The 57,671-nt window shown below is 61.7% G+C and carries 43 protein-coding genes, 4 pseudogenes and 1 other annotated feature (2 of these 48 cut by a window edge); of the genes and pseudogenes, 23 read left to right on the top strand and 24 right to left on the bottom strand.

The window, feature by feature from the left end; all coding sequences use genetic code 11:
• Positions 1 to 821 carry the beginning of an IlvD/Edd family dehydratase gene (locus RXV95_RS11325; protein WP_338466159.1) on the bottom strand. 976 nt of this gene lie to the left of the window's left edge, so 821 of the gene's 1,797 nt are visible here — the first part of the coding sequence; the start codon lies at positions 819 to 821; the stop codon falls past the left edge of the window.
• 17 nt (positions 822 to 838) lie between these two features.
• The gene (locus RXV95_RS11330) at positions 839 to 1,987 is read right to left on the bottom strand and encodes an aldose epimerase family protein (RefSeq protein WP_338466160.1); all 1,149 of its coding nucleotides are present in this window, start codon (positions 1,985 to 1,987) and stop codon (positions 839 to 841) included.
• Positions 1,988 to 2,138: 151 nt separating this feature from the next.
• Between RXV95_RS11330 and RXV95_RS11335 the strand changes: the two genes are divergently transcribed.
• The gene (locus RXV95_RS11335; RefSeq protein WP_338466161.1) at positions 2,139 to 3,458 is read left to right on the top strand and encodes a sugar MFS transporter; all 1,320 of its coding nucleotides are present in this window, start codon (positions 2,139 to 2,141) and stop codon (positions 3,456 to 3,458) included.
• Between the two features lie 108 nt (positions 3,459 to 3,566).
• Here the strand turns inward: RXV95_RS11335 and RXV95_RS11340 are convergent, their stop codons facing one another.
• Positions 3,567 to 4,322 carry a FadR/GntR family transcriptional regulator gene (locus tag RXV95_RS11340; protein ID WP_338466162.1) on the bottom strand — a complete coding sequence of 252 codons (756 nt, stop codon included), beginning with the start codon at positions 4,320 to 4,322 and terminating at the stop codon, positions 3,567 to 3,569.
• A 112-nt stretch (positions 4,323 to 4,434) separates the two neighbouring features.
• Between RXV95_RS11340 and RXV95_RS11345 the strand changes: the two genes are divergently transcribed.
• From RXV95_RS11345 to RXV95_RS11390, 10 genes are all read left to right on the top strand, one after another.
• On the top strand, positions 4,435 to 5,961 hold the full coding sequence (locus tag RXV95_RS11345; RefSeq protein ID WP_338466163.1) for an aldehyde dehydrogenase (NADP(+)): 1,527 nt from the start codon (positions 4,435 to 4,437) through the stop codon (positions 5,959 to 5,961).
• Between the two features lie 60 nt (positions 5,962 to 6,021).
• Positions 6,022 to 7,017: an AraD1 family protein gene (araD1, locus tag RXV95_RS11350; RefSeq protein WP_338466164.1), complete on the top strand. Its 996-nt coding sequence runs from the start codon at positions 6,022 to 6,024 to the stop codon at positions 7,015 to 7,017.
• A 3-nt stretch (positions 7,018 to 7,020) separates the two neighbouring features.
• A complete protein-coding gene (locus RXV95_RS11355; RefSeq protein ID WP_338466165.1) occupies positions 7,021 to 7,947 on the top strand; it encodes a Gfo/Idh/MocA family oxidoreductase in 927 nt (308 codons plus the stop codon).
• 25 nt (positions 7,948 to 7,972) lie between these two features.
• Positions 7,973 to 9,538, top strand: coding sequence for an alpha-L-arabinofuranosidase C-terminal domain-containing protein (locus RXV95_RS11360; RefSeq protein WP_338466166.1), 1,566 nt, complete (start codon positions 7,973 to 7,975; stop codon positions 9,536 to 9,538).
• Positions 9,535 to 10,428, top strand: coding sequence for a 2-dehydro-3-deoxygalactonokinase (locus tag RXV95_RS11365; protein WP_338466167.1), 894 nt, complete (start codon positions 9,535 to 9,537; stop codon positions 10,426 to 10,428). The genes RXV95_RS11360 and RXV95_RS11365 overlap by 4 nt, the downstream gene beginning before the upstream one ends.
• Positions 10,425 to 11,057, top strand: a complete 633-nt coding sequence (locus RXV95_RS11370) for a 2-dehydro-3-deoxy-6-phosphogalactonate aldolase (RefSeq protein ID WP_338466168.1) — start codon at positions 10,425 to 10,427, stop codon at positions 11,055 to 11,057. The genes RXV95_RS11365 and RXV95_RS11370 overlap by 4 nt, the downstream gene beginning before the upstream one ends.
• 56 nt (positions 11,058 to 11,113) lie before the next feature.
• Positions 11,114 to 12,106: an arabinan endo-1,5-alpha-L-arabinosidase gene (locus tag RXV95_RS11375; protein WP_338468553.1), complete on the top strand. Its 993-nt coding sequence runs from the start codon at positions 11,114 to 11,116 to the stop codon at positions 12,104 to 12,106.
• Positions 12,107 to 12,170: 64 nt separating this feature from the next.
• Positions 12,171 to 13,601 carry a glycoside hydrolase family 43 protein gene (locus tag RXV95_RS11380; RefSeq protein ID WP_338466169.1) on the top strand — a complete coding sequence of 477 codons (1,431 nt, stop codon included), beginning with the start codon at positions 12,171 to 12,173 and terminating at the stop codon, positions 13,599 to 13,601.
• A gap of 191 nt (positions 13,602 to 13,792) precedes the next feature.
• A complete protein-coding gene (locus RXV95_RS11385; protein ID WP_338466170.1) occupies positions 13,793 to 16,567 on the top strand; it encodes a TonB-dependent receptor in 2,775 nt (924 codons plus the stop codon).
• Between the two features lie 99 nt (positions 16,568 to 16,666).
• Complete coding sequence (locus RXV95_RS11390; RefSeq protein ID WP_338466171.1) at positions 16,667 to 18,709, top strand: discoidin domain-containing protein; 2,043 nt, start codon at positions 16,667 to 16,669, stop codon at positions 18,707 to 18,709.
• A gap of 38 nt (positions 18,710 to 18,747) precedes the next feature.
• Here the strand turns inward: RXV95_RS11390 and RXV95_RS11395 are convergent, their stop codons facing one another.
• The 5 genes from RXV95_RS11395 to RXV95_RS11415 form a co-directional block, all read right to left on the bottom strand.
• On the bottom strand, positions 18,748 to 20,202 hold the full coding sequence (locus RXV95_RS11395; protein ID WP_338466172.1) for a family 43 glycosylhydrolase: 1,455 nt from the start codon (positions 20,200 to 20,202) through the stop codon (positions 18,748 to 18,750).
• 821 nt (positions 20,203 to 21,023) lie between these two features.
• Entirely contained in the window at positions 21,024 to 21,185 is a 162-nt protein-coding gene (locus RXV95_RS11400) for a DDE-type integrase/transposase/recombinase (protein WP_338466173.1), read from the bottom strand.
• A gap of 299 nt (positions 21,186 to 21,484) precedes the next feature.
• The gene (locus RXV95_RS11405) at positions 21,485 to 24,226 is read right to left on the bottom strand and encodes a bifunctional YncE family protein/alkaline phosphatase family protein (RefSeq protein ID WP_338466174.1); all 2,742 of its coding nucleotides are present in this window, start codon (positions 24,224 to 24,226) and stop codon (positions 21,485 to 21,487) included.
• A gap of 269 nt (positions 24,227 to 24,495) precedes the next feature.
• On the bottom strand, positions 24,496 to 26,892 hold the full coding sequence (locus RXV95_RS11410) for a TonB-dependent receptor (RefSeq protein ID WP_338466175.1): 2,397 nt from the start codon (positions 26,890 to 26,892) through the stop codon (positions 24,496 to 24,498).
• Between the two features lie 424 nt (positions 26,893 to 27,316).
• Positions 27,317 to 27,628, bottom strand: coding sequence for a DDE-type integrase/transposase/recombinase (locus RXV95_RS11415; RefSeq protein WP_338466176.1), 312 nt, complete (start codon positions 27,626 to 27,628; stop codon positions 27,317 to 27,319).
• Positions 27,629 to 27,683: 55 nt separating this feature from the next.
• Between RXV95_RS11415 and RXV95_RS11420 the strand changes: the two are divergent.
• Positions 27,684 to 28,932 (top strand): annotated as a pseudogene (locus RXV95_RS11420) (IS3 family transposase).
• Positions 27,965 to 28,079: a sequence feature (AL1L pseudoknot), on the top strand. It overlaps the preceding pseudogene by 115 nt.
• Position 28,933: 1 nt before the next feature.
• On the opposite strand, the gene RXV95_RS11425 reads toward RXV95_RS11420, so the two are convergent.
• From RXV95_RS11425 to RXV95_RS11435, 3 genes are all read right to left on the bottom strand, one after another.
• Positions 28,934 to 29,236 carry a transposase gene (locus RXV95_RS11425; protein WP_338466177.1) on the bottom strand — a complete coding sequence of 101 codons (303 nt, stop codon included), beginning with the start codon at positions 29,234 to 29,236 and terminating at the stop codon, positions 28,934 to 28,936.
• Between the two features lie 63 nt (positions 29,237 to 29,299).
• Complete coding sequence (locus tag RXV95_RS11430) at positions 29,300 to 30,301, bottom strand: LacI family DNA-binding transcriptional regulator (RefSeq protein ID WP_338466178.1); 1,002 nt, start codon at positions 30,299 to 30,301, stop codon at positions 29,300 to 29,302.
• 47 nt (positions 30,302 to 30,348) lie between these two features.
• Entirely contained in the window at positions 30,349 to 31,524 is a 1,176-nt protein-coding gene (locus RXV95_RS11435; protein ID WP_338466179.1) for a cytochrome P450, read from the bottom strand.
• A 72-nt stretch (positions 31,525 to 31,596) separates the two neighbouring features.
• On the opposite strand from RXV95_RS11435, the gene RXV95_RS11440 reads away from it, so the two are divergent.
• The 5 genes from RXV95_RS11440 (at position 31,597) to RXV95_RS11460 (ending at position 38,644) form a co-directional block, all read left to right on the top strand.
• Positions 31,597 to 32,910 (top strand): MFS transporter, encoded by a 1,314-nt coding sequence (locus RXV95_RS11440; RefSeq protein ID WP_338466180.1) that lies wholly within the window; start codon positions 31,597 to 31,599, stop codon positions 32,908 to 32,910.
• Between the two features lie 17 nt (positions 32,911 to 32,927).
• Positions 32,928 to 34,070 (top strand): MFS transporter, encoded by a 1,143-nt coding sequence (locus tag RXV95_RS11445; protein WP_338466181.1) that lies wholly within the window; start codon positions 32,928 to 32,930, stop codon positions 34,068 to 34,070.
• An 85-nt stretch (positions 34,071 to 34,155) separates the two neighbouring features.
• Entirely contained in the window at positions 34,156 to 36,360 is a 2,205-nt protein-coding gene (locus RXV95_RS11450) for a TonB-dependent receptor (RefSeq protein WP_338466182.1), read from the top strand.
• Between the two features lie 11 nt (positions 36,361 to 36,371).
• The gene (locus RXV95_RS11455) at positions 36,372 to 37,874 is read left to right on the top strand and encodes a hypothetical protein (RefSeq protein WP_338466183.1); all 1,503 of its coding nucleotides are present in this window, start codon (positions 36,372 to 36,374) and stop codon (positions 37,872 to 37,874) included.
• Positions 37,871 to 38,644, top strand: a complete 774-nt coding sequence (locus tag RXV95_RS11460) for a hypothetical protein (protein WP_338466184.1) — start codon at positions 37,871 to 37,873, stop codon at positions 38,642 to 38,644. The genes RXV95_RS11455 and RXV95_RS11460 overlap by 4 nt, the downstream gene beginning before the upstream one ends.
• Positions 38,645 to 38,781: 137 nt before the next feature.
• On the opposite strand, the gene RXV95_RS11465 is transcribed toward RXV95_RS11460, so the two are convergent.
• From RXV95_RS11465 to RXV95_RS11480, 4 genes are all read right to left on the bottom strand, one after another.
• A protein-coding gene (locus RXV95_RS11465; protein WP_338466185.1) for an IS5 family transposase occupies positions 38,782 to 39,542 on the bottom strand; the annotation gives its coding sequence in 2 pieces (ribosomal slippage) (positions 38,782 to 39,218 and positions 39,218 to 39,542; 762 coding nt in all).
• A 70-nt stretch (positions 39,543 to 39,612) separates the two neighbouring features.
• A complete protein-coding gene (locus RXV95_RS11470) occupies positions 39,613 to 40,977 on the bottom strand; it encodes an MmgE/PrpD family protein (protein WP_338466186.1) in 1,365 nt (454 codons plus the stop codon).
• A 45-nt stretch (positions 40,978 to 41,022) separates the two neighbouring features.
• Complete coding sequence (locus RXV95_RS11475) at positions 41,023 to 42,033, bottom strand: hypothetical protein (protein WP_338466187.1); 1,011 nt, start codon at positions 42,031 to 42,033, stop codon at positions 41,023 to 41,025.
• Positions 42,034 to 42,053: 20 nt separating this feature from the next.
• On the bottom strand, positions 42,054 to 43,364 hold the full coding sequence (locus RXV95_RS11480) for a CapA family protein (RefSeq protein WP_338466188.1): 1,311 nt from the start codon (positions 43,362 to 43,364) through the stop codon (positions 42,054 to 42,056).
• Between RXV95_RS11480 and RXV95_RS11485 the strand changes: the two genes are divergently transcribed.
• The gene (locus RXV95_RS11485) at positions 43,327 to 44,052 is read left to right on the top strand and encodes a hypothetical protein (protein ID WP_338466189.1); all 726 of its coding nucleotides are present in this window, start codon (positions 43,327 to 43,329) and stop codon (positions 44,050 to 44,052) included. The two genes, RXV95_RS11480 and RXV95_RS11485, sit on opposite strands and share 38 nt — an antisense overlap.
• On the opposite strand, the pseudogene RXV95_RS11490 reads toward RXV95_RS11485, so the two are convergent.
• The 8 genes and pseudogenes from RXV95_RS11490 to ppsA all read right to left on the bottom strand — a co-directional run bounded on the left by RXV95_RS11490 (position 44,042) and on the right by ppsA (position 52,372).
• Positions 44,042 to 44,758, bottom strand: a pseudogene (locus tag RXV95_RS11490) (IS6 family transposase). The gene RXV95_RS11485 and the pseudogene RXV95_RS11490 sit on opposite strands and share 11 nt — an antisense overlap.
• A gap of 127 nt (positions 44,759 to 44,885) precedes the next feature.
• Positions 44,886 to 45,407: a hydrogenase maturation protease gene (locus RXV95_RS11495; protein ID WP_338466190.1), complete on the bottom strand. Its 522-nt coding sequence runs from the start codon at positions 45,405 to 45,407 to the stop codon at positions 44,886 to 44,888.
• Complete coding sequence (locus RXV95_RS11500; protein ID WP_338466191.1) at positions 45,404 to 46,693, bottom strand: nickel-dependent hydrogenase large subunit; 1,290 nt, start codon at positions 46,691 to 46,693, stop codon at positions 45,404 to 45,406. Before RXV95_RS11500 ends, RXV95_RS11495 begins: the two co-directional genes overlap by 4 nt.
• A complete protein-coding gene (locus tag RXV95_RS11505; RefSeq protein ID WP_338466192.1) occupies positions 46,683 to 47,459 on the bottom strand; it encodes a hypothetical protein in 777 nt (258 codons plus the stop codon). The genes RXV95_RS11500 and RXV95_RS11505 overlap by 11 nt, the downstream gene beginning before the upstream one ends.
• On the bottom strand, positions 47,460 to 48,302 hold the full coding sequence (locus RXV95_RS11510; RefSeq protein ID WP_338466193.1) for an FAD/NAD(P)-binding protein: 843 nt from the start codon (positions 48,300 to 48,302) through the stop codon (positions 47,460 to 47,462).
• Positions 48,303 to 48,304: 2 nt separating this feature from the next.
• Positions 48,305 to 48,838 (bottom strand): Crp/Fnr family transcriptional regulator, encoded by a 534-nt coding sequence (locus RXV95_RS11515; RefSeq protein ID WP_338466195.1) that lies wholly within the window; start codon positions 48,836 to 48,838, stop codon positions 48,305 to 48,307.
• The gene (locus RXV95_RS11520) at positions 48,763 to 49,920 is read right to left on the bottom strand and encodes a 4Fe-4S dicluster domain-containing protein (RefSeq protein WP_338466196.1); all 1,158 of its coding nucleotides are present in this window, start codon (positions 49,918 to 49,920) and stop codon (positions 48,763 to 48,765) included. Before RXV95_RS11520 ends, RXV95_RS11515 begins: the two co-directional genes overlap by 76 nt.
• A 76-nt stretch (positions 49,921 to 49,996) precedes the next feature.
• Positions 49,997 to 52,372, bottom strand: coding sequence for a phosphoenolpyruvate synthase (gene ppsA / locus RXV95_RS11525; protein WP_338466198.1), 2,376 nt, complete (start codon positions 52,370 to 52,372; stop codon positions 49,997 to 49,999).
• 307 nt (positions 52,373 to 52,679) lie between these two features.
• Here ppsA and RXV95_RS11530 point away from each other — a divergent pair, with 307 nt between their 5' ends.
• From RXV95_RS11530 to RXV95_RS11545, 4 genes are all read left to right on the top strand, one after another.
• The gene (locus RXV95_RS11530; RefSeq protein ID WP_338466200.1) at positions 52,680 to 54,032 is read left to right on the top strand and encodes a nodulation protein NfeD; all 1,353 of its coding nucleotides are present in this window, start codon (positions 52,680 to 52,682) and stop codon (positions 54,030 to 54,032) included.
• Positions 54,033 to 54,803: a slipin family protein gene (locus RXV95_RS11535; protein WP_338466201.1), complete on the top strand. Its 771-nt coding sequence runs from the start codon at positions 54,033 to 54,035 to the stop codon at positions 54,801 to 54,803.
• Positions 54,804 to 55,220: 417 nt separating this feature from the next.
• Complete coding sequence (locus RXV95_RS11540; protein ID WP_338466202.1) at positions 55,221 to 56,180, top strand: pepsin/retropepsin-like aspartic protease family protein; 960 nt, start codon at positions 55,221 to 55,223, stop codon at positions 56,178 to 56,180.
• Between the two features lie 240 nt (positions 56,181 to 56,420).
• Positions 56,421 to 56,558 (top strand): hypothetical protein, encoded by a 138-nt coding sequence (locus tag RXV95_RS11545; protein WP_338466203.1) that lies wholly within the window; start codon positions 56,421 to 56,423, stop codon positions 56,556 to 56,558.
• 42 nt (positions 56,559 to 56,600) lie between these two features.
• On the opposite strand, the pseudogene RXV95_RS11550 reads toward RXV95_RS11545, so the two are convergent.
• Positions 56,601 to 57,485: pseudogene (locus RXV95_RS11550) on the bottom strand (IS3 family transposase); the annotation flags it as partial.
• An 82-nt stretch (positions 57,486 to 57,567) separates the two neighbouring features.
• On the opposite strand from RXV95_RS11550, the pseudogene istA reads away from it, so the two are divergent.
• Positions 57,568 to 57,671, top strand: a pseudogene (gene istA, locus RXV95_RS11555) (IS21 family transposase) (it continues 1,179 nt past the right edge of the window).

Genomic DNA, 57,671 nt, shown 5'->3' on the forward strand with positions numbered 1-57,671 from the left:
ATTGCCGAATTGACGACGATGGCATTGTGAAACGCGTCAAGCGTCAGGATGTCGGAAGGCTTGAGGTCTTCGTGAACCATGTCGACGATGCGCTTGCCGGTGCGGTACGCACATTCCTGCCGATCGCGATAGGGTGCCGGAATCGCAGCCGATCCAGGCAGCATCATGCCCAGTGCTTCGGCCAACGAATTCATCGTGGTCGCAGTGCCCATGGTATTGCAGTATCCGGTGGAAGGCGCCGACGACGAAACGAGCTTGATGAAGCCCTCTTCGTCCAGTTCCCCGGCGGCAAGCATTTCACGCCCCTTCCAGACGATCGTTCCGCTCCCGGTCCGCTCCCCCTTGTGCCAGCCGTTGAGCATCGGCCCGACCGACAGCGCAATGGCGGGGATATTGACGGTGGCCGCCGCCATCAGCAGGGCCGGAGTGGTCTTGTCGCACCCGGTGGTCAGCACCACGCCGTCAATCGGATAGCCGTAAAGCGCCTCTACCAGCCCGAGGTACGCCAGGTTGCGGTCAAGGCCGGCGGTCGGGCGCTTGCCTGTTTCCTGGATCGGATGAACCGGAAACTCGATGGCAATGCCGCCCGCTTCGCGAATACCTTCACGGATTCGCTCCGCCAGCACCAGGTGGTGGCGATTGCACGGCGAAAGATCGCTGCCGGTCTGGGCGATACCGATGATGGGCTTGCCCGAACGCAGTTCTTCCAGGCTGATCCCGTAATTCAGGTATCGCTCAAGATAGAGCGACGTCATGTCGATGTTGGCAGGATTGTCGAACCAGGCGCGTGAACGCAGCCCGGGCTTTGCGGTGTCGGTCATATACGTGGTCGTTCCGGTCAACGATCGACCGACACGCGATAGATCATGACATGCCGATATGGCTTGCCCGGATCGACGCGCGCCGAGACGAAATTGCTGTGGTTGGGGGCATCGGGAAATTTCTGCGGCTCAAGCGCGATACCGTCGCCCATACGATAGAGATGTCCGTGCTTGCCGACATAAGTTCCGTCGAGGAAATTGCCGGAGTACACTTGAAGCCCCGGTTCGGTGCTCAACACCTCGAGCACCCGGCCCGATGCCGGATCTTCCAGCCGGGCCGCCAGTTCGGGCTGCGCGGTAAGTCCCTTGTCGAGGGCGAAATTGTGATCGAACCCGCGGCCATAGACGATCTGCTGGTCGTTACCGTCGCGCACGCCGTCTTCCAATGGCTTACCCTTGCGGAAATCGAACACCGTTCCTTCCACCGGACGAAGCTCGCCCGTGGGGATCAGTCCGGCGTTGATCGGCGTGTAATGACTGGCGGGAATGGTCAGCACATTTTGCATCGCGCCTTGCGGGGCGCCCTCGCCCGCCATGTTGAAAATCGCATGATTGGTCATGTTGATAATCGTTGGCCTGTTCGTCGTCGCGTCGAATTCGATCCGCAACGAACCCGCTTCGTCGAGCGAGTAGGTCACCCTGGCTCTCACTGTTCCGGGATAGCCTGATGCCCCGTCCGGGCTTTCCAGCGAAAACACTGCACAGGCCACGGGACCGGACTTGATCGACACGAGCTTCCAGTTCTGGACGTCGAACCCCTTCCCTCCGCCGTGCAGCGAGTTGTCCCCGTCGTTGCGCGGAAGCTGATATGCCTTGCCATCCAGCGTGAAACGCCCGTTCGCAATTCGGTTGGCATAGCGACCGATCGTCGCCCCCCAATAGTTCGGGCGCTTTTCGTAATCGGACAGCTTATCGTAACCGAGCGTGATATCGGCCAGTTTCCCGTTGCGATCGGGAGCCATGAATTTCTGCAGCGTGGCGCCGAACGTAAGGATCGTGGCGGAAACCCCGTTTGCGGCCGTCAGGGTAACGGCCGTCACCGCCGTTCCATCGGAGAGCGTGCCCGCGGGAGCCTTGGTGGCATCGGCAGCGAATGCGCTGGCCGGAAGCGTGACGGCGACAGCCAGGGCAACTCCCCCGGCAAACAGAGTCGACAAATTCCTCATTCCCGAAATGCTCCCATTCTTATCCGGAATTATCCTGCCCCATTGACGGGATTGCTGACTGCATATACTCCGACAAATAGAAAAAGCGCAAGCCGGTTCGCCATCGACGTTCTTCATCGACATGGGCCGCGCTCAATTCGAGAGGACAGACATGCCGCCAATGGTCTCTTCCGCCGGTTCGCCTGCCGGGCATGAACAGGAAGCGGGCGTCCGCTACGGGCCCGCACTGACCTTGCTCGCCACCCTGTTTTTTATGTGGGGGTTCATCACGGTCATCAACAACACGCTTCTGCCGCATCTGCGCAGCGTGTTCGACCTAAACTACACCCAGACGACGCTGATCGAATCGGTCTGGTTCATTGCCTATTTCGTGGCCTCTATTCCCTCGGCCAAGTTGATCGAACGAATCGGCTATCAGAAATCGCTGGTGGTCGGCCTTCTGATCATGGCGGCCGGAGCGGTAGGGATGATGCTGGCTGCCAGCATCCCGTCATACGGCGTAACGCTGGCCATGTTGTTCGTGATCGCCAGCGGCATCACTTTGCTTCAGGTGGCAGCCAACCCCTACGTTGCGGTGGTCGGTAAACCGGAAACCGCCTCGTCGCGGCTCAACCTGGTTCAGGCTATGAATTCCATGGGCACAATGCTTGCGCCGATGTTCGGTGCCTATCTCATCCTCGGCCGATCAAAAAGCGGCACGGCGGCGGCGGGCACGGTGCTGACACCGGCCGAACGGCTGGCCGACGCGCACTCGGTCATCCTGCCGTATGCGCTAGTGGCCGGCGTGCTGGTCATCCTTGCCATCGTCATCGCCAGGTTTCCGCTGCCCGCAATGAATTCCGCAAATTCAAGGGTAGCCAAGGAACAGCGCAAGCACCTTTCGCTATGGAGCCATCGCAACCTGGTCCTCGGCGTCCCGGCAATTTTCATCTACCTGATCGCCGAAATCGGCGTCGCCAACCTGTTTGTGAATTTCGTGAGCCAGCCCGACATCGCCAACCTGACGCACGAGCAGGCCGGCCAGTACCTTACCTTCCTGTGGGGCGGTATGATGGTCGGGCGGTTTGCCGGTTCCGCAATCATGCAGCGCTTCGATGCCGCCAAGGTGCTTGCGGTTGCTGCGGTCGGCGCCTTCGTGGTGATGATCGTCACGACGTTCGCGCATGGGCCGGTCGCGATGTGGTCCCTGATCATGGTCGGGTTGTTCCACTCGATCATGTTCCCCACGATCTTCACACTAGGCATCAAGGGCCTGGGCCCGCTGACCGAGGAAGGGTCAGGATTGCTGGTCATGGCGATTGCCGGCGGCGCGCTGGTGATTGTGCAAGGCTGGCTTGCAGATACGTTCGGCCTGCAGACCTCGTTCCTGCTTACAGCGGCCTGCGAGCTATACACCTTGTTCTATGCCCTCTGGGGCAGCAAGCCGACACACGCCCTTCCCGAGCCGGTAGTCATGCCCGACGCCGCCTGATCGGCACAGGCAGGCGAAAATCAAAGAGGGCGGCGCCCCGCAGCGCCGCCCTCTTTCGTGCCTGTCCAATGGCTGGACAGGCCAAAGGCCGGGCCGGGATCGCGCGCGTCAGCCAGTCATGGAACTGTGCGTATCCTCCAGCGCAAGGTCGACCAGTACATTCATCGCCTCGCCTGCCGCATCCGCATCACCGGCGGCAATCGCATCATAGACGGCCACGTGGTCGGGAATGGGATTGCGCGGCAATTCGCGGGCGCGCTGCTTGAACTTGGTGGTCCAGTTCACCGCAGCGCCTATGCTGGCGCTTAAAACCATCAACGCATCGTTGCGCGTCGCATGCAAGATGGCGTTGTGGAAGTCGCGGTCCGCCGCCCGCCCCTCCTCTGAGGCGAGCGAATATTGGCGCATTGCCGCCAACGCTTCCTTCATGATCTTCAGGTCCGCTTTATCCCTGCGTTGAGCGGCGAGCCGCGCGGCGGCCGGCTCGACGATGGCACGAAGCTCGAACAGGCTGCGCACGAATTCGACATCTGGCTCTCCCGTGAACGCCCACCCCAGGACTTCGGGATCGAGAAGGTTCCAGCGATCACGCGGCAACACGCGCGTCCCGGCCTTGGGACGGCTGGCAACAAGCCCCTTTGCGGTAAGGACCTGGATCGCTTCACGGTAAGCGCTCCGCGACACCTTGAGCTCTTCGGCGAAAGCCACTTCGCCGGAAAGAATGTCCCCCGGCGCATATTTGCCCGACAAGATATCGGTGCCCAGCTTGTGGGCGATAGCCCCATGCAAGCGACGGCCCGGACCACGCTTGGCCCGGGCCGCTTTCGGTTTCTTCTCGCCATCGGCGATCCTGGCTTCAGTCACGATGTTCCAACTCCTCGCGGCGCGACCTTAACAGCCAATTCGGGCCAACGGAACGACAATCATTGCGTTTGAGCAGCTCTCATAATATGTCGGAGTAAATAGGGAGACCCAAATGACCGAATTCCGTTCCATGGCAGCAGAAACAGGCGAACCGCACGGTGACCCCTTCAAGGTGCACGGACCGGCGGATGTCGCCGCCGCCTGCGCTTCTGCCGACGCCGCATTCATCCGCTACAGCAGCACCAGTCGCGAAGATCGCGCGGCTTTCCTCGAACGAATCGCTGAGGAGATCATGGCGATCGGCGATCCGCTGATCGAGGCAGCCATGACCGAAAGCGGCCTGCCGCGCGCGCGCCTTGACGGAGAACGCGGACGCACCTGGAACCAGTTGCGCATGTTCGCCGATGTCGTCCGCCGGGGCCAATGGCTGCAGGTGCGGATTGATCCTGCCTTGCCAGAGCGACAGCCGCCCCGCCCCGACCTGCGCATGCGCATGGTCCCGCTTGGCCCCGTTGCGGTGTTCGGCGCCTCGAACTTCCCGCTCGCGTTCTCTACCGCCGGCGGCGACACGGCCTCTGCCCTGGCGGCAGGTTGCCCGGTCGTTGTGAAAGGGCACCCCGCGCATCCGATCACCGGCGATCTCGTCGCGCAGGCGATCTCGCGGGCCGTTGCCGCTTGCGGACTTCCCGAAGGCGTGTTCGGTCACCTTGTAGGTCCATCAAACGAACTGGGTGCCACACTTGTACAGGACCCGCGCATCGCAGCTGTGGGCTTCACCGGATCGCGCATGGGCGGCCTCGCCCTCAGCCGTATCGCCCAGACACGCAAAGTTCCGATCCCGGTCTATGCCGAAATGTCGAGCATCAATCCGGTTGTCCTTCTACCCGAAGCACTCAAGGCGCGAGGCGCGGAACTGGGCGCGGCCTTCGTCGGGTCGTTGACGATGGGCGCGGGGCAGTTCTGCACCAATCCCGGTCTGGTTCTTGCCATCGAAGGCGAAGGTCTCGACGCATTCATCGGGGCGGCAAGCGAGACGGTGGCCGGTGCCGGACCGCAGACGATGCTCACCACCGGCATTCGTGACGCATATGCAAAGGGCGTCGAAGCGCTTTCGGGCTGCGCAGGGGTTGAAACGCTTGCCAAGGGTGAAACCGGCGACCGCACGCGCGGGGATGCGAACCTGTTCCAGACGACCGGCAGCGCCTTCCTTTCCGACGAAGGCATGGGTCATGAAGTGTTCGGCGCGTCATCCATCATTGTGCGCTGCAAGAACGAAGGCGAACTGGCCAAGGTGATTGCCGGGCTTGAAGGCCAGTTGACAGCCACGTTGCACATGGATGCAGCGGACGAAGCCGCTGCCTCGAGGCTGCTACCGGCACTTGAACGCAAGGTTGGCCGAATCCTTGCCAACGGCTGGCCTACAGGGGTCGAGGTCTGTCACGCGATGGTTCATGGCGGACCGTTCCCGGCCACCTCGGATTCGCGCACGACGTCGGTCGGCAGCCTGGCCATCGACCGTTTCCTGCGCCCGGTATGTTACCAGAATCTGTCCCAGTCGGTGCTTCCTGACGAACTGCGGGACGATGCCGCAAGCAACGGCGTGCCGCGCCTCGTCGATGGCAAGCTGACACTCGACTGATCCAATCGCTTTTACGCGGAGCGCCCCGCGAGACGGGCGCTCCGCGAAAGGGAGAGCTACATGACCTTTCTTCGCCTGTTGCAGCACCGAGCGTCCGATGGAACGCGTTCGGTTATCCTTGCCGACGGCAATAGCGCCCGGTTTCTGGAGGGCGTCACCACCGTGCGAGATATCGCTAGCCGCGCGATCGCGGACGGGAAGTCCCTGGCAGATCAGGCGAAGGCTTGCGCGACCGGAGCGGCCGTGGATATCGCAGCCGAGTTTGCCGAAGGCCGCTTGCTGTCGCCGATCGACCATGACGATTCCGCACACCTGCTGATGACCGGCACGGGGCTGACCCACCTCGGTTCGGCAGAAGGGCGCGACAAGATGCATCGCGAAGCCGCTTCGACCGAAGGCCAGACGGATTCGATGCGCATGTTCCTGGAAGGGCTGAAAGGTGGCAAGCCCGCGCCGGGCGAGGTCGGCCAGCAGCCCGAATGGTTCTACAAGGGCGACGGCTCGCAACTTGTCGGACCATCCGACGCCTTTGCAATGCCCGGCTTTGCGCAGGATGGAGGCGAGGAACCGGAACTGGCCGGGATCTACATGATCGGCAAAGACGGCACGCCTTTCCGCCTCGGCTTCGCGATCGCCAACGAATTCAGCGACCATGTGACGGAGCGGCACAATTACCTGTGGCTCGCCCATTCCAAGCTGCGCCAGGCCGCGCTCGGTCCCGAACTGCTGATCGGGACGCCACCCGAAAGCATAGAAGGAACCAGCCGCATCCTGCGCGACGGGAAAGCGGTCTGGGAAAAGCCCTTCCTGTCGGGCGAAGCGAACATGTCGCACAGTTTCGCCAACCTTGAGCATCACCACTTCAAGTACGACCTGTTCCGCCGGCCGGGAGACATCCACGTCCATTTCTTCGGCACGGCGACATTGTCTTTCGCCGACGGCGTGAAGACGCAAGAAGGCGACGTGTTCGAGATTTCGGCCGCGCCATTCTCCCTCCCGGTTCGCAACAAGCTGACACGCGCCGCCGCAAGCAACGCAGCCGTGAAGGTGCTCTGAAAGATGGACCCGATACGCATTGCCGTTGTCGGCGTGGGCAAGATCGCCCGCGACCAGCACTTGCCGGCCATCGCCGGTTCGCGCGCGTTCAGTCTGGCCGCTACCGTCAGCCCGCACGATCCCGCGCCTGAGGGTGTACCGCACCTTGGCAGCATCGAGGAACTTCTTGAAAAGGGTCCCGCGATTGACGCGGTCGCGCTCTGCACTCCCCCGCAGGTTCGTTACGGCCTTGCCGTCCAGGCGCTGAAGCGCGGGGTGCACGTGTTCCTGGAAAAACCGCCGGGCGCGACGCTTTCGGAAGTCGTCGCGCTGCGCGAACGCGCCGACAAGGTCGGGGTAACGCTGTTTGCATCGTGGCATTCGCGCTTTGCCGCCGGCGTCGCGCCCGCTCGCGCATGGCTTGCCGAGCGCAAAATCGAGAAAGTATCCATCGTGTGGCGGGAAGACGTGCGCGTCTGGCATCCGGGGCAGGCATGGATCTGGGAGCCGGGCGGCCTTGGCGTGTTCGATCCGGGCATCAATGCCTTGTCGATCCTCACCCACATCCTGCCGCGCCCGGTTTTCCTGAAATCCGCGACGCTCAGCATCCCGGAAAACCGCGCCGCGCCAATCGCTGCTGATATCGCCATGTGCGACACCGCGGGTGCGCATATCCACATGGACCTCGACTGGCGACAGACCGGCCCGCAAAGCTGGGACATCGTGGTCGAAACCGATGCCGGAACGCTCAAGCTCTCGCGCGGCGGGGCGGTGCTGTCGCTTCCATCGGGAACCGAACACAACGAAGATCTGGAATATCCGGGCCTCTATTCGCGCTTCGCCAACCTCATCCACAGCGGACGGAGCGACGTCGACGTCGACCCGTTCCGCCTCGTCGCCGACGCTTTCCTGCGCGGCCGTCGCGAAACCGTCGATGCCTTCGACGACTGACCTTCTCGGAAAGCGGACCCAAACCATGAACAAGACCCTGCGCCTCACCACTTACGCTCTCTTGCTGGGAAGTGCGGCCATTGCCGGACCGGTCCAGGCCGACACAGACGGCAAGCCGACAACGGCTGAAATCCATGCGGACCAGCCTGGTCCTGTATACGACAAACGCATCTTCACGCAGTTTGCTGAACACCTTGGCCACGGCATCTACGGCGGCCTCTGGGTGGGCAAGGACAGCAAAATTCCCAACACCAACGGCTTCCGCAACGATGTTGTCGCGGCATTGCGCGAACTTTCGGTTCCGGTAATCCGCTGGCCGGGCGGTTGTTTTGCCGACGAGTACCATTGGCGTGAAGGCATCGGAGATCCGGCCAAGCGCCCGGTCAAGGTCAACACGCACTGGGGCGGCGTGACCGAACCAAATGCCGTTGGCACCAACGAGTATTTCGAGCTGCTTCGGCAGGTGGGCGCGCAGGCCTACATTTCGGGCAATGTCGGAGACGGCACCCCGCGGGAGATGGCGGAATGGGTGGAATACATCACCGCGCCCGCCGGCACCCTTGCCGACGAGCGCGCGGCCAATGGACACAAGAAGCCCTGGGCCCTGCCCTATTTCGGCATCGGCAACGAACTTTGGGGATGTGGCGGCAACATGCGGCCCGAATATGCGGCCGACGTTACCCGCCGCTATGCCACGTTCGTAAAGGCACCGGCCGGAACCCGGATCATGAAGATCGCCAGCGGCGCCAACGTTGACGATTACAAGTGGACCGAAACGATGATGAAGGTCGCGGGCAACATGCTCGATGGCCTGTCGCTCCACTACTACACGCTGCCCGACGGGGGCTGGCCGCCCAAGGCGGACCCGGTCAATTTCGACGAGACCGGCTGGGCCGACGCGCTGCATGAAACATGGCGGATGGACGAACTGATCACCAAACACTCGGCCATCATGGACAAATACGATCCCGAGAAACGCGTTTTCCTGGCGGTCGACGAATGGGGCGCGTGGTATGCCCAGGACCCGGGCACGCATCCCGGGTTCCTGCGCCAACAGAACACCTTGCGCGATGCGCTGATCGCGGCAATCAATCTCGACATCTTTGCCAAGCATGCCGACCGTGTGCGGATGACCGCGATTGCCCAGATGGTGAACGTGCTGCAGGCGATGATCCTGACAGACGGCCCAAGGATGATCCGGACCCCCACGTACTATGTGTTCGACATGTACAAGCCGTGGCAGGACGCGACGGTGCTGCCGATCGACATCGACACACCGACATATACCAAAGGCAAGTTCACCGTGCCGGCTGTCAGCGGCTCTGCGGTGAAAGGCAAGGATGGCAAGGTTCACGTGGGCCTGTCCAACGCGGATCCCGAAGTTGCCAACACCGTCCGGATCAAGCTCGACGGTGTGTCGGAAAGCAAGGTCTCCGGACAGATCCTGACCGCCCCGGCAATCAACTCGCACAACACGTTCGATGCGCCCAATACTGTGAAACCGGCCCCGTTCACGGGAGCGCGCGTCGAGAACGGCACGCTCGTCGTTACGCTGCCGGCCAAGTCCGTGGTGGTTCTCGAACTGCAATGAGCGGGACTAGCGTCCTTGGCGACTGGGGCACCAGCCGCTTACGGCTCTACCGCGTCCGGGAAGGCGAAGTGGTGGAAACCTTCGTCGATCCGGACGAGGGTGCGCTGAAATCCGATGCGGCGGACGTGTTGGCGCAAAAGCTCGCGGCCTGGGACGATGCGGAACCCATCGAGGACGTGACGATATGCGGGATGGCCGGCGCGCGCGGGGCGCTCGTCGAAGCGGGGTACGGCCCTTGCCCGGCGGATATCGAAACATGGCGCCGGGCATCAAGCGAGGTCGCAGTGGGACGATGGGCCGTGAAGGTCATGGCCGGGCTCGCCTGCCGCACCGCGCGGGGCACCGGCGATGTCATGCGCGGCGAGGAGACGCAGGTTTTCGGAGCAGTAGCACTCGATCCCGAATTGGGCAGGGGAGAGCGCCTTATCGTCCTGCCGGGGACGCATGCCAAGTGGGTATGGTTGGCAGATGGCAGGATCGAGCGGTTCAGGACCTGTCCGACCGGTGAGCTATATTCTCTGCTGGCGAGGCAATCGACGCTTCCCGGCGCAGCCGATAGCGCGGGAGCTGGCTCGTTTGACGAGGGTTTCGCGCACGGTCTCGAACGCAGCGAGGAGCCGCTTGCGGCCAGTCTATTCGAGGCGCGTTCGGCGAGATTGCTCGATGACCGGTCGAGGGACTGGTCGACGGGTTACCTGTCGGGACTACTGATCGGCAACGAAGCATCGACCATGCTCGCCGGTGTCCGGAATTGTTTGCTGATCGGCGAATCCGCACTGGTGGACCTGTATGGCCGTGCCCTGTCGGCGCTTGGCTGCATGGCCGTTGCGATCGATGGAACCGCCGCGGTTATCGCGGGGCTGAAACTAGCGGGAGGAACGCCGGCATGAGGTTCGAAGATGCCATCGAGGACGGCGCGCTGCCGATCGTCGCGATCCTGCGCGGGATCGAAACGGCGGCGTGTGTGGCTATCGCCAAGGCGCTGGTCGACGGGGGCATTCGCCTGATCGAAGTGCCGTTCAATTCGCCCGATCCGGTGGGTTCGATCCGCGCCATCGAGCAGGCCGTTGGCACGCGGGCCGCCGTCGGGGGCGGGACCGTGACGTCGTTGGAGAAGGCTGAGGCATTGGCCGGGGCTGGTGGAACCTTCATGGTTTCTCCCAACGTCGATCCGCAGATTATCGCCCGCGCGCTGGCTTTGGGGCTGGACGTGATGCCCGGCTTCCTTACGCCGACCGAGGCTTTCTCGGCGATCACGGCCGGTGCGCGCAATATCAAGCTGTTTCCCGGTTCCGTGCTCGGGAGCAGCTACCCTCGCGCGCTGCGCGACGTTCTCCCGCCGGAAGTCCACGTCTGGGCCGTGGGCGGTGTCGGCGCGGCCAATGTGGCGGAATACGTGTCAGCAGGCATCTTCGGCATCGGAGCAGGGAGCAGCCTGTTCAAGCCGGGAGACAGCGCGGCGACGGTCGGCGCGCAGGCAACGGAACTGGTCGCCGCCTGGCGAGCGGCGAAAGCCTGACCGTGCGCCGGGTTCGCAATCTTTTCGCCTTAGGCTGTGCCGCCACAGCGTTAGTGCTGAGCGGCTCGTCCTTCGCACAAACCGGACGAGAGAACCGTGAAGGCGCCGCGTCGCAGCCCACGCTCAATGCACAGCTGTCCGGCGATCTGGCCGTTCACGATCCTGCGATCATTCGCGAAGGGGAAACGTATTACATTTTCAATACGTTGGGTCACTATATCGGGATCAAGAGCTCAAAGGATCTGGTGCATTGGACCGATATCGGAGCGGTCTTCGCGCAAATCCCCGCCTGGGCGCGGCAGGCTGTTCCTGGCACCAAGGGTATCTGGGCACCCGACATCTCGTTCGTGAATGGCCAATACCGGCTCTATTATTCGGTCTCCACCTTCGGCTCGAACCGCTCGGCCATCGGCCTTGCGACCAACAGGACACTCGATCCTGCCTCACCCGATTACCGGTGGATCGACCACGGCCTGGTGGTGCAATCCACGCCCGCCGACAACTTCAACGCGATCGATCCCAACCTGGCCGTCGACGCGCAGGGGCATCAGTGGCTTGCTTTCGGTAGTTTCTGGAGCGGGATAAAGCTCATCCCGCTCGACCCCGCCACGGGCAAGCCAGCGCAAGGCGCAAGACCGCTTGCAATTGCAGGTCGTCCCGTCCCCGCTGGAGCACCCGATCCCATCGAGGCGCCGTTCATCTTCCGCCACGGCAACTGGTATTATTTGCTGACCAGCTTCGACTATTGCTGCAAGGGCGTGAACAGCACCTATTACACGGTGATCTCGCGTTCGAAATCAATTACCGGCCCCTTTCGCGGCAAGGACGGCAGCGTGGCGACGAATGGCGGCGGGACGATCCTGCTGCGCGCCGACCTTCAGGAAAAAGGACGGTTTCGCGGACCGGGCCATGCCGGCGTGTTCACCGACACCGACGGCACGACGTACGTTGCATATCACGCATACGACAAACAGGCGAACGGCGCACCGACTCTACGCATCGCACCGTTGAAGTGGGGAGCCGACGGGTGGCCCGTTGCGCAGCAATGACGATGCGTTTCGACCTTCGATCCCAATGCCTGTGACCTGACGAACCATTCCCGGAGAGGACATCATGCAACTCAAGCTGTCACGACGCACATTCGCCGCAGGCGCCGCGCTTTTCCCCGTGGCCTGTTCGCAGGCAGGCAAGATGACGCTGGCCAGCGCGCCCGCTCCCGCCCCGACCGGCCCGGTCATCATCAACCCGCTGGTCAAGCACCGCGCCGATGCGCAAGTGTTCCGGCACGACGACGGCTGGTACTACATGACCGGCTCCGTACCGGAATACGACCGCCTTGTGCTGCGCCGCTCGCGAACGCTGGCCGGGCTGACCGATGCGGAAGAGCGCGTGCTCTGGCGCCATGAAGCAACCGGGCCGATGTCCGGCTTCATCTGGGCGCCGGAGTTGCACCTGTTCGACGGACGGTGGATCATGTACTTCGCAGCCGGCCCCAGCGGCGGTGGTGCCGATGTGTTCCGCATCCGCACATACGCGATCGTTTGCGACGGGGACGATCCTATGACCGGAAATTGGTCGGTTCTGGGGCAGTTCCAGGCACCCTGGGACAGCTTCAACCTCGATTCCACGATGTTCGAGCATCGCGGCACGCGCTATTTCGCATGGGCCCAGCGCGAACCGGGGATCGACACAAACTCCAACCTCTACATCGCCCCGATGGCATCGCCGCTGACCCTGTCCGCCAGGCCGGCAAGACTTTCGGTCCCGACACTCGACTGGGAGATCCGCGGCTACAAGGTGAACGAGGCCCCTGCCGCGCTGGCGCGCAACGGCAAGCTGTTTATCTCCTATTCGGCCAGCGCGACAGATGCGCGCTATTGCCTGGGCCTGCTGACCGCCCAAGCAGATGCCGACATCATGGACCCGCGCAACTGGACCAAATCACCGGAGCCGGTCTTCACAACGTGCAAGCAAACGTCGATTTACGGTCCCGGGCACAACAGCTTTACGGTCGACGAACAGGGCCGTGACATGCTGGTCTATCATGGTCGCGACTATGAACACATCGACGGCGATCCCTTGTTCAATCCCGATCGCCACACACGCGTGCAGCGGCTCTATTTCGATGCGGACGGCAATCCTGACTTCGGCGTACCCGTGGGTAACGGCCCGCTTCCCGATCGTTTCCGCTCTGCCAGCCGGCCTGACCAGTGGCTGGCCTATGACGACACGCACGCATTTTCAGGGCTGGCACCGCTTCCCAACACCCAGATCCGCTCGCTCGATGCGGCAGGAGGGGCGATCAACCTTTCCCCGATCCTGCAACGCGGCCGTTTCCTGGCCAGTGCACCGGACGGTTCAATTACAACCATCTCTGCCAGTCAGGCCGGATCGGCCGCCGCGTTCCGCCGTTTGCCCGGCCCCGGCAAGGACACTGTAAGATTCGAATCGATTGCCCGCCCCGGCATGGCCATCGCGCGCTCGGACAACGGATTGCGGCTTGCGCCAACGCGCGACCTCGCAACGGTCTGGATCGCTTGCTGAAGCGGCATTGTGTCAGACAATTTCGCACTGTTTCCTGGCGAACAAGGCATGATTGCAACACATCTGAACGGTTTTTCTGAGACTTCGTACTTTTTCCTTGCAAGAATTAACTCCGACAAATAACAGGGCATCAAAGTTCAAACAGGGTTGGTCCGGGTGCGCCCGACCAGACCCGGCTGGGAGGGATGATCATGAAGTTAAGGCCGATCGTTTTTTGCACCGCGTCCATTGCCGCGCTGACGCTGGGGACCGCCGCAACCGCTCAAACTGCGGATTCCAAGAAAAACAACGATACCGGCAACCAGCCGATCGTCGTTACCGGCGTGAAGGCGTCGATCATCGGCGCTCTCAATGTCCGCAAGAATTCCATCCAGATCGTCGACTCGGTCGTTGCCGAAGACATCGGCAAGTTGCCGGACAACAACGTGGTCGAAGCGCTGCAACGCCTGACCGGCATCCAGGTTACGGACCGTGCCGGCGGCGAAGCGGCCACCGTTACCATTCGCGGGCTTCCCGATCCGCTGACCACGCTCAACGGACGCAACATCTTCACGGCTGCAGGCCAGTCCTTCGCGTTGCAGGACATCTCGGCCAACCTCGTCAAACAGATCGACGTCTACAAGACGCGCGCCGCGGACCAGATCGAAACCGGGCTTGCCGGCCAGATCGACGTCAAGACGCGCCAGCCGTTCGATTTCGATGGCTTCGCGATTTCGGGCCTTGCGCGCGGCATCTACAATGAGCAGGCGGACAGCTATAATCCGAACCTCGCGCTGCTCGTCAGCGACCGCTGGGAGACCGGCATCGGCGACATCGGCCTGCTGGTGAACGCCAGCTGGAGCAAGACCAAGTATCGCAACATGTCGACCACGGCTGGTGCGTTCGTGCCTTTCGCGACGGAAAACCCTCCGGCCGGATCGGGACTGGTGCCGCTTGAGCGCATGTTCTCCGGCTGGCAGCCGGGTCTTGATGCCGGCCTGCCGACCACGCCAGGGTCCACCATCAACTACAACGGCGTGGACGTTCCTTACTACCTGTCGCGCGACGCGGTGTTCTCGTCCGACCTGTACGGCGAGCGTGAACGCCCCTCCGTCAACGTATCGCTTCAGTGGGCTCCCAACTCAAGCTCGCTTTACACCGCCGAGATGTTCTATTCGGGCTTCCGCGGCCACACCTTCAACTCGCTGCAATTCAGCTTCGTCGACTGGTGGGGTAACCCCGGACCGTTTACGCTCTATGACGGCACGAACATCATCAAGTCACGCACCGTCGATGACGTCTATGGCTTCAACAGTGGCGACTATGCAACGAACCGCACCGACAGCTATGTCTATGCATTGAACGGCAAGTGGGACCTTGGCGATCGCGGCAAGATCATCGGTGACGTCGCCTATCAGACGAGCACCAACAAAACCTCGTTCATCGCCATGCGCACCGATCGCGTAGCGCATCAGATCACCGCCGATTTCAACGCCGGCGACGGCATTCCTTCGTATCACTTCGCCGACGATTCCCTGCTCACAGATCCGAATGTGTGGAATGTCGCCCAGCTTTACGACAACGCCAACAAGAACAAGGGCAGCGCCTTCACCGTCACGCTTGACGGATATTACACCTGGAATGAAGGCTTCATCCGCCGCGTGAAGGCCGGGCTGCGCTATGACGACCGCAAGGCGTCGAGCTTTGTCCGCGCGCAGGATGCCGGATGCCTGTGCGTACCGCTTTCCACGCTTCCTGAAGGCGCTACGTTCACCAACTCCGGCTTCATGAGCGGCATCGCGGATGTTCCGCGCAGCTGGGTGCTCGCCAACGGTAGCTGGCTCCACGACAATGCCGACCTTGTGCGCGGCCTCTATGGCTTGCCCACGTCCGACCAGCTTTCGCTCGCCAAGACGTTCGACATCGACGAAGTGACGATGTCGGGCTATCTCATGGCCGACGGACAGGTTTCGATCTTCGGGCGCCCGCTCAAGCTCGAAGGCGGCGTGCGCTATGTTTCGGTCACGACCAATTCGAGCTTCTTCGACCGTTACAACAACAACGCGCAGACCCTTTCGGGCAGCCAGTCGGACAAGTTCCTGCCCAGCTTCACTGCCCGATACGAGATCACGCCGAAACTGCATCTGCGCTTCAACTTCGGCGAAACGCTGCGTCGTCCGAACTTCGGCGACATCAATCCGAACTACAACCTCACGGGCGACCTCACCAATGTCGGGTACGGCAGCGGAACGGCGGGCACTGCCAACCTTCGGGCGACGACATCGAAGAACTACGACCTTGCGCTTGAATGGTACTTCGAACGCAACAGCGCGATTTACGTTACCGGCTTCCGCCGCGAGATAGACGGCCTTGTCGTGCCGTTGACCGTGATGGAAACCATCCCGAACAACGGTATCGTTGCAGGCGCGACCGACCGCTTCGCCATCACCCGCCCGGTCAATGCGTCGAACGGTGTACTCAAGGGCGTGGAAGTGGGGCTGACATACTTCCCGAACTACCTGCCCGGCATCCTGAAGGGCTTCGGTTTCCAGGGTAGCGTTACTGTCCTGGATTCGAACCAGAACATTCCGCAGACGGACTCGGCAGGCAACATCACGGGCGAGACGAATTCGAAGTTCTTCGCCGTTTCGGACTTCTCGTACAACGCAACACTCGCCTACGACCGCGGTCCGTTCAACGCCCGCCTATCGTGGGTCTGGCGCAAGAGCTTCCTGCACAACAACGAAGCACGCCTGTTCGCCAACCCGATCGGCGTCTGGTTCCGGCCCGACAAGAGCCTGGACCTGGGCCTGACGTGGAACGTAACCGATCGCATCGGCCTGACGTTCGACGCCACCAACCTGACCAACGCGAAGCAGCAGAACTATTACAGGTTTGCCGATGTAGGCAATCCGCAGCAGTTCAACCTCGGCACCCTGCAACTGGCGCGCACTTTCGCGCTGGGTGCCCGCTTCACCTTCGACTGATGGCCCTCGCCGGGCGGGAACGACAGGCTCCTGCCCGGCCATTGGGGACGCAGGTGATTAGCCCCGGCCGATCGGCGGCATTGGCGGAAAGGCGACACAGTGCGCGGTATCCTGAGAACGCTTCTCACCGGTTCCGCGCTTGTATTCACCTCCGCGGCCGGGTTCCCTCGCCCGGCCTCCCCACCTCCGGCAATCGACGAACACGCGGTAGCCCGCCGGCAGTTCGGCAACGATGCGCCCTGGTACGAGCACCGGATACCCTTCTTCGAATCTTCGGATAGCAGGATCGATGCGGTCTATTATTACCGCTGGTCGATCTTCCGTTCGCACCAGCGCGACCTGGGCGACAAGGGCTATATCACCACCGAGTTCGCCAACGACGTTTCGTGGCAACGCGAACCCTATGCGAGCCTTAACGATGCCAGCGGCTTTCACATTGCCGAGGGCCGCTGGCTGAACGACCGCCGGTTTACCGACGACTATATCAATTACATGTATCGCGGCGGAAACGACCGGCATTTTACCGATTACATGGCGGCATCGGTCTGGGGGCGATACCTGGTCGATGGCGACCGTGCTGCGGCTGTGCGCCACTTGCCTGTCATGCGCCACATCTACGGTCTGTGGGATGATCACTACGATTTCGGCAAGGGGCTCTATTTCATCGAACCGCTGCTGGACGCTACCGAATACACCGTGTCCTCAATCGACGCTTCGGGCGGCAAGGACGGCTTTCGCGGAGGCGATTCCTTCCGCCCCTCGATAAACAGTTACATGTTCGCCAACGCACGCGCGATTTCGAACATCGCCCGATTGGCCGGCGACGGATCGCTCTCCCGAAAATTCGCAGGTCGCGCAGAGGATCTGCGCAAGCGCGTGGTGTCCGACTTGTGGAACCAGCCGCTTACTCACTTTACCGATCGCTACAAGGTCGGGAACGAGCACGTGGCTTACTGGCAACCCGTCCGCGCGCGCGAACTTGTGGGCTACCTTCCCTGGACCTTCGATCTCGCGCCCGACAGTGCACGCTATGCAACGGCCTGGTCGCACCTGCTCGATCCCGCATCGCTGGCAGGGGCGCATGGCATGCGGACGGTGGAGAAGAGCTACGAATACTACATGCGCCAGTACCGCTATCTCGGCACCGCGCCCGAATGCCAGTGGAACGGCCCTGTCTGGCCATACCAGACGACGCAAGTGCTGACCGGCATGGCCAACCTTCTTGATCACTACAACGAAACCGGCCCAGTCACGCGCAGCACCTGGATGCGTCTTTTGCGCCAATACACCGCACTGCATTTCCAGGCCGGCCGGTTCGACCTTGAAGAGGATTACGATCCCGCCACGGGCAAACCGATTGTCGGACTGCCGCGCAGCCATCACTATTTCCACTCAGGCTATATCGACCTGATCATGACCGGACTGGTCGGCATCCGCCCGCGTGCGGACGATGTTCTGGAGGTCGATCCGCTCTTGCCACCAGCCGGTGACCCACAAACCCTGGCATGGTTCAGGGCGCAGGACGTGCCGTACCACGGGCACCGCGTCGCCGTGACCTGGGACGCGGACGGTTCGCATTACCATCGCGGGGCCGGCCTTTCGATCGAGATAGATGGTCGCGAGGTCGCCCGGCGAAAGTCCATCGGCCGACTGCAGGCGCCGATCTCGCGCAAGGCAAACCCGCCGATCCATCGCGAAATCGATCGTGCGGTACAGCTTGTTCGCGGCCAGTACCCAATACCCAGCGCATCCAGCGGCGAGGACGCTGAAAAGCTGCACGGGGCAATAGACGGCCGCGTCTGGTTCTATCCCGAACTGCCGAACGGTTGGGAATCGGATGGATCAAACGCGCCGCAATGGTTCGCGGTGAACTTTGGCAAAACCGTCAGCCTCGGCAGCGTCGAACTCTCATTCTTCGCGGATGCTGCGCGGTATTCCGCACCCCGGTCCGTCTCTATCGAATATTGGCGCGATGGCCGATGGACCGGTCTTGCGCAGGGCCAGCCAATCGCAAACGGCGTCACCAGGCTGGACTTTGCGGACGTGAAGACATCACGCATCCGGGCGCGCATGACCCCCTCAAAGGGCCGTGCGATACGCCTGGTCGAACTCAAGGCCATGGATGGCACCACCGCGCATTGACCGGCGGCGGCGCGCAAACGTCGATTGCCCGCCGTGCGCTATTCTACGTGCGGCCAGCCATCAGCATCGAATGTAAGCTTGTTCAGCCCCAGCCGGGGTGCGCCGTTCAACGACCCGTCATAGTAATGATAGACAAGCAGCGGCGCGGTTGGCCCTTCCATCACGCTCTGTCCGCCGGGGCCGAAGATGTTGCCGTGCGTGCTGAGAAGAATCGTGCCTCCGCCGTCTTTCAGATCGATACCCCCGCGATCGACGAACGGCCCCGTCGGACTGGTAGAGCGGCCCACGATGATCCGATAGGTGCTGTTGGTTCCCTGGCAGCATTCGTTGATGGGGGCGAAGTAATAGTAATAGTGCGTTCCACCAACCGTTTGCGGGAAGATGAACGGCCCCTCCTCGCCCGCACCGCGCCGCGCGATGTCATAAAGCGTATTGTTGGACGACAGTCGCAGGCCCGTCGCCGGGTCAAGCTGCAGGATGTGGATGCCGTCTTCCCACGATCCAAACGTCAGCCACCAGTTGCCGGCGGAATCGATATACGGCGCGGGATCAATGGCGTTGAAGCCCGTCGTGCATCCTGCCGTGATTCCGCATGACGAGATGATCTCGCCTGCATCGGTCCAGGGGCCGTCGGGGTTCTTGCTGGTCGCAAGGGCGATCACCGCCTCCGCGCCCTGGTTTGTGCCGACCTTGGATGGCGTGTCGTAGATCGGGATCGAATAGTATTGGTAGTACGTGCCGTTGGCGTACATCACGCTTGGCGCCCAGATATCCGTCCGGCCGCCGCCTCCGGTCGTGTTTTTGCTTGCCCACCAGCTGAAGTCCGGAGAAATGTCGCCACTTGCGACAGACGTGAACGTGACCAGATCCGTGGACTTCGCCAGGGTGTTGTGCGTTCCGTAAAGCCAGTAGGTTCCGGACGTGTCCCGGATCATGTTCGGGTCGTGAACGCCCGTTCCTGTGCCCATGACCGTCATCGGCATGGGGTAAGCCGGGGCACCCGTTGCATCGATCGTCCACTCCTGTGTGTCGGATGACGTGGAACGCGCCCCCTGGGTGATCGTACCCGATGTGTCAGATTGCAGGTATAGACCGCTATTTGCGTTCTTCAGGACATAATTGCCGTTCGACAGCTTGTAGAACGCCCAAAGATGATCGTTGGTCCCGTTATCGGCCCATTGGACGGCCGCGGCGCCGCCTGCGGTCGACGCATTCGATATGCCAATTACCTGGTGGGTCAGCATGTTCTCTATGTTGTATTGGCCCGATCGCATCGGCATGACGTGCCAACGCTGCACATCGGATGAATTGTCCGCCGCCGTGGCGACGGCCGTTCCGGCCGCCTGGTTTCCGCCCGCCACGGTAAGAACTTCGCCCGTGGACACGTTGACGATCTTCAATTGCGACGCAGTGTCGATGGTGGCGAGCGTTGCGGTCGGCGTCGCACTCGGCGTTGGAGTTGGCGTCGGGGTGGGCGATGTCGGAAGCGTCACCGTGCCCGACGAAGCGCTCTGCGAACCACCGCCGCATGCGGTCAAGCCGAGAACCAGCGGCGCCGACAAGGCAAATGCACGGAAACGCGCCGATCTCGCGGACATGAACATCGAGACTCCCCCAAGGCATCATAAGATTATTTGTCTGACAATTACATCACTCAGAACGCCTCTTGATGTCAACCTGCTACACGCCAGATTTTTCAATCCAGGTAGGCTCTCCGCAACGTGATATTTGTTTCTTATTGTTTTTTTATAATACCTTACCAGCTACCCACCTCGGGAGTAACATCGCCACGTTGACGCAATATCCATCTCAAAATCCATGTAGGATCGTCGCTATTTTTTGTAAATTTTACTCATACACAAGGAGGCAACTGATCATGTGGTTGGAAGGCGCGAAATGAGGGACCCAATGGCCTCCGGCGATCTCGAGGGCGGGAGGTGTCAGTCCGATGCAAACTGCTCTCCACTGGATGCACGGCTTCCGGAAGGCGGCCTGCCTCAGGTCTTGAGGGACGGCCACTCGGCGAGCGCCGCCGAGCGTCGTTCCTTGTAGACTTGTCTGCTGACGAGGAGGCGTTCCTGGGAAAAATGGTTGTGGACCGAGGCGTGAACCGAAGCGAATTTCTGTAGCGTCTTCATGCGCCGGAAGCGCTGCATCGCCCGCTCTCGTCGTCGGGTGAATTTTCGGCCCGGTTGTTCAGGTGCCGACCAACCTCCCGGCGCCCCTCGTTTCGCAGCTCATGCATGGCCGCCGGATGCGAGCGCAGCCCATCGGTGACGATGGTCTCGGCCTTGCCGTGCCGCTTCAGCGCCTTCTACGGAAGCCGCGAAGCCGCAGATTTATCCTGTTTCCTGGTAACGTAGCTCTCCAGAACCTCGCCCTCGTGATCGATGGCCCGCAACAAGTAGCGGATCTCGCCGTTGATCTTCACGTACACCTGGTCAACATGCCACCTCCAGTGCCGGAAACCCCGCATCCGGCTGATCCGCTAACGCCTGATGTCAGCGGCGAATAATGGGCCAAACCGGTTCCACCAATGGCGCAGGGTTTCATGACATATGTCGATCCCACGCTCGAAGAGCAGGTCTTTGACATTTCGCAGGCTCAATGGAAACCGGACATAGAGCATCACCACCAGCCGGATCACTTCCGGCGAAGAGTGAAAATAGCGGAAAGGCGAGGCGGGCTTTCGAGGGCGTGGCATCGCCCCGCCCTACCTTCGCCGCCTCAGTCTTCAATCCGGTGCAGTTGCTCTGACATCATCTTTGTCCGACATCACCCTCGCAGTTTGCAAGTCCAGCCCACTGCCGCATCGCTCAGTAGCTCGGCGCGCGCCCCTCTCAGGTCGGCACCGTTACGCCCGGCCGGCTCGGGCCCCTCGCCCAGCCCGCGCCACAGGGCGGCGTTGAAGCGGCGGGTATCGAGCCTGTCCTCGCTGGAAAAATCCTGCCCGCGCATCGCATCGGCCCACCAAGCGGCAGAACGTTTGCTGCACGCCGGAGCACCGCCCATGGCATAGCGTTCGGGCGGGATCGGCAACTGCGTGCTCTTCAGCACCGGCGCGGCGACGGCGGTGTAGGTCCAGTCCTTCTGCGCGGGGTCGAACAAGTCGGCCATGGGCGCCGCCATCGCGTCGTTCAGCCCCAGCGGCTTCAGGCCAAGAAACGCCTCGATCGTGCGCAGCACGTTGACCGTGGTGTAGCGGGTGGAGATCAGCGTATCGTGCTTCACATACGGGCCGACCACGAAGACCGGGCTGCGATGCGCGTCTACATGGTCCGCGCCGTTCTGCGCATCGTCCTCTATTATGAAGATCAGCGTCGAATCCGCTGCCTTGCCGCGGGCGACACGTTCGATCACGCGGCCCAGCGCATAATCGTTATCGGCCATCTGCGTTTCGACTGTGTTCACCCCGTCAATCGCATCGTTGAAGGAGCCGAAATGATCGTGACTAAGGCGTAGCAGCGTCAGCGCGGGAAGGTCTCCCTTCGCATCCATGTCGGCATATTCGCGCTCCCATTCCAGTTCGCGCCAGTAGTCCGGCAAGCGTTGGTCGAAGCCGGCGAAGTACGGATCGCTGCGGTTCGCCAGCAGGCGGTCGCCCGGCGTGTAGATGCGGCGTTTTTCGGCAAACGGGTGGCGCACCGGCGGGACATCGCCGGGCTTGCCGGTATCGTAGACCGATGCATCGGAGAATCCGTAGTTTCGCACCGAAAGCCCGGCGCGGATCGCTGCGTCCCACAGGTATCCCTGATTCTCGAGGTCATCGTCGTCAGCGTCAGGCGCAGTCAGCAGGCGCGGTCCGGGAAGAAGGTCGGGATCTTTGGAAAGCGCGGGATTGGTCGCGTGTCGCTCGTCCATCGTCTGCTGCGTATAAATGAAGCGGTCGGCTTCTTCGGATTCGTAACCCAGGCCGCGCTGCGCGTAATTTACCGGCGCGGTCTTTTCCAGCATGTCGGGTACGCGCGCGGCGGTGGACCATGTCCAGCCGGTGCTCGACTGTTCGCCGCTGACGTAGAAGTTGTCGAGCGTAACGAACTGGCGGGCAAGCCGGTGGTGGTTAGGCGAAAGAGCTTGGCCCAGGATCGCCAGCTTCGGATCGCCATTTCCACGGTCGAGGTCGCCCAGCACCTGATCGTAGGTGCGGTTTTCCTTGATGATGAAGATAACGTGCTTGATGTGCGGCCTGATCACATCGATCGCGCCTTCGGCAGCCTCGCGCTTGCCGGCCGCCTCAAGGCCGATGTTTTTCGCCACTTGCAGCGACGTGGCCGCCAGCGTGGTTTCGGCCGGCAGCGGGAATTGCAGAAGACCCGCCTTTTCCAGTTGGTAGATATACTGGTTCGCCGGCCCGCAGGCATCGGGCTGGGAACGATAGATGGCGAGTTTCGGCACGCAGCCCTGCGGGTTTGGTCCCGGCGGGCTTTTGCGGTTGGCAACGAACACGCGGCGCCCGTCGGCGCTGGTCGCCACGGCAGAGGGATACCACGCGGTCGGCACCAAACCTTCCACGCTTGCCCCTTCGGCGGACGGCGCGACAACGGCCAGCGCGTTGATCCCCCCCAGCGTCACCAGCAGCCGACCGTCGGGCAACTGGAACAGCGAATTGGGGTTGAGGCCCTTGGCCAGTTTCTCCCCTCCTCCGTTCGCTTCGCCAAGGCTTTCCGGCAAATGCAGACGCGGTTCGGTGAGCATCGCACCGCTTTCGGCATCGAGAACGGCCAGTCGGTCGGCATTGTCTTCGGTAGCGAACAGCCGCTCGCCCCTGGCGCCCGTCATCAGCGCGGTTGGCTCGCCAATCGTCTTTGTGCGGCCGGTGACGGAAATGCGGTCACCTTCTATCCCCAGCACCACGATCTCGCGGTCGCGCGGGGACGAAACGAACGCCCGGCCAGGCGCGGTCCAAACGACCGCGTAAGGAAATTCGCCGCCCGGAACGCCACTGGCCGCAGGGTCTATCTTGCCGGGGCGCAAGTCCTGCTCGGCTATGACCTTGCGCGCTTCAAGGTCAATCAGGCTGACCGAATCGTTATAGTAATTGGCGACCAGCGCGCGGCGGCCATCCGGGCTGAGCGCCACCCCCGCCGCCTGCGGCTTCACATCGGCGCCAAGGCCAGCGGCGTGCCCCAGCGCTATCTTGCCGTCAGCGACGAAATGCGCGCCTCTTTTCGCGAACAGGTACAGCGCATCGTCCACCCCGCCGCCGACCACGAATCCGCGCCCGTCCTCGCGCCAGGCGATGCCGCCATAGGAATTGGGCACCGCAACGGTTTCTATCCAGCGCGCGCCCTTTGCCCCGATCGCATAACGGAACACGAACTGCTGCGACTGTTCGGGCATGATCTTGCCGTTCGGCCCGACGTAGCGATTGAACCCGCTCGTCAGCACCAGCATCTGGCGCTTGTCGGGGCTTACCGCGATTGCGGCGGCACCGTCGGCCACCGTTTGCGGGGCAGGTCCGATGCGGGTGACAAGCGGTTCAAAAGAAGCGCCGGGCGCGGCTGTTGGCGTAACCACCTGCCCTGTGGGAAGCGAAGTGCCATCCTGTCCCTGCCGTGCAGCAGCAGGATGCGGGCACGCCATAAAGGCGACGGCTGCAAACACGGGGGCGAAAACGGCGATGGCGGCCGGATGTCTAAAAGTCATACGAACTGAATAGCCGCAAAATTGAGGCGTTTGGATGACAAATTTCGGGAATTCAGCGAGCGGTTCAACCGCCTTGCGCAGGATAAGGCATGCCGGGCGAAAGGCACCTGCCCCGCCCGGCATGCTTCAGCCGACAATCGTCAGAAATCGGTCGTCAGCGTCAACACCGTGGTGCGCGGTGCACCGATCCATGCCCCGCCGCCGGAAATGCCGCCGAGGTAGCTGATGTTGAACAGGTTGTTGATCGTCATGCTCAGATCGACGCCCTTGAGCACGTCCGAAATCCGCTCTCCCTTCACGCCGACGTAAAAGTCGGTGAGGAAGTAACTGTCGGTTTTCCAGCTGTTCGCCAGGTCGACATAGCGCGTACCGGTGAACTTGCCCGAAAGGCCGGCCCGGAACGGGCCGTCGTGCCAGTCGACAGAGCCGACGATCATGTTCTTCGGGATGCCGGTAACGCGATTGCCGGGCGTGATGCCGATGGACGTGTCGATATCGGGATAGCCGGTGCCCAGATACGTCGAGTCCGTATAGGTGTATGACCCATAGACGCTCACCTGCCGCGACACATGGACGCTCGCGCCCAGTTCCACGCCCTGGCTCTTGATGCCGCCGGCATTGAGGTAATTGCCGTCCGTCTCGTTCAGGTAATCCGGCCCGCCGCTCACACCGGGTGCAAGGTAGATGATCCGGTTCTTGAACCTGATGTCGAAGAACGTCGCCGATGCCGAAATGCCATTGGCGTTATAACGAACGCCGGCATCGATGTTGCGCGCGGTTTCGGGCTTGAGGCTGCCGATGTTCGCCGCGTTCACTTCAAGCAGGTTGTCGCCAAGCGACTTGAAGTTCTCTGCATAGCCGGCAAACAGTTCCAGACCGTCAACCGGGGGACGATACTGGATGCCGCCCGAGAACAGCACCTTCGAGGTCGACTTGACCGAAAGGCTGGGAGACTGGCGGAAAACGTCCTCGCGGTCGACCTTGTCGCGGAACTGCTTCATTCCTCCGGTTAGCGTGACCGGGCCAAGCTTCACCTGGTCTTCCAGGTACCATTTGAACACGGTCTGCGGATAGACGCGGCTGTACTGCACCCAATAGGGCTTTGCGTCGAAGTAATCGCCGACGCGGGTATCGATTACCTTCTGCCAGCTGCGCGATTCCTCGCGGCGGGTATCTTCGTACCACAGGCCGCCACGCAGCGTATTCTCGGCCATGCCGAACCGCGCCGTCCAGTCGAAATCGCCGGTCGCGCCGATGCGGCGCTTCTTGTAGTTCGTGGTGCGGTAGGACTGAACGGGAATTGCGCCCGCCGGGAAACAGGCCGGATCGTAAGTTGCTCCCGCGCCGCCATAGGGGAACTTGATCGAAGAGACGCAGCCGGGAGCGGGCGACAGCGCAACGCCGTTCTGATCGACGAATGTAATCAGCCCCAATGGAGCGCCGCCGTTGACGGTGCCAAGGTCAAGGTATTCGCTTTCGGGGTTGCCCACACCGTCATTGGTGACATTGACAAGATAGGGCGGCACCCAGTCACCACGACCCTTGTTCTTGTGGTAGTATCCGCCAACGTGGACGTTGAGGCCCTGCGCCAGTTCGGCATCGACCTTCAGGTAACCGAAATAGTTGGTGCGCAGCGTACCCCACGCCGGACGATAAAGCTGGTCGATATAGGGAACGCCGGTCCACCCTGCGATAAGCTGGTCCCAATGCGGCGTGGCGGCATAGTCGGCGGGCGAAAACAATCGCTGGTAATTGTTCTCATGCGCGTTGTCGTATGAGAAATAGCCGGTCAGCTTGACCTTGCCGAAATCGCCCTGGACCTTGGCCGCGATGTTGTCGCGGTTGTTGTTGGCCGAAGCGTTGATCCAGTCGGTCGCTTCCTGGTGCGAAGCGGAAATCCACGCCTTGATCGTCTCGTTCAGGATGCGGCCCGTATCGAACCTGGCGAAGGCGCGCTTTGCCTGAAACTCGCCGATGGAGCCTGAAAAACGCATCCGGCGATCGTCAAGCGGGTTACTCGTCTGGTAGTCGATCGTGCCGCCAAGTGCCTCGGTCGAACGCGAAGCGATATCGCCGGTTCCCTGGGCGACAGAGATGCCGCCGATGTTCATCGAATCGATGTAGCGGTTGGCCTTGGACCCGCCGCCGTAATTCGAGTTGCCGTTGGGCATTCCGTCGATCGTCATGCCGATCTGCTGTTCGTCCAGGTTGTCCTGGAAACCGCGTATCTCGACCGTGGAAGACCAGTCGTCGAAGCCGAAGGTATCGCCTTCCTGCACGCTTACGCCCGGCAGGTTGTCGATTGCCGAAAGCGGACCTGTCAGCGGCGCCTGCTGCGCCAACATGTTCTCGCTGACGTCGGAGTTGTTATAGGTCGTCGCGCGGCCGCTAACGATGATGACCGGTCCGCTGTTGTCGGCGAGGTTGGCCGACATCGAATCCGTAGCCGCATCTTCGGCGTGAGCGCTGAACGGAATGGAGAGCGCAAGCGCCAGGACACTGGCACCAACGCGAATGCGAAAGTTGGTTGCTTTCATTTTTCATGACCCCTCGTCGGGATGCCCGCTGCGGGCATCCACCGGGGGCCCATTGGCGCGCCTTTGCGACAAGAGAATTATGGTTTCGGGTCAAACCGGTTGCAGTATTTCGGCTTGGCGAAATCACGCTGCTGTCCGGCTCGTATTTGCGCGCTTTGGCGATCGGTGAACGTTCCAGGAATATCGATGATGCCGTCGATTTCCGCTTCGGTGAGCGCCGGTTGGATCTGTCAGTCTAACCCAAACCGCTCTCCGCTGGTCAGACGGCCCCCTGCCCGCGCGAGGCCTTACCCCATGAGGTTCTGCCACTCTGCCAGGGCGGCCGAGCGGCGGATCTTGTAGGTCTGTCGGTCGACGAGGTGGCGTTCGGAATTGAAGTGGTTGTGAAAGGAGGCATGCACCGAGGCGAATTTCTGTAACGACTTCATTTGTCGAAAGCGGAGCATCGCTCGCTCGCGTCGTCGGAAAGGCAAATGGCTGTTCTGACCCGGTTGTTGGCCCAGCGGCCGACCTCCTGCTTCTGTGCACAACCGAGCTCGGTCATCGCTGCCTTGTAGGAGCGCAGGCCGTCGGTGGTGATGGCCTCGGCCTTGCCGTGTCGCTTCAATGCCTGCTTCATGAAACGCAACGCCGCAGGCTTGTCCCGCGTCCTGGTGACGTAGCTTTCCAGGACCTCGCCCTCGTGATCGACCGCGCGCCAGAGGTAGACCATTTCGCCATTGAGCTTCACGTACATCTCGTTGAAGCGTCCCGGGTTTTCCGGAGGCTCCTATTTGTGAGAAGGAGCCACAATGAGCGCTACAAGGAACAAGTTTTCGCCTGAGTTTCGCGACCGTGCGGTACGGATGGTGGAGGAGCATCGGGGAGATTATCCGTCAGAGTGGGCGGCAATGACCTCGATTGCCGGAAAGGTCGGCTGCACGACCGAGACGCTGCGCCGCTGGTGCCGCGAGGAGGCGAGCCGACGAGCGGGACCAGCGGCGCAGGCCGCCAGTGACCGGGATCGGGTCAAGGCGCTGGAGCGCGAGGTGAAGGAGCTTCGCCGGGCCAACGAGATCTTGCGTAAGGCCTCGGCATATTTTGCTCAGGCGGAGCTCGACCGCCACGGCAAATGGTGATGTCGTTCATCGACGCTCACCGGGGTGAACTGGGTATCGAGCCGATCTGCCGCGAACTGGCGGTCGCCCCGTCCTCCTATCACGAACATGCTGCCCGCCTTGCCGATCCCGGAAGGCGTCCTGCCCGTGCCCAGCGGGACGACGATCTCATGGAAGACATCAAGCGTGTCCATGAGAACAGGTTGGCTTCGCCGCCCTTCGGGTCGGCCTCTATGGCACGCGCAAGGTCTGGCACCAGTTGCGGCGCGAAGGCATCGCTGTAGCCAAGTGCACCGTGGAGCGGCTGATGCGGACCATGGGGCTGGCAGGCGTTCGGCGGGGCAAGACGACGGTCACTACCGTCAGCAACCCGAAGGCGCCATGCCCGCTCGACAAGGTCAACCGCGAGTTCCGCGTCAGCCGGCCCAACGCCCTGTGGGTGGTCGACTTTACCTATGTCCACACCTGGGCCGGGTTCGTCTACGTCGCCTTCGTGATCGATGCCTATGCCCGGCGTATCGTGGGCTGGAAGGTCAGCACCAGCGCCACGGCGAACTTCGTTTTGGATGCCCTGGAGCAGGCGATCCACGCCCGCAGACCCGGCCCCGATGACGGCCTGATCCATCACAGCGACAGGGGCGTGCAATATCTGGCCATGAACTACACCCAGCGCTTGGCAGAGGCCAACCTCGTCCCGTCCGTTGGCAGCGTCGGCGATAGCTACGACAATGCCTTGGCCGAGACGATCAACGGTCTCTACAAGGCGGAAGTGATCTGGCGGCAGCGGTCATGGCCGAGCGTATCGGCTGTTGAAATGGCAACCCTGCGCTGGGTCGACTGGTTCAACAACCATCGCCTGTTCGGCCCCATCGGGCACATCCCACCCGCCGAGGCCGAAGCCAATTACTATGCAGCCAGAGGGAACCTCGATATGGTCGCATGACTCAAATGAAACCGCCTCCGGAAAACCCGGGACGCTTCACGTCGAGATGCCACCGCCACTGCCGGAAGCCGCGCATCCGGTTCACGCGCTGCCGGCGAATATCGGCCGCAAAAAGTGGGCCAAAGCGGTTCCACCAGTGGCGCACGGTTTCGTGGCAGATGTCGATCCCGCGTTCGAACAGCAGGTCCTCGACATTTCGCAGCGAGAGCGGGAACCGAACATACATCATGACCACGAGGCGGATCACCTCGGGCGACGAGTTGAAATACCGGAACGGGCTGGCTGGCTTGCGGGGGCGAGGCATCGCCCTGCCCTACCCTCGCCGCTTCACCCGTCAATCCGGTGCGTTTGGTCTGACAGTGCCCATTCAGGCGCTTTCACGCGCGATCAGCCTAAAACCAACGTCAATCGGATGGTCGGGCAGCATCGTACCTTCTGTGTACTTCCGGATCGCAGCAATTGCCTCACGTGCGATCCGGCGACCATCTACATCCATCGTGGTGATGGTCGGTCTCATTTCGCCGGCAATCGAGCTGTTGCCAAAGCCTACTACCGCCAGATCATCGGGCACGCGCAATCCCGCGGCATGCGCCTCTACGATCAATCCTTGCGCCAGATAGTCCGAGCCGCACACAACGACGTCTGGCATCTCAGGCAGACGGCGAACATCGGCAAAAACGCGGCGTCCATGCCCGAAGCGAGAGGGAATATCGACGGTGGCGTTGGTTACTCCCCCCCCGCCCAGCGCCTGCCATTCTTCGATGAAGCCATTGCGTCGGATTCGCGCGCGCGCGCCATCGGCCGTGACGAGATGCGGGCGGCGATATCCGCGCTGCATCAGAAATCTCGCCATGTCCCTGCCTGCATCGCGGTGCGAAAAGCCAATCGCCAAACCAACCGGATGCTCGGGCAGCTCCCAAATCTGGATGAAAAGCGTGCTGCTGCGCTTCACCAATGGAGGAATTGAGGAATCAATCGGACCACTCGAAATGATGGCATCGACCTTACGACTCAGCGCCGCACGGATAAGCGCGCCTGTTTGCGATGCTGAAACGCCGGTAAGGCCCAGCATCACGGTGAAACCGCCCGCCGACAGTTCTTCTGCCATTGCTTCGATCGTGTCGTTGAAGATGGAATCCACAAGGTGCGGGATCAGAACGGCCACCATCTTCGACTTGCTCGAGGCAAGGCCGCCGGCAAGGAGATTGGGAATGTAGCCGACTTCGGCGATGGCCTTGCGGATGCGGTCGGCGGTTGTCGCAGCGACGACCTTGGGGTTGTTTACAAAGCGGCTGACCGTCGCGCTCGAAACGCCAGCCCGCAATGCAACGTCGTCGAGTGTTGGCGCTTTTTCAGGAATGTCAGCCATGCCCCCTCTTAAGTGGCAAGGCGGGGATTGCGCAATCGCTTGCGTGATCAGGCGAAACGCAATGGAACCGACAGCGCGCCAATCTCGGGCCAGCGGCTCATGACAACCTCTCCGTCAAGTTCGAAGCGCGTCGTCGCGGCCAGAATTTCCTCCATCGCAACGCGCAATTGCATCCGCCCGATGTGCAAGCCCGGACAATTGTGCGGGCCGCGGCCGAAGGCCAGATGCTCGCCGATATTGGGCCGGCTCATAATGAACTCGCTGCCGTTCGGGAACACGTCATCATCGCGGTTGGCCGACGCATAAACCAGCGCAACCGCTTCATCCTTGCCAATCGTGCGTCCACCCATCTCGACAGGACATACCGGCGTACGCGCAAATCCGCGATACGGCGTGTAGAGCCGTAAAAACTCTTCGTTTGCCGCAGGTACCAGCGAAGGATCATCGCGCAGGCGCTGCTGCAATGCCTGATCGCGCGAGAGGTGCACGGCAATGTTGCCGATCATCACCATCGGCGCGACCATCCCGACGACCAGAACCTGCCGCACCGTGCCGAGAATCATGTCGTCGGGCAACGGTTCACCGTTGTGACGTGCCGCAAGCAGGGCACTGGTGGGATCATTGGCGGGATCCTGCGGTTCACGATGGCGCAGCGCAATGAGATCGCGCGCCATGTCATAGAGCCGGAGGCTGGTTTCCTTCATCGATTCCGGTTTGGTGGAATGCACCGCGAGGATGAACGCCCGACCTGCATCGTGGAGCGTTTGCAGGGATTCTTCCGGCATCCGCATCCACTCGCCAAATACGTGAACGGGAAGATAGCTGGAAAATTCAACGCAGATGTCACCTCCGCCGCGTTCAACCATCGGCGCAAGCAGCTTGCGCGAAAGATCGCGCGTATGCGGCGCCAGGGCTTCAGCCCGGTCAATCGCAAGGAGCGGATTGAGAGCCCGGCGATAGGGCGTGTGCTCGGGCGGATTGAGGTGAAGCGGCGGACGGCGCCCCGTAAAAGCGACTTTCGGTACAACGTTCTGGACGGACGTCACGAACGTAGGGTCCGAAGCGGCGCGCTTTACGTCTTCATACCGGGTAAGCGCCCAAAAGCCCCCCAGTCCATCGGTGTGCGCTACCGGGCACTCTCGCCGCAACCGCGCGTATTCCGCGTAGGCGCTGTCGAAATCTTCGGGCTGCTCGGGATCGAAGTCCTGCGGAATCTGGCTCATGGGTCGCGCTGATAAGGCATCGACGCGAACAAATGCAAGCGCTATCAGATAGGCAAAACGGGAGAACCACCTTTGCAATTGCAGCCATCAACGTGTCATGCCGATCTGGAACACTCGATCGGCCGAAAGGTTCTTGTGCGCCTGGTCGTCCCGTGCGCGCTTTACATTCTGATCGGCGCGATAGACCGGACCAACGTCAGTTTCGCGGCGTTGCAGATGAACCGGGATCTAGGGTTGACGGGCGGCGAGTACGGCTTCGGCGCCGGCGTTCTGTTCATTGGCTATATGCTGGCAAAGTACCCCAGTGTGCTGGTTTACGAACGGATCGGCATGCACCGCTGGCTCGCCGTCATCACCTTCGCATGGGGGTTGGCATCATGCGCGATGGCATTCGTGCAAAACGAGTGGGAGCTTTATGCCCTGCGCGTTTTTATCGGCTTTATGGAGGGCGGGCTGTCTTCGGGCCTGATGTTATATCTGAGCCATTGGGCGCCAGAACGTTATCGCGCGTCGATCCTTGCCATTCCGATCACGTCGATTTCAATCGCACAAGTCATCGGCGCACCTGTTTCCGGCATATTGCTGGATGCCGCCAACCCGCTCGGCCTTCCGGGTTGGCGCTTCATGTTCCTGATCGAAGCGCTGCCTGCGCTGGTGCTGGCAGTGTTCGCCCTGGCCCATTTTCCTGATCGCCCCGCCAATGCGCGATGGCTGGATCAGAGCGAGCGCGAATGGTTGGCCGCCAACGTCAAGGGTGCGACACGGAAGTCGTCGGCCGAGAGCGACGGCGGACGCTGGGACATTTTGACCAGTTCCACGGGATGGATATGCGCCGGCATATGGTTTTGCATCCTTGCCAGCAATTACGGCGTGATGTTCTGGCTGCCGCAGGTGGTCAAGGGAATGGCGGGCCTGACGGCGACGCAGACAGGCATCGTGGTTGCATTGCCCTGGGGAGCGAGCGCCATTGGGTTGCTGCTCAATGCGCGACATTCCGACCGCACCGGCGAACGCTATCTTCACGTTGCGATTCCTGCACTTGTCGGCGGTTGCGGGCTATTGGCCGCCTATCTGACTGGACCGAGCTTGCTTGGCCTTGCCGCACTGATCCTCGGCGGCGCATGCACCGGCTGCACCGTGGCCGCGTTCTGGGCAATCCCTATCCGCCTCATGAAGCCGGCAGCACTCGCCATGGGAATTGTAGTGATCAACATGTTCGGTAGCCTTGCAGGGGCTACTGTGCCTGCGATGATGGGCGTACTCAGCCAAAATAGCGGCTCATTTCTGCCGCCGACTCTGCTCCTGTTCGGAATCGCAGTGGGTTGCGCCGCCTTGTGCCTGATGGCGCGAGCTGCCGACCGAACCGGTCGCATTGACCGGAAGTGATAAGCCGTGCGCAAATCTTGCTGCTGGCGGGCATCGCGGCGATGGGATCAATGGCGATCCATATGCTTATCCCCGCCCTTCCACTCATCGCGGCCGGATTCAAAATCAGCGAGGCCGCAGCACAACAAATCGTTAGCGTCTATCTGATTGGCCTAGGCGCAGGTCAGCTTGTCGCAGGGCAGTTCGTCGACCGCCTCGGGAGGCGTCCGGTGCTTCTCGCCGGATTGATCGCTTATGGAGCGGGCGCTGCAGGAGCCTACTTTTCCTCCGCCCTGCCCGCATTACTGGTCGCGCGGGTTCTTCAGGCAGTTGGCGGCGCGGCAGGCGTCGTTTCAGCTCGTGTAATCGTAGGTGACAGCGCGGGCCCCGAAGAAGGCGCGGGGAGGCAGGCGACGCTGATGATGGTCGTCCTGATTTCTCCTGCACTTGCCCCGGCAGTTGGCGGAACCATCGCATCCACCGCAGGCTGGCGCTCCATCTTCGCGGTCCTTGCCGCAGCGAGCTTTGCAGCCCTTTTCGTTGCGTGGCGCAAGGTTTCCGAAACCCGCCCGCAACGGAATGCAAACGCAACGCACAGCCTGTCAGGCTCACTATTGGGCGGCTACCGCAAGTTGCTCGCGGACCGTCGGTTTTTGGGCGCTGCCGGTGCGCTCGCAGCGATGAGTTCGGCCCTCTACATGTTTCTAGCCAATGCGTCGTTCCTTCTCATCGGGGTATATGGCCTTTCGCCAAGAGGAGCCGGGTTTGCCTTTTTGATCATCGCCGTGGGCGGGATCGCGGGCACCAGATTGGTAGCATCGCTCGAAAGGCACACTGACGCGTTGATCGCCGGCGTCGCAATTGGCGTTATGGGAACGATGGCAGCGCTTACTCTGGCGCTTGTCGGGCTGAATGGCCCCGTTGCACTAATTGCACCTCTGATGCTCTTGGGCGCGGGTGCAGGCATTGCAGGTCCGGCCGGAATTGGACGCGCAATTTCGGTTGATTCCGCGCTGGCGGGGACAGCAGCCAGCTTGGCCGGAGCAAGTCAAATGCTTATAAGTGCCTGTTCTACAAATCTTATTGGCTATTTTACGCCATTATCGTCAACGGAACTCTGTTTCGCTCTGGTCATCGCCACAACTTTCGCGGCGCTCTTCGCCATTTTGTCCCGACTCTGAATACACCCATTCCGGAAATTAGATTTGCAAGGGCTTACATTTGCAGTTATGCGGCCCTCCAACCAAAACCAATGGGGAGGTCCTAATGTTGAAATCCACCTTCGCCCGCACGGCGATTGCCGCACTGATGTGCACCGTGGCTGTTCCCGCTTTCGCACAGACTGCACCCACGCCAGCTGCCAAGAGCCAATCAAGCGGTGCCCTGGGCGAGATCGTTGTCACGGCCGAGCGCCGCGAACAGAGCCTGCAGGACATCCCGATTTCCGCCACGGTCCTTTCCGGAGACCAGTTGCAGGAAAAGGGCGTCAGCAACCTTGAAGACATCCAGCAGGTTGCGCCATCGATCGCGATCAACACCTTCAACCGCTCGACATTCATCAACATTCGCGGCGTCGGAATTGCGCAATCGGCACCGACGTCGAATCCAGGCGTTGCCTACTACATTGACGGCCAATTGATTCCGCACGAGCAGTTCATCGGATTCAGCTTCTACGATATCGGTTCGATTGAAGTTCTGCGCGGTCCGCAGGGAACCCTCACCGGCCAGAATTCAACGGGTGGCGCTATTTACGTCCGCACCCCCAAACCGGAATTCAACGAACTGTCCGGCTATGTCGACGCGACGGTTTCCAACTACAATCACTATCGTGCAGTAGCCGCGGTGAACGTGGGCGGCGAAAATGTCGCGCTGCGCGTTGCTGCCGTGCATGACGAGCGTGACAGCTATACGGTCAACATTGCGCCGAACGCGCAAAGCCAGCCCGGCAACTACAATATGGATGCAGTCCGGGCAAACCTGCGTCTCCAGGGGATGGACAGTAAGCTCAACGTCAATGTCCGCGGAGAATATTTCGACGTTCGCACCGACAACAATGCGGTGAAGAATCGCAACGACGCAGTAACCAGCGATCCATTCGTGATCGAGGAAGATGGCCGGTCATATCAGAACCAGGCGGGGTATCGCCTGTCCGGCGAATTGCGATACGATGTATCGGATTCTGTGCAAGCCCGCGGCCTAGTTTCCTGGCAAGACGGATTTACCCATGACCAGACCGATGGCGACCGGACTGCCACGGCGCTGCCTGTTCCTGCCTCCTTGCCTACGAGCCGCTCGAACACGGCAATTTATCCGGGCCGCGTTAGCAACGCTTCGACCGAATTCCGCACGCTCATCGGCGAGTTGAACCTTCTTTCGACCGGCCACGGACCTTTCCAGTGGGTGGTCGGCGCGTTCGCTCTCGACGAAACGGTCCCCGTATCACTTTTCAGGGACAACCGGCACACAACCGATTTTGTTGTCTCCAACAGCGACATCATCACCAGCGCAAAAAACACGTCGTATTCGTTGTTCGGTCAGGCGAACTGGTTCGTCACTCCTGAAATCGAACTCATCGCCGGCGGTCGCTACAGTTGGGACAAGCAGGTCTACACCCGGTTCGCAGTGCCCGGACCACCGATCCCGCTTCCCTACATCAGCGAAGCGACTTCGCATCAGCTGACCGGCAAGCTTGGGGTAAACTATCACTTCGATAACAATAACATGGTCTATGTTACGGCTTCGAAGGGGTACAAGGCCGGCGGCGTCAACCTGACGCCGAATACGCCCAATTTCCTTCCCGAGCGAAACTTTGTTTATGAGGCAGGTTTCAAGACGGAAATGCTCGACCGTCACCTGCGCGTGAACGGTGACGTATTCTACTCGGTCTACAAGGACATCCAGCTTTCCAGCCTGCTCAATGGACTACCCATCACCCAGAACGCCCTGGGCGGCCACAGCAAGGGCGGTGAACTGGAAATCACTGCGCAATTCGGTGGACTGGCGTTCAATCTTGGCGGTGGCTACCTAGATGCAAAATTCAGCAACTCGGGCTGCATCACCGATACCAATTCACCTGGTACAGATACAGGCTGCCCCACCGGGCTGCGCTTCGTCCCCGAGGGTCGCACGCTTCCCTTCTCGCCGGACTGGACCATCAATGGCGGCGTTCAGTACACGATTCCGGTCGGCTCGATCGACGTTACTCCTCGCGTCCAGTGGTCACACCTGGGCCAACAGTATGCAACGCCGTTCCCCAGCTACAACACGCTGGTACCTGCGCGCGACCTGTTCGATGCGCGCATCACGTTCGATCTGGGCGACAAGTACAAGCTTGAAGCCTTCGTCAACAATCTGACGGACGAAACCTATATCGCTACGCAGATCCAGAACAGTTCGAGTGCCGACGGCGGCATTATTTACGGGGCACCGCGCACGTATGGTGTTCGGCTCAAGGTCGCGTTCGGTAACTGAGAGCGGAACGCATGACGAAAGGCAGTCTTCCCTCGCATCTCCTGATGGCAGCTGCTTGCACTTTGGGCGCCGCCATGACCATCGGGGCGGCGAAACCGCCGCCCCGATGGTGGGCTCCAGGCGAGGGAAGGGTCTTTCCTTCACAACTTGATTACAAAAACGACCAGGGAACCCTCCGCCTTCTCCTGGCCGGCGGAAAGCTGAATACAAAGGGTCATCCCTTCTTCGAGGCTCTCGGCAGCAACGGACGCGCATGCGTAACCTGCCATCAGCCGGCCGACGCGATGAGCCTTTCGGCCGCGACCGCGCGTGAAAGATGGGACGCGACGGATGGGAAGGATCCGCTGTTTGCGGCCTATGATGGGTCAAACTGCCCTACCCTGCCGCAAGACAAGCGCGCTTCGCATTCGCTGCTACTCGAGCGAGGCCTTTTTCGGATTCAGCTCCCGTGGCCGGTGAAGAAATGGAACGGCAGGCCGGTCACGCCGGACTTCAAAATTGAAGTCGTACGCGATCCGACCGGCTGCAACAGTGGTCCTGTGTATGGGCCTTTGCACGGGAATATCTCGGTCTATCGCCGTCCCCGACCTGTTGCGAACATGAAATACCTGCTGGCCGTCGGGTTTCCATTCGATCCCAAGCAAGGGTTCGCCTTGCCGCGCGACCCTCGTACCGGAAAGATCTTGTCCGGCAATATCATGGCCGACAATCGTGTTGGCACGCTCCGGCTGCAGATGGAAGATGCGGGAGCAACGCATCTGCAGATGCTTTCCCGGCTCACCGAGAAGCAGATTGCCCGGATCGAGGACTTCGAGAAGCGGATATACACGGCCCAGCAGATCAGCAAAGCGGGTGGATCGCTGGATACCATGGGCGCAAAGGGCGGACCGGCGCACCTACGCAATTCCAAGCCCGGCGCCCTCGGCAGCATTGGCGAACCCGTATGGAGAGAGTTTGCCAAGTGGGAGCACATCAGTCCCGAAGACGCGAAAACCCTCACACCTGAACAACTTGCGTTTCGCCAATCCGTAGCGCGAGGAGCAAAAGTCTTTCGAGAAAAGATGTTCCTGATCAGTGACAGTTCCGGAATCAATTCACGGATTGGGTTTGGTAACCCTGTGCGGAATTCCTGCGTTTTCTGCCACAATATGAGCCAGATGGGGAATGATGTTGCCCCCGGCCAAGTGGACCTGGGAACGACGACAATGCCGTTTGCCGACCCGGCGCCCGAACTGCCGCTGTTCCGCATCACCTGCCTGAAGAAGCCGCATCCCCATTATGGCCGTGTGTTCTACACGATGGACCCGGGCTTCGGGATGACGACGGGCCGCTGTGCGGACGTCGGCAAGATCACTCTGCAATCCATGCGCGGGCTTGCTGCGCGTGCCCCCTATTTCTCGAACGGTTCTGCGAAGGACTTGCGTGCGATCGTCGACTATTACGATCGGCGATACGACATCGGATACACCGAGCAGGAAAAGCAGGATCTCGTCAACTTGATGAGCGTGTTGTGAAGAGCCTTGCATTCCTGATCGCCCTCGCCGCCCCCCTGTCCGTGCAGGCACAGGATACCGGCGCGCTTGTCCGCTTTGTCACGTGCCCGGTTTATCGAGACACGGATGCTGGTCGCAAGTCCGGATGCTGGTTGGCCCAACAACGCGAAACCGGCAAGCGCTATGATGTAAGCCTTTCACCCTACAAGCCCGACTGGAACTATGCCGTGCTCGTGGAAGGTCGCGTGTCCGATGCATCACCGGCGCCTTGCGGCGACACCGTTCTCGATCCGGTGCGCACATCGCGGCTTTATGACGTGCACTGTACCCGACACATGCTGCCTGCGGAAGGTTATCCCGGCCGTAGATACAAGCTCCATGGACGCTATATCAATCCGCTGTCCGTACCGCGCAAGGTTCCACCAGGGCCGTATAGTGACCGGACGTTCACCGCCTATTTCGAATTCGGCAACGATTTCCTCATCTATCAATATGATGACTATCTGATCGACAAGGCAACGACCTGGATCAGGGCTGCAAAGCCCAAAAAGCTGATCGTCACCGGGTTCGCCGCTACCGATCCCGTCGAGGTTTCGGGAATGACGCTCGCCGAGCCGGCCGACCTCGCCCAACAGCGCGCCGAAACGATTGCGGAAACGATGCGCCGCCTCGTTCCGGACGTCGAAGTCGAGACGCGCTGGAAAACGGGTGCAAAGGTTACAGATGACCCCGATACCGACACGATCCCCGGCCAATCGCGGCGGCGCGTGGAAATTCACGCAGTCTTCTAGGCAAGGTTCGCACTTGCGTCGGCGCACTTGGCAACGGGCAGGACACCCAGCGCCACGGACGCGATCGCTTTTTCTTTCCCGGTTGCGACGCAGGGACGAAAATTCGCGTCGAGATCTAGGCTGTGGTGACGATTTAATCATTTCAGCCAAAGCATGATGCTGGCGAGTTTGACGAATCCGAGGAAATTGGCGGCGAGCTTGTCATAGCGAGTTGCGATGCGCCGCCATTGCTTGAGCTTGGCAAAGAAACCCTCGATGCCCCAGCGCTGTTTGTAGGCGATGCGGTCATAGTGGTGCTGGTATTTGCGGTGGCGGCGGGGCGGGATGACTGGTTCGCCGCCTTGCTCGTAGATCAAGTCGTGCAAGCTGTCGGCATCGTAGGCCCGGTCGGCCAGAACCTGGCCAGCCGGGATGCCTCGGATCAGGTCGCAGGCCGGCGCCATGTCGTTCTGCTGGCCGGGACCGAGGATGAAGCGGATCGGCAAGCCGAGGGCGTCGACGACGGCGTGGACCTTGGTGCCGAACCCTCCTCTGGATCGCCCAGGAGCCTGGGCTTGAGCGCCCCCCTTTTTACCCGTGCTCCGGCAGCTTGGGCCTGAGCGCGGATCACGGTCGCATCGATCGCCAGCCACTCGATGTCAGGATCGTCGGACACCGCCTCGAAAATCCGGTCGATCACCCCTTGCTCGACCCAGCGATAATAGCGTCGCTTCGCGGTCTGATACGGCCCGAACTTCTCTGGCAGATCGCGCCAGCGCCCACCTGAACGCGCCAGCCACAGCAAGGCATCCAGAAACCGCCGTCCATCGCTGCGCGGGCCGCGCTTGCCCTTGCGCCCGCCAGGCACAAACTCGCGCAACCGCTCCCACTGATCGTCCCTGAGAACCTCGCCTTCCACACCAGCCTCCAAAAGCCAGCGTTGAATCAGAAATCTCAGCCGCCGTGAATCCCTAAAATGTCACCACAGCCTAGGTGAAAAGCGCGCCAACGTCAGGACAAGTTTGGAGGGCTAGAATTTGCTCGGCAAGGTCCATTGCCGCGTCGTGATCGAGCGGGACCGCCGCACGCGCGGCGCAATCGGAGAACTTCTCCACCAACGCGGACTCGTCAAGCGGATTTTCCGGGCTTCCCAAAGCGGTATCGCGCGAAGCGCTCATGCGGCGGCCATCCTTCAGGGCGATATGCAGTGAGCCGCCCACCCCACGCAAGCGGCCTGCCGAATTGTCCTGTCGTGCGCTGATACGGGCGGCTAGCCCCAAAACAACCGGATCGGCCAGCGAAACTGAAGAAAAATCGTCCAGCCCCACCCTACCGCGATTGAGCGCTAGCGCTACTGTGAAGGGGATGGAAAACTTCGCATCTATTGCCGTTCTGGGTGCCGCCTTGCGCGAGGCCGGTTCGACGAGCATGCGCTGCACCTCGTCTATTCCCGCTTCAACAGAGATCACGTCGGATGCGTCGAAGCCGTGTTCGCCTGTCAGCGCGAGCGCCATTTCAATGAAGGGATGAGTTCCGCGGCAACTGGGCCATGGTTTGAAAGTCAGTTCGTCGATCCAGAAGCGCCGACCAAGGCCGCCCACGAGGTCATCCCGATCGAACCGGCCATCCGCATAGAGCGCGAAGAACCCTGCCTGCCCTTCCAGCGGTTGCTCGAACCCTGCGACACCTGCAAGGGCTAGCAGCGCTGATTGCACGGCGGCCTGCGCCGGGAAAGCTTCGCGCACAGCGCGGATCACCGTGCCTGCACTATGCTTTATTTCGCCCGGCATGGTCACCTGGCAAAGGGCAAGCGAGATGGAATCACGCACCTGATCTGACGAGGCTCCGAGCAGGCTGGCCGCGCCAGCTGCAGCGCCGAGTCCGGCGAGGATCGGAGGCGGATACCAGCCTCCATCCTCCAACGGCTTTCTCAATGCGAGGCCCAGTCGGCAAGATACCTCGCACCCTGCGACCAGCGCCGTGAGGAAGCGCCTTCCGTCTAAGGGTCCATGAGACTGCGCAAGCGCCAGCAGGGCAGGAACCAGACTGGCGTTCGGATGACCGGGTGCGCGATCGAACGCATCCTCGAAATCCAGCGCGTGCGCCATGGCGCCGTTCGCTATCGCCGCCATCTGCGGCAGCGCCTTCATGCCGGTGCCGAGGATCGCGCATGGGCCATCGCTGGTTGCCAGGTCAACAAAGGGACGCACATCGGCTGACAGGCCGCTCGCACCGATCATTACGCCCGACGCGTCAAGCAACACACGCCGGGCGGCCGTGACCGTCGCCTCCGGCAAGTCATCGAACGCTAGACCGGCTACCCACTCGCTCAATTGGTCGCTGATCACGCTCACAAAGCTTGCCACCTATCTCGTTGCATCGGCCTGAAATCGCAGCATTCAGTTCGTTTCCGCCCGCGCCCGCATCGCCGAAGTGGCAATGCGCGGAGCAACAGACAGCAAAACGATCGCCGCAATCAGGATGCCCGCCCCCACAAGCTCGGCCGGTCGCGGCGCGCGCAGTCCGAAAAGGGTCGCCAGAAGAACCGATCCGCCGACCCCCGCGACAAGGCTCGCCGCACGTTCAAGCGGCACGCAGTAGGCATTCTCGCGCGGGTCGAGCAGGATGATGATCGAGATCACCGAAATGATCGTCAGGGTGAAGCCGATGAAGGCCAGTGACCAGATTGCCGGATCGCTCCATATTCTCACGAAGCCCCAGGCCAGCTCATCCGACTGCCCGCCGATGCCCGAGGCCGAAAGCAGCCCCAAAGCCACCACCGACATGGGAAGTGCGATCATCTTCTCCTCGACGAAATAGCGCCGGACCGAGGCCGGGTCACCGCTCTTGGCGATCTTGGTCATGACCGCCAACCGGATGAAATAGCCCAGCGTGTAGAGCACGACCGTGACGATCGCTATCGGCGGAAGGTTCAGCCCACCGCGATCCGTCAGCGTTATCACAAGCGCAAGCAGAACCATGGCGAGCGCGGTCCAGCTCCACCACCGCACGCGGCGACCGAACATGAAGTCCACCAACGGCGCGATGACCAGGATATCGCCGCGCATTAACAGCTGGATGAAAGGTATGCTCACCCCCTGGAAGGTGAACGACAGCGGCACCGTGAAGAGAATCAGGGCCGTGCCCATCCCCGAAAGCAGCGTGTATCGCGTCGGCACCGGTATCCGGGCACCACCGAAGTCGACCGCATGCGCATCGCGGTGCCAGCCCGACAGCCAGATGAAGGCGTAGGTCAGTACCATATTGATGATGAGCGAGGCAGGCAGCGTCTCCAGCCCGGTCAGCGCCCTGCCCAGCCCACCGTGCGGCACTGAGGTGATGTACTTGGTCACCATCACGTTGGGCAGGTAGCTCAACAGGTAGAAGACGACCCAGAGTTCAAGCGGCACGGCAAGGATCGGACTCCGCTTCATGCCACGCCCTCAATTTCGACGATATCGCCAGCGACCTTGTAAGTTGCGTTCAGCCCAGCCTCTTCGGTCACAGCGCGCATGTAATCGATCGTCTGCGCGAACTCTTCGCTGTCGGCTGCTGCGAAGCGAGGCACCGCATCGCGGTCGATATGGAGTGGGTGGAAGCCCGCGCGGATCATCTTGCCCTGTTCAATCTCGATCCGCGCGACCATGCCGAGACGCGAGGCAACCGGGAAATTGTAGAGCCCTTCGAAGTCCGGCTCCCACTCTTCGGCAAGCACGCGGATTTCGTTCCAGCTTTTCGACGCGGCGTGCGCCTCGTCCATGCGCAAGTCGGTGGCGAAGTTCGACAGCGAGTAGAAGACAGGCTTGCCGTCGATGACTTCACAACCCTTGAGAATGTGCGCGTGTCCGCCAAGGATCGCGTCCGCGCCAGCGGCGATGGCGGCACGCGCCACATCGCGCTGGTAATCGGCAATCTCTGCGCGCACGAAGTGAATTCCCCAATGCAATGACACGAAGACCAGATCGGCATTCGTTTTCGCCTTGCGGATGTCGTCTTCAAGCACAGCAAGGTCTTCGCGGTGAGGATAGGTGTGTATCCTTGCCGGCGTGCCGGGTTGATCGTGCTCGATCTGCTCGTAAACCGTGAAGGCGCGCATCGGCGCGCAACCCGGGCGGCGTTCGTCTGCCCAATAGCTGTGCGGCAGGATGCTCGAATAGGCGAGCACGGCAATGCGCGTACCGTCCCCCAACGTAAACAATGCCGGCTTGCGGGCCTCGGCAATGTTGCCGCCCGCCCCGGCTATGCGGATACCCTCGGCCTCAAGGTTGGCGCGTGTTTCAAAGAACGCTTCCGCGCCCCAGTCCATGCAGTGATTGCCGGCCATTGAAATGCAATCGAACCCTGCGCGGCCCAGCGCTGCCGCCCCATCGGGGCGAGCCAGAACCGCGTGCCTGGCCTGCGGCAGCCTGACGCCGCGTTCTGCAAAGCTCGTTTCGAGCTGGCCGAATGCAATATCGGCCGCGCACAGCGCGTCCCGCGTTGCGACGAAGCTTTCGTCGTAATCGTCGCGATCCATGGCGAGATCACCGGTTGCAAGAAACAGATGACTCACGCTGGAGCCCCGCCGGAAGGTTGTTCCAGAATATTTGCGAGGACTTGCATGGCGACGATTTCTCCCGGCACAGATTGTAATTTGCCATAGCAATGCTAGTGTTCGACGCAAGCGCTTGCAATGCCCTAGCAAAGCGCGCGAGAGAATGAAAATGTCGAGGATCGCAAAAATCTCAGCGGCGCTTTCCATCACTGCCCTCGCTGCTGTTCTTGCAGCCAGACTCGGCGCTCAGGAAGCACCTAAGCTCGACCTCGTGGCAATGCAGAAGGCTCAAGCTGCTTATGATGCGATGCCCGATACGTCCGGCGACGGACCCTACCCCGCGATCATGACAACCGATCCGTCGCTCCCCGACCACGTCATCTATCGGCCACGGGACCTCGACGGCATGGGCGACCGGAAGCTGGCGGTGCTTGCATGGGGCAATGGCGGCTGCTTCGACGATGGCGCAAGCGCCCGCCTCCACCTCGAAGAGATCGCGTCCTACGGTTACCTTGTGGTCGCCCCTGGCCAAATCCGCAGCGGTCCGTCAGCAAGGCTGCCGCACTTGCCTTTTGATGGGCCCGGACCCGATGGAAAGATGCCCGCTCCCAGGACCTCGGCCCAGGACGTGCGCGCTGGCATCGACTGGGCAATTGCCCAGAACACCAGAAGCGGCGGCTCCTATTCCGGTCGCATCGCGACACATGAAATCGCTGTGGCCGGGCACAGTTGCGGTGGCCTGCAAGCGATCGAACTGGCTGCCGACCCGCGCGTTAAGACCGTGATGATCAACAATTCAGGCGTGTTCAACGGCGGAGTGGGAGCTGTCAGTCTAACCCAAACCGCTCTCCGCTGGTCAGACGGCCCGCTGCCCGCGCCATGGCTCACCCCATGAGGTTCTGCCACTCGGCCAGGGCGGCCGAGCGGCGGATCTTATAGGTCTGTCGATCAACGAGGTGACGTTCGGAGTTGAAGTGGTTGTGGAAGGAGGCGTGAACCGAGGCGAACTTCTGTAGGCTCTTCATTTGTCAAAAGCGGAGCATTGCCCGCTCGCGTCGTCGGAAAGGCAAATGACTGTTCTCGACACGGTTGTTGGCCCAGCGACCAACCTCCTGCTTCTGTGCACAACCGAGCTCGGTCATCGCTGCCTTGTAAGAGCGCAGGCCGTCGGTAGTGATGGCCTCCGCCCTGCCGTGTCGCTTCAGCGCCTTCTTCATGAAACGCAACGCCGCAGGCTTGTCCCGCGTCCTGGTAACGTAGCTTTCCAGGACCTCGCCTTCGTGGTCGACCGCGCGCCACAAGTAGACCATCTCGCCGTTCAATTTCACGTACATCTCGTCCAGATTCCAACGCCAGTGGCGGAAGCCGCGCATCCGGTTCACTCGCTGCCGGCGAATATCGGCCGCGAACAGCGGGCCGAACCGGTTCCACCAATTCCGCACGGTTTCGTGGCAGATGTCGATCCCGCGTTCGAACAGCAGGTCTTCCACATTCCGCAGCGACAGCGGGTACCGAACATACATCATGACCACGAGGCGGATCACCTCGGGTGACGAGTTGAAATACCGGAATGGCGAGGCTGGCTTGCGGGGGCGAGGCATCGCTCTGCCCTACCCTCGCCGCCTCACCCGTCAATCGGGTGCGTTTGGCCTGACAGTGCCGGCTGAACATATAAAGATCAATAAATGAACCAAGATAGCTCGAAGATGGCTGGGCTTTGCTCTTAGACTATCTGGAAATCGGCGGTGCATTTGCTTTGACGGTGCAGCAACCAGCTTTTGCCAGCAGCCCCTGCACCTCGGCAAGGACGCGAGCTCCCAACGGACCGATCGCCTGCAGGGCTTGCGGCGTCATCGGCGCGCCGAGTTGGAAGCTCCAGCCTTCAATGGCAAACACAACAATCTTGGGCGGCGAAAGTTCAAGTGCTCGCGCCAGTGTGATCGCCTCGGTCAGCCCGAACGTATGACTGGACACCATGTCCAGGTCGCTCGGCAAGTCCTCACTACCCAGATCAATGCGATGGATCGTTCCTGGGACCGTTATCGGTGCAGCGGCATCTACGCAGACAAGAGCTTCGCAAGAGCTCAAGTCTTCGATCAGTCCAAGTACGTCGCCGGAGCACCGAATGAGCCTAGTGCCCTTCGGCAGGTAGCCTTCGAGCCGGTCTGCAACGGCGAGACCGAATCCGTCATCGCCCCGATCCCGGTTGCCTACGCACAGGACAAGCACGCCGAGGCGCGTGGCGCTCATGTCCGGTGGACCGACAGGTTCAGGAAGTGCGTCGAGCAGGAAATGCATGGATCGTAGTTGCGGATGGCCAATTCGCAGCGCGCGCGAATGATCTCGTCGGGCTCGCTCGCGAGCGGCGCCGCGACCGCGGCAAGGTCCGCCTCGATCCGCGGCTGGTTCTGCGACGTCGGTGGCACGATCCGCGCACTGACAATTGTTCCCTCTGAATTGAACTCATAACGGTGCCAGCAGATGCCGCGCGGGGCCTCGGTGCAGCCGAAGCCGACGCCTGCGCGAGGTTCGATCGGCACGGCTGGGCGGTCCGGCGGTTCGTAGTCCGCGATCAACGTCAGTGCCTCTTCACAGGCGAAGGCGATCTCCAGCGCGCGCACTACGATGCTGCGGAAGGGATTTGTGCAGGCCGTCGCGAGGCCCACCTCGCCCGCCAGCGAACGGACCGAATGCGGCAAGCGGTGGCGGTTGAGTGCATAGCGAGCGAGTGGCCCCACAAGGTAGGCGCCGCGCTGCCGGACCATCGAATGGAGCGCGGTCGAGTGTTCGACCTGACGCTCCTCGAACACGTCGTCGTAGTCGGCGATATCGATGTCGATGCCGCAGTTCGAGGTCAGCCGCCCTTGGGCAATCGGATATTCGTCGGGACAGCACATTGCGACGAACTCATAGTCCTGTTCGAACTCGGGGAAGGTAAATCCTGCAACCCAGCGCACTTGGTCGAAAGCAAGGTCTCGCGCGCGGGCCAACTCCTCGCGGATCGGAACAAGGTCCGCCTTGGTCGGCACACGATAGAAGCCTCCAGGCCGCACGTTGACCGGATGGACCTCGCGTCCACCCAGCAGCGCCATCAGCGCATTGCCCGCCTTCTTTAGCGCCAAGCCACGACGAACTGCGTCGCCGTATTTCTCGGCCATGCGAATGGCATCGGGGAAGCCGAGGAAATCGGGCGCGTGGAGCATGACCACGTGCAGCGCGTGACTGCCGATCCATTCGCCGCAATAGAGCAGGCGGCGCAGCGGGCGAAGCTGGCCGTCGACGGTGACACCGAACGCGTCCTCGACTGCCTGCGAAGCGCTCGTCTGGTAGGCGACCGGGCAGATGCCGCAGATCCGCGCGACGATGTCGGGCAGCTCGGCAAAACCCCGCCCCCGCAACAGCGCCTCGAAAAAGCGGGGCGGTTCGAAAATGCGCAGGTTCGCGGCTGTTACCTTACCCCGTTCGATAGTGAGGTCGAGCGCGCCTTCGCCTTCGACGCGCGCGAGGTTATCGACCTTGATCGTCCTAGTCGTCATGCGAACCGCTCGCTTGCCGGAATGGCTCGGCCCATGCATTGAAGGTGCGAAGCGCTCGCTCGACGTCTCGCGGGCTGGCGCCGAGATCGCGCCATTCCTTTGTGAGCGCCTGCATGTTAGGCGTTTCCATCGGTCCATAGCACCCATAGCAGCCACGCCGGTACGCCGGACAAATCGCGCCGCAGCCGGCATGGGTGACCGGGCCGAGGCAGGGCGTTCCCTGGACCATGACGCAGACGGTGCCGCGCTGCTTGCACTCAATACAGACGCTGTGCGTGGCGATCACGGGCTTCCGGTGCGCGAGGTAGGCGCTGATCACCTCCAGAAGCTGCACCTTGTTGATCGGGCAACCGTGCAGTTCGTAATCGACCGCGACATGGGCGGAAACCGGCATCGAGGTTGCAAGCGTGTCGATATATTCAGGCGAGGCGTAGACCGCCGCGACGAAGTCAGCGACGTCGGCGAAATTGCGAAGCGCCTGGATGCCGCCCGCGGTCGCGCAGGCGCCGATCGTGACGAGATGCTTCGACTGCGCGCGCACTTCCTGGATGCGCCGCGCATCGTGCAGCGTGGTGATCGAACCCTCGACCAGCGAGAGGTCGTAAGGGCCTTCGACGATCGCGCTCGACGCCTCGGGGAAGTTGGCGATTTCCACCGCCCCGGCCAGTGCCAGCAGGTCGTCCTCGCAATCGAGCAGCGAGAGTTGGCATCCGTCGCACGAGGCGAACTTCCATACCGCGAGGCGGGGGCGTTGCGGCCCGGCCATTCAGATCTCCCTCACCACGAGAACCGGCGCGATCCTGTCGAGCCGCATTACCGGGCCGTCCTTGCACACGAATGTGGGGCCGAACTGGCAATGACCGCACAGGCCGACTGCGCATTTCATGTTGCGCTCCATCGACAGGAACACCTTGTCCGCCGGAAGGCCGGCTTCCTGAAGTGCGCTCGCGGTGAAACGCATCATCACTTCGGGGCCGCAGACGAGTGCAATGGCATCATCTGCATCGAAGGCGGCACGGCGCACAAGTGATGGCACGACGCCGACATTGCCGTGCCAGTCGGTGCCGGCATGGTCGACCGTGACTTCGATGTCGATGTCGAGCCGCTGGCGCCAGTGCTCCAGTTGGGCGCGATAGAGAATGGCGTCGGGCGAGCGGCAGCCGACAAGGATGACCAGCTTGCCGTAGTGCTCGCGCCGGGCCAGCAGCGCCTCGATCGCGGGGCGAAGCGGCGCGAGGCCGAGTCCGCCGGCAACGATCACAACGTCAGAGCCTTCGGCGCTTGCGACGGGCCAGCCGGTGCCGAACGGGCCGCGCAGTCCCAGGCTCGCACCGGCCCGCAGTCCTGCAAGCGCTTCGCTCACCGCGCCGACGGTGCGGACCGTATGGACGAAGCCCGCGGCGCCGCTTGTCTCGTCGCTGATGCTGATGGCGGCCTCGCCAACGCCGAAGGCATAAAGCATGTTGAACTGACCCGGCACGAACCCGGGACGCGGGCCGGACAGAGGCTCGATCTCGAGCGTCACGACGTCGGCAAGCTCGCGCCGGACCGCCGCGACGCGATAGGGTTGCGGGACGTGCGGGTCGCGCGATCGGACCGGTGCCTCCATCGTCACGAACCGTAGACGTCGAGGATTTGCATCCGCGCCGCCTGCAGACGCTCGATCATGATGGCGAGGACGCTCTTCATCATTTCGTAGCCGAGGAAGTGGTCTTCCTCGCATTTCCCGCGAAGGCACTTCGCGTCGATGACGATCGCCCGGGTGAGTTTCATCGCGCGCGAATCGAACATCGAACGGTATGGCGGGGCGAGCCAAGATGCCCCTACGATTTCGCCTTCGCGCAGGGTCGAGATGACGATCGGGGGATGGCCGGGCGCGCTGACTTCGAGCGACACCGTGCCGTGCCGGATCAGGTAGAAATGGTCGGCCGGTTCACCTTCGCGCGTCAGGTACTCCCCAACGTCGAACCGGCAATTGCGCGAGCATCCCGCCACGAGATCGACGTGTTCGCGCCGGAAATCCGCGAAAAAGGAATGCTTGGAAAGGATTTGCGCCATGGCCTCGATGATCATGATGAGCCCGCCTCCATCGGCGTCGCCCGGATCGCGGCGGCCTCCTCGGTCAGGTCGATGCCGGTCGGGCACCAGGTTATGCATCGTCCGCAACCGACGCAGCCCGAAGTGCCGAACTGGTCGATCCAGTTCGCCAGCTTGTGCGTCATCCACTGGCGATAGCGCGACCTCGCCGAAGCGCGAACGCCGCCGCCGTGGATGAAGGAAAAGTCGAGCGTGAAGCACGAATCCCACTTGCGTATGCACTCCGCCGACTTGCCTTCGAGATCAGTGTGATCCTCCACAGTGCTGCAAAAGCACGTGGGGCACACCATCGTGCAATTGCCGCATGTCAGGCAGCGGTCTGCGACATCGGCCCAGCGGGGATGATCGAGATTGTCTTGCAGCAGGTCCTTGAGACCATCGGTTTCGAGGCTGCGTCCCATTTGTTCGGCGGCATTTTCGGAGACGGCGGCCGCCGCTGCGATATCCGATGCCGATGCCGATTCCTTGGGCAAGTAGGCAAGAATCCGGGTCCCCGCGGCGCTGCCGGTCTCGATCAGGAAGCGGTGCGCGCCGCCCCCAATCAGTTCGGTCAGTGCCAAGTCGAAACCGCCCTCGGCTCTCGGCCCGGTGCCCATCGACGCGCAAAAGCACGTGCCCCCAGCCTGTCCGCAATTGACCGCGATAAGGAACGCGCTCTTCCTCCGCGACGCGTAGCGCTCGTCGGCATGGTCGCCTTCGCATAAAACCCTGTCCTGGATCGAAACGGCGTGCAGCTCGCAGGCACGCATGCCGACAAAGGCGAACTTCTCCGAAGGAGGGGAAGGTGCAGCGCAGGTCATCGTGCCGTCGTCGCCCCTTTCTGCGCGCCATAGGGTTTCGGACGTCGGGAAGAGGAACTTCTTCCAAGAATGCGGGCTGACGTTGTAGCCGAACAAGGCGTCGTCGGATCGGCGGACGAGTGCGTAACGCCCTGCCTGCTGCCGGTCGGTCCAGCCGCGAGGCAGGTCGTCGGGCCCGGCGATATCGTCATAGACGATGGCATCGTCGCGCAGCGTAGGGCCGATGACCCGATAGCCTTCGGAGCGCAGGGCGTCGATCAGGCCATGCAGGCCCTCAACCGTGATGACGGCCGTCCCGTCATCGCAATCGGCTCTGTCCATCGTGCTCATGTCTCTGGCCTCGCTATGCGCTCAGCACTTCTGGATCGTAGTATATGCGGTCAAATCATGGCTTGGCCATGATCGTTCAGCCTTCCGCTCCCTCCGCCGCCGCGATCGAGCTGATCGTGCGCACAAAGCTGTCGGGATTGAGCGAGATCGAATCGATGCCCTCCCCGACAAGGAAGGCTGCAAAATCAGGATGATCGCTGGGCGCCTGGCCGCAGATACCGATCTTGATACTGGCCGTGTGGCACGCCGCGATCGCTTGCGATACCATCCGCTTGACCGCCTCGTCGCGCGCGTCGAACATCGGCGCCAGAAGATCGGAATCGCGGTCGATGCCGAGCGTCAGTTGAGTCAGGTCGTTCGATCCGATCGAAAAGCCGTCGAACCGCTTCGCGAATTCGTCCGCGAGGATCACGTTCGAGGGAACTTCGCACATCACATAGACCTGCAGGCCGTTTTCGCCCCGGGCGAGACCGTTTTCCGCCATGGCCGCCAGCACCTTGTCGGCCTCTCCGGGCGTACGACAGAAGGGAACCATCACGATCACGTTGTCGAAACCCAGTTCCTCGCGTACGCGCTTAAGCGCCCGGCATTCGAGCGCGAAGCCCTCGCGGTAGCGTTCGTCGTAGTACCGCGAAGCGCCCCGGAACCCGATCATCGGGTTCTCTTCCCTGGGCTCGAACGCCGAGCCGCCGATCAGGTGTGCGTACTCGTTGGTCTTGAAGTCGCTCAGACGAACGATCGCGGGATGCGGATAGTAGGGCGCCGCTAGCTTGGCTATTCCGCGTGACAACCTGTCGACAAAGTACTCCGTGGGAGAGGCGTAGTCGCTGGTCATGTCCCGGATCAGGCGCCTGTCCTCCTCGCTCACCCGCTCCGGGCAGAGCAGCGCCATGGGATGGATCTTGATGAGGTTGTTGATGATGAATTCCATGCGGGCGAGCCCCACGCCCATCGCGGGCAGGCGCCACCACTGGAACGCGGCCGAGGGGTCGGCGATGTTCACCATCACCTGCGTGCGCGTCTCTGGCAGCGTGTTGAGGTCGATCTCCTCGCTCTCGAACGCGAGCAGCCCGTCATAGACCGCGCCGGTTTCACCGCTCGCACACGATATCGTGATGTGCTGGCCGGTCCTGAGCGTCGACGTCGACTTGCCCGTGCCAACGACAGCGGGTACGCCTAGTTCGCGGCTGACGATGGCCGCGTGGCTGGTGTTGCCGCCGTGGTCAGTGACGATGCCGGCGGCGCGCTTCATCACCGGAACCCAGTCGGGATCGGTGTTGCCCGTCACCAGTATCGCCCCGTCGGGAAAGGCCTCGATCTCGGACGGGTCGCGGATCACGCAAGCCTCGCCCGAAGCGATCGCCGAGCCGATCGCCGCGCCGGTGATCAGCGGGAGCGCCTTGGCCTTCAGATGATAGGCGCGGAACCGGGTCCGGCTGCGAATGGCCTGCACCGTCTCGGGCCGCGCCTGGACGAGATAGAGCAATCCGGTTTCGCCGTCCTTGGCCCATTCGAGGTCCATGGGCCGCCCGTAATGCACTTCGACCGAAACAGCCCAGCGCGCCAGTTCGACGATCTCGTGGTCCTTGAGAACAATCTTGCGCCGCTCGGCGGGCTTGGTCTCGACCACTCGGGTGCGATTGCTGCCGCCTTCGGCGTAGAGCATCTTAATCGCCTTAGCGCCGCACACCTTCTCGATCACCGGATGCACGCCCTTGCGACCAAGCAACGGCTTGAAGACCACGTACTTGTCGGGGTCGACCATCCCCTGGACGACCGTCTCGCCCAGTCCCCAGGCCGCGCTGATCGTCACGACGTCGGGAAACCCGGTCTCGGTGTCGAGCGTGAAGGCCACGCCCGAGCCTGCAAGGTCCGAACGCACCATGTGCTGGATGCCGATGGAGAGCGCGACATCGAGATGACCGAAGCCCTTCGCCTCGCGATAGCTGATCGCCCGGTCGGTGAAGAGTGAGGCATAGCAGCGCAGGCACGCATCGAGCAGCGCACGCCCGCCGCGAACGTTGAGAAAGGTTTCCTGCTGTCCGGCGAAGCTGGCGCCGGGCAGGTCCTCGGCCGTCGCGCTACTGCGCACGGCGACCGCCACGTCCCCGACCCCGAGACGGGTGCCAAGCTTCTTGTATCCGGCGCGGATCTCGTCGGCGATGTCCTGCGGGATCGCGGCGGACAGGAACGCTTCCCTGATCGCCTTGCCCGTGTCCTGCAGGCTCGCCTTGCCGGCACGGTATCGGTCGATCCGTTCGCCGATCACGGCCTCGAGTCCGTTTACGGCGATGAAGTCGCGATAGGCCTGTGCCGTCGTCGCGAAGCCTGCCGGGACCCGCACCCCTGCCTTGCCGAGTTCGCGGACCATCTCGCCCAGCGATGCGTTCTTGCCGCCCACCGATGAGACGTCGGTGATCGCGATATCTTCGAAGAACAGGATGTTCGGCATGGGTCTCGCTCGCAGTCCGGCGGTTGCAAGTCCGAGTTTTCCGCTGGAACGGCATCGGATTTCTGCCGGTTGGGTGCGCGTAGAATTGTGCATGAAGGTTCGGTTTGCAAGCTTTGCAGCAAGCCAATGCAGCTTCCACTGCAATGTCGGGCCAGCCGCGATCCGCCGATCGGCGACGTTTCGCGATGAGCGGTGGCCGTGCTATGTAAACCTGAAACGTCCGCAGCATGGATGCCAGTGCCGTTCGCGGTGATTGGCGCGACTGGCCGGACTACAGAGCATGCACGGCAGAGCGCCCCGTTTCGAATTGAAAGACCTGCAGCGGATCATGCGGGGTCTGGCCGCTGTCGTGATGCTCGCGTTACTGGCCTCGCCTTCAAGTGGCGTGACGCAAACCCGCGGCGCGGCCGTTGTTCTGCGGCTCGACGGCGCAGTTGGTCCGGCCACCGCCGAATACGTGACGCGCGGTCTCCGCAAGGCGGCGCAGGAGGGCGCGCAGCTGGTCGTGCTGCAGATGGACACACCCGGCGGCCTCTCGACATCGATGCGCGACATCATCCGCGCGATCCTTGCATCGCCGGTTCCCGTGGCCAGTTACGTCGCGCCAAGCGGCGCGCGCGCGGCGAGCGCCGGGACGTACATCCTCTATGCCAGCCACATCGCGGCAATGGCTCCGGGCACCAACGTGGGCGCCGCGACTCCGGTGCAGATCGGCAGCAAGGGCTTCCCAGGCGGCTCCTCCTCCAGCGAAGCGAAGCAGTCGGACACCGAGGCGCGCAAGGTCACCAACGATGCGGCGGCCTATATCCGGTCGCTGGCCCAGCTGCGCCGACGCAATGTCGAATGGGCGCAAGAGGCGGTTCGCAGCGCCGCCAGCCTCCCTGCAAGCGAGGCTCTAAAGGAGCATGTCATCGACTTGGTGGCTCCTGACCTCGCCAGCCTGTTGCGCCAAGCCGACGGACGCGTCGTTTCGTTACGCGGCCGGGCCACAACGATCCATAGCGCCGGACTGGAGCTCATGCCAATTGCGCCGGGCTGGCGGACCAGGCTGCTCGCAACGATCACCGATCCCAACATCGCATTCTTGCTAATGATGGCCGGCATCTACGGCCTGTTCTTCGAGTTCTGGATTCCCGGCTCGTTTTTCCCAGGCACGCTCGGTGCGATCTGCCTGGTCGCCGGGCTGTACGGCCTCGCGGCCCTTCCGGTTAACATGGCCGGCCTAGCGCTGATCGCGCTCGGTATCGGCCTGCTGGTCGCGGAAGGGTTCATCGTGTCCCATGGGGTGCTCGGCGTAGGCGGGGTAATCGCCTTCGCATTGGGGGCCACGATCCTCGTCGATACCGACAGCCCGGCGTTTCGCATCTCGCTGTCATTGATTGCAGGGTTTTCGCTCGCGAGCCTGGCGTTCATGCTCCTGGTCGTTCGTACGGCGCTGCTCGCGCGGTCGCGAAAGGTGGTTAGCGGGCGCGAGGAAATGATCGGTTCTGACGGCACCGTCGCGGACTGGTCAGGTGGCAAGGGCCACGTCCTCGTCCACGGCGAGCGCTGGTCGGCCACCGGCCGCGGCCCGTTCGGAAAGGGCGAGGCTATCACGGTAACAGGGCTCTCCGGGTTGACGCTCGAAGTAGCGAAGGGCCCTTCAGCGCAGGAGGATTGAATGCTCACCGACCTGGTCTTCTACGTCCCGATCCTCGTCGTCGCGCTCGCGCTGCTGGCGGCGGCGATCAAGATCCTGCGCGAATATGAGCGCGGCGTCGTCTTCACGCTCGGCCGATTCACGGGTGTCAAGGGGCCCGGGCTTATCCTAATGATCCCGGTCGTGCAGCAGATGGTGCGCACGGACTTGCGCACGACCGTGCTAGACGTTCCGCCGCAGGACGTGATCTCGCACGACAATGTGTCCGTGAGAGTCAACGCGGTGATCTATTTCCGCATCATCGACCCGGAGAAAGCAATCATCCAAGTCGAGGACTACCTTGCCGCAACCAGTCAGCTTGCCCAGACAACGCTGCGCTCAGTGCTGGGAAAGCACGAACTCGACGAGATGCTTGGCGAGCGCGACAAGCTAAACAACGATATCCAGGCGATCTTGGACACTGAACTGGTCGCGTGGGGCATCAAAGTTGCCAATGTCGAGATCAAGCAAGTCGACATAACAGAAACCATGATCCGTGCGATCGGCCGTCAAGCCGAGGCCGAGCGCGAACGGCGCGCCAAGGTGATCAACGCCGAGGGCGAACAGCAGGCGGCGCAGAAGCTCTTCGAGGCCGCGGAAATCCTCGGCAAGGCTCCCGAGGCGATGCAACTGCGTTACCTCAACACGCTCAATTTCATTGCCGGCGAACGCAACTCGACGATCGTGTTTCCATTCCCGGTCGAGCTTGCCCAGTTGCTCAAACCAAAAGATCCGTCAGATTCGGGAAATTGAAGGTCATCTGCGCATGGAGATATTCCGCAGGTGTTGTCAGAGCAAACGCACTTCGTGGAGTGCAAATACACCTGGGGCCGCCATATTTGGTTCATTTTTCAATGATCGACGGTTTTCCGGAGGGGCCCGGACAGGATGCAGCGAGTTGGGCTCCCTTGCTTTATCAGGCGCATGTGCTTTGACAACACTGTGAGGCAGGTTTGCAAGGACGAGGCTTTGCTTTGCCCTACCCTACTGGGTGAATATTGGGGACAAAGCCCCCCTGCCCTCTCTCCCCCCTGCCCTCCCTCGTCGTCACACTCGTAAATTACGTGTGATCGCTCTGGCAATGCGACTGCATGCCCTGGCTAGAAGGGATTTCAATAACGGTATTGATGTTCTGGACCGGATGCAGATAGCTCGATAATCCATACACCGATGACGATGACTCGATGGCCGGGACTGATCGTAATTTCCCTGCTTGCAGGGTGTTCGACCGGCGGCGGTGCCGGTCAGGCCGAAGCACATTTGCCTCTTCATGTTGCGCAAATGGCGACGGGCGACGCTCTTGCAAGACCGTTCACCTATGATGCGCATTCACATGAAGTGGCCGTTCAAGCTACGATCGACGGTATTGCCCGAACTTTCCTCATCGATACGGGTGTCGATCCATCGGCTGTGGACCTTGCCGTTGCGAGAGATCATTCGCTCAAACAAGTTGGCGGCCACGGAGAGGTCGAAGGTGTCGGCAAAAGCACCGCGACCGCTTACCCGAGCATAATTCCGGAAATCTCGATCGGCGGCGAGCGCTACGGACCGCTCGATGTGCTTGTAATCGATATGTCCAAACTCAGCGCCGGATATGGAGCGCCGTTGGGCGGCATCCTTGGTTACAGCCTGTTCAAGGATCACGCCATTTTGATCGATTACCCGACAGGGCAGATGACGATCTTCAATGGTTCGGCTGCGCGAGAACCTTCACATTGCGCCAAGAGCTACCGGTTTCCGCTCAGGTTTCTCTCGGACGACGATCACTTGATTACCGTTCCGGGGCTCAAGATCGGCGGAACGGAGATACCCGCCTTCATTGACACCGGATCGTCCAACGGGCTGCGCATCGCCATCGACGCTCCGGCAACAGCGGATATTCGCGCTGCCCTGCCGGAAGGCCGCGAGAGCACCAGCGTCGGCGCCAGAGGTACGGCGGCACAACGACTGGCCAAATTGTCAACGCCCGTTCAACTGGGGCCGTTCACGCTGGATGACGCCGACGTGGCGATCGTCCATGGCGGTTCGATGCCAATCGGGATCGGCAACAGGTTCTTCGAGGCTCTGGGCGCAACGCTCCTAGTTGATATCCCGGCGGAGAAGGTCGGCCTTTTCGAAGGCTGCCGATAATGCAAAGCCGGCGAATACCGGGATCGCGTTCATATTCCTCAATGCCGCCGGGCCATCACTTTCCAAATGCTGGTGAATTTCACCAAGTGTTGGTGGCCACCAAAAACTCCGAGGACGCCTCTGAATCCTGAGCGGCTGGATTTCAGGCATTTCGCGGTTCTGGCACACCTCATGCGTAGTGTTGGGCATCGGCCGCCATCCCGGTGCGCCGAACCAAGATTTGCCAAGGGGAAATGAACCATGACTTCGATCCGCAACCTTTCGACCCACGTGTTCGCCGCCGCTTCAGCCTTGGCGCTGAGCCTTGTGATGTTCACCACGACAGTTTCCACGCCCTCTGCTTCGTCACCGATCCAAGTGATGAATATCGTCGCCTGAAAGTGAAGCGTCCCGGGTTTTCCGGAGGCAGTTTCATTTGAGTCATGCAACCATATCGAGGGTCTCGTTGGCTGCATAGTAGTTGGCCTCGGCTTCGGCGGGCGGGATGTGCCCGATGGGGCCGAACAGGCGGTGGTGATTGAACCAATCGACCCAGCGCAGCGTTGCCATTTCCACTGCCGACACGCTGGGCCATGATCGCTGCCGCCAGATGACTTCCGCCTTGTAGAGGCCGTTGATCGTCTCGGCCAAGGCGTTGTCGTAACTGTCGCCGACGCTGCCGACCGACGGCACGAGGTTGGCCTCGGCCAAGCGCTGGGTGTAGTTCATTGCCAGGTATTGAACGCCCCTGTCGCTGTGGTGGATCAGCCCGTCATCGGGGCCGGGCCTACGGGCATGGATTGCCTGTTCCAGAGCATCCAGCACGAAGCCGGCGGTAGCCGACGTGCTGACCTTCCAGCCCACGATGCGCCGGGCGTAGGCATCGATCACGAAGGCAACATAGACGAACCCGACCCAGGTATGGACGTAGGTGAAGTCGACCACCCACAGCGCGTTGGGCCGGCTGACGCGGAACTCCCGGTTGACCTTGTCGAGCGGGCACGGCGCCTTCGGGTTGCTGATGGTCGTGACCGTCTTCTTGCCTCGCCGGACGCCTGCCAATCCCATGATGCGCATCAGCCGTTCCACGGTGCACTTGGCGACGGCGATGCCTTCGCGGCGTAGCTGGTGCCAGACCTTGCGCGAGCCATAGAGGCCGAAGCTGTTCTCGTGGACACGCTTGATGGCATCCTTGATCTCATCGTCGCGCCGAGCGCGGGCAGGCCGCCTGCCGGGATCGGCAAGTCGAGCAGCGTGCTCGTGGTAGGAGGACGGGGCGATCGCCAGTTCTCGGCAGATCGGCTCGATACCCAGGTCCTCACGATGGGCGTGTCAGGCGAAGTGAGAAACTGCCCCCCTTCCGAATCTGAGAACTGACCCCCTCTGGGTTCGACAAGAGGAGGGACAGATGACGATAGGGACATCAGAAATCCCGGCACAGGCGATTGCTGTGCAGGGAGAAGAGATGCTTCAACCGGACGAGGTGGCCGCGATGGTGCGGTTGCATGAACT

The sequence above is a fragment of the Novosphingobium sp. ZN18A2 genome (genome assembly GCF_036784765.1).
In the GTDB taxonomy this organism is placed as follows: Bacteria; Pseudomonadota; Alphaproteobacteria; order Sphingomonadales; family Sphingomonadaceae; genus Novosphingobium.

Bases quoted from the DNA above. Each gene is read 5' to 3' on its own strand.
- RXV95_RS11520 (WP_338466196.1), bottom strand. From the start codon at position 49,920: ATGAGCACGATGGACAGAGCCGATTGCGATGACGGGACGGCCGTCATC.
- RXV95_RS11355 (WP_338466165.1), top strand. From the start codon at position 7,021: ATGGACCCGATACGCATTGCCGTTGTCGGCGTGGGCAAGATCGCCCGC.
- RXV95_RS11480 (WP_338466188.1), bottom strand. From the start codon at position 43,364: ATGGAAAGCGCCGCTGAGATTTTTGCGATCCTCGACATTTTCATTCTC.
- ppsA (WP_338466198.1), bottom strand. From the start codon at position 52,372: ATGCCGAACATCCTGTTCTTCGAAGATATCGCGATCACCGACGTCTCA.
- RXV95_RS11410 (WP_338466175.1), bottom strand. From the start codon at position 26,892: ATGAAAGCAACCAACTTTCGCATTCGCGTTGGTGCCAGTGTCCTGGCG.
- RXV95_RS11365 (WP_338466167.1), top strand. From the start codon at position 9,535: ATGAGCGGGACTAGCGTCCTTGGCGACTGGGGCACCAGCCGCTTACGG.
- RXV95_RS11335 (WP_338466161.1), top strand. From the start codon at position 2,139: ATGCCGCCAATGGTCTCTTCCGCCGGTTCGCCTGCCGGGCATGAACAG.
- RXV95_RS11400 (WP_338466173.1), bottom strand. From the start codon at position 21,185: ATGCGGGGTTTCCGGCACTGGAGGTGGCATGTTGACCAGGTGTACGTG.
- RXV95_RS11425 (WP_338466177.1), bottom strand. From the start codon at position 29,236: ATGCCTCGCCCCCGCAAGCCAGCCAGCCCGTTCCGGTATTTCAACTCG.
- RXV95_RS11385 (WP_338466170.1), top strand. From the start codon at position 13,793: ATGAAGTTAAGGCCGATCGTTTTTTGCACCGCGTCCATTGCCGCGCTG.
- RXV95_RS11500 (WP_338466191.1), bottom strand. From the start codon at position 46,693: ATGACGACTAGGACGATCAAGGTCGATAACCTCGCGCGCGTCGAAGGC.
- RXV95_RS11430 (WP_338466178.1), bottom strand. From the start codon at position 30,301: ATGGCTGACATTCCTGAAAAAGCGCCAACACTCGACGACGTTGCATTG.
- RXV95_RS11435 (WP_338466179.1), bottom strand. From the start codon at position 31,524: ATGAGCCAGATTCCGCAGGACTTCGATCCCGAGCAGCCCGAAGATTTC.
- RXV95_RS11505 (WP_338466192.1), bottom strand. From the start codon at position 47,459: ATGGCCGGGCCGCAACGCCCCCGCCTCGCGGTATGGAAGTTCGCCTCG.
- RXV95_RS11495 (WP_338466190.1), bottom strand. From the start codon at position 45,407: ATGAGCGCCACGCGCCTCGGCGTGCTTGTCCTGTGCGTAGGCAACCGG.
- RXV95_RS11380 (WP_338466169.1), top strand. From the start codon at position 12,171: ATGCAACTCAAGCTGTCACGACGCACATTCGCCGCAGGCGCCGCGCTT.
- RXV95_RS11510 (WP_338466193.1), bottom strand. From the start codon at position 48,302: ATGGAGGCACCGGTCCGATCGCGCGACCCGCACGTCCCGCAACCCTAT.
- RXV95_RS11360 (WP_338466166.1), top strand. From the start codon at position 7,973: ATGAACAAGACCCTGCGCCTCACCACTTACGCTCTCTTGCTGGGAAGT.
- RXV95_RS11330 (WP_338466160.1), bottom strand. From the start codon at position 1,987: ATGAGGAATTTGTCGACTCTGTTTGCCGGGGGAGTTGCCCTGGCTGTC.
- RXV95_RS11370 (WP_338466168.1), top strand. From the start codon at position 10,425: ATGAGGTTCGAAGATGCCATCGAGGACGGCGCGCTGCCGATCGTCGCG.
- RXV95_RS11485 (WP_338466189.1), top strand. From the start codon at position 43,327: ATGTCGAGGATCGCAAAAATCTCAGCGGCGCTTTCCATCACTGCCCTC.
- RXV95_RS11345 (WP_338466163.1), top strand. From the start codon at position 4,435: ATGACCGAATTCCGTTCCATGGCAGCAGAAACAGGCGAACCGCACGGT.
- RXV95_RS11535 (WP_338466201.1), top strand. From the start codon at position 54,033: ATGCTCACCGACCTGGTCTTCTACGTCCCGATCCTCGTCGTCGCGCTC.
- araD1 (WP_338466164.1), top strand. From the start codon at position 6,022: ATGACCTTTCTTCGCCTGTTGCAGCACCGAGCGTCCGATGGAACGCGT.
- RXV95_RS11545 (WP_338466203.1), top strand. From the start codon at position 56,421: ATGACTTCGATCCGCAACCTTTCGACCCACGTGTTCGCCGCCGCTTCA.
- RXV95_RS11540 (WP_338466202.1), top strand. From the start codon at position 55,221: ATGACGATGACTCGATGGCCGGGACTGATCGTAATTTCCCTGCTTGCA.
- RXV95_RS11455 (WP_338466183.1), top strand. From the start codon at position 36,372: ATGACGAAAGGCAGTCTTCCCTCGCATCTCCTGATGGCAGCTGCTTGC.
- RXV95_RS11415 (WP_338466176.1), bottom strand. From the start codon at position 27,628: ATGTACGTGAAGCTCAATGGCGAAATGGTCTACCTCTGGCGCGCGGTC.
- RXV95_RS11450 (WP_338466182.1), top strand. From the start codon at position 34,156: ATGTTGAAATCCACCTTCGCCCGCACGGCGATTGCCGCACTGATGTGC.